54 protein-coding genes (2 of these 54 cut by a window edge) are annotated in these 55,882 nt (G+C 59.8%); 34 read left to right on the top strand and 20 right to left on the bottom strand.

Annotated features, from left to right (window positions below):
- Positions 1-129, bottom strand: the 5' portion of a protein-coding gene (locus AC07N4_RS05155) for a methyltransferase family protein (protein WP_096822597.1). It extends 531 nt beyond the left edge of the window; only the first 129 of its 660 coding nucleotides appear in the window; the start codon lies at positions 127-129; its stop codon lies beyond the left edge, outside the window.
- A gap of 164 nt (positions 130-293) precedes the next feature.
- Between AC07N4_RS05155 and AC07N4_RS05150 the strand changes: the two genes are divergently transcribed.
- A complete protein-coding gene (locus AC07N4_RS05150) occupies positions 294-1,211 on the top strand; it encodes a pyridoxal-phosphate dependent enzyme (RefSeq protein ID WP_493065104.1) in 918 nt (305 codons plus the stop codon).
- A 253-nt stretch (positions 1,212-1,464) separates the two neighbouring features.
- Here the strand turns inward: AC07N4_RS05150 and AC07N4_RS05145 are convergent, their stop codons facing one another.
- Positions 1,465-1,836, bottom strand: a complete 372-nt coding sequence (locus tag AC07N4_RS05145; protein WP_102622018.1) for an endonuclease domain-containing protein — start codon at positions 1,834-1,836, stop codon at positions 1,465-1,467.
- A 208-nt stretch (positions 1,837-2,044) separates the two neighbouring features.
- Positions 2,045-2,947 (bottom strand): LysR substrate-binding domain-containing protein, encoded by a 903-nt coding sequence (locus AC07N4_RS05140; RefSeq protein WP_493065103.1) that lies wholly within the window; start codon positions 2,945-2,947, stop codon positions 2,045-2,047.
- Positions 2,948-3,060: 113 nt separating this feature from the next.
- On the opposite strand from AC07N4_RS05140, the gene AC07N4_RS05135 reads away from it, so the two are divergent.
- Genes AC07N4_RS05135 through AC07N4_RS05125 form a run of 3 tightly spaced genes read left to right on the top strand, consistent with a single transcriptional unit; the run spans position 3,061 to position 5,312 of the window.
- On the top strand, positions 3,061-4,083 hold the full coding sequence (locus AC07N4_RS05135) for an aldo/keto reductase (protein ID WP_493065102.1): 1,023 nt from the start codon (positions 3,061-3,063) through the stop codon (positions 4,081-4,083).
- Positions 4,080-4,877, top strand: a complete 798-nt coding sequence (locus tag AC07N4_RS05130; RefSeq protein WP_493065101.1) for an SDR family NAD(P)-dependent oxidoreductase — start codon at positions 4,080-4,082, stop codon at positions 4,875-4,877. Before AC07N4_RS05135 ends, AC07N4_RS05130 begins: the two co-directional genes overlap by 4 nt.
- Positions 4,878-4,901: 24 nt before the next feature.
- Positions 4,902-5,312, top strand: coding sequence for an SRPBCC family protein (locus AC07N4_RS05125; RefSeq protein ID WP_096822592.1), 411 nt, complete (start codon positions 4,902-4,904; stop codon positions 5,310-5,312).
- A 128-nt stretch (positions 5,313-5,440) separates the two neighbouring features.
- Here AC07N4_RS05125 and AC07N4_RS05120 read toward each other — a convergent pair whose 3' ends face one another.
- Positions 5,441-6,835 (bottom strand): sensor histidine kinase, encoded by a 1,395-nt coding sequence (locus AC07N4_RS05120; RefSeq protein WP_096822591.1) that lies wholly within the window; start codon positions 6,833-6,835, stop codon positions 5,441-5,443.
- The gene (locus tag AC07N4_RS05115; RefSeq protein ID WP_096822590.1) at positions 6,813-7,496 is read right to left on the bottom strand and encodes a response regulator transcription factor; all 684 of its coding nucleotides are present in this window, start codon (positions 7,494-7,496) and stop codon (positions 6,813-6,815) included. The genes AC07N4_RS05120 and AC07N4_RS05115 overlap by 23 nt, the downstream gene beginning before the upstream one ends.
- A 203-nt stretch (positions 7,497-7,699) precedes the next feature.
- Between AC07N4_RS05115 and AC07N4_RS05110 the strand changes: the two genes are divergently transcribed.
- The 6 genes from AC07N4_RS05110 to hcnC all read left to right on the top strand — a co-directional run bounded on the left by AC07N4_RS05110 (position 7,700) and on the right by hcnC (position 13,118).
- A complete protein-coding gene (locus AC07N4_RS05110) occupies positions 7,700-8,008 on the top strand; it encodes a YdcA family protein (RefSeq protein WP_219737177.1) in 309 nt (102 codons plus the stop codon).
- 191 nt (positions 8,009-8,199) lie between these two features.
- Entirely contained in the window at positions 8,200-9,138 is a 939-nt protein-coding gene (locus AC07N4_RS05105; RefSeq protein WP_102622014.1) for a hypothetical protein, read from the top strand.
- Positions 9,139-9,360: 222 nt separating this feature from the next.
- Complete coding sequence (locus AC07N4_RS05100) at positions 9,361-9,900, top strand: hypothetical protein (protein WP_102622013.1); 540 nt, start codon at positions 9,361-9,363, stop codon at positions 9,898-9,900.
- A gap of 245 nt (positions 9,901-10,145) precedes the next feature.
- Positions 10,146-10,460 (top strand): cyanide-forming glycine dehydrogenase subunit HcnA, encoded by a 315-nt coding sequence (gene hcnA / locus AC07N4_RS05095; protein WP_096822653.1) that lies wholly within the window; start codon positions 10,146-10,148, stop codon positions 10,458-10,460.
- Positions 10,457-11,866 (top strand): cyanide-forming glycine dehydrogenase subunit HcnB, encoded by a 1,410-nt coding sequence (hcnB, locus tag AC07N4_RS05090; protein ID WP_273539306.1) that lies wholly within the window; start codon positions 10,457-10,459, stop codon positions 11,864-11,866. Before hcnA ends, hcnB begins: the two co-directional genes overlap by 4 nt.
- On the top strand, positions 11,859-13,118 hold the full coding sequence (gene hcnC / locus AC07N4_RS05085; protein ID WP_102622011.1) for a cyanide-forming glycine dehydrogenase subunit HcnC: 1,260 nt from the start codon (positions 11,859-11,861) through the stop codon (positions 13,116-13,118). Before hcnB ends, hcnC begins: the two co-directional genes overlap by 8 nt.
- A 139-nt stretch (positions 13,119-13,257) precedes the next feature.
- Here the strand turns inward: hcnC and AC07N4_RS05080 are convergent, their stop codons facing one another.
- Positions 13,258-15,066, bottom strand: a complete 1,809-nt coding sequence (locus tag AC07N4_RS05080; protein ID WP_493065100.1) for a monovalent cation:proton antiporter-2 (CPA2) family protein — start codon at positions 15,064-15,066, stop codon at positions 13,258-13,260.
- Positions 15,067-16,421: 1,355 nt separating this feature from the next.
- Here AC07N4_RS05080 and AC07N4_RS05075 point away from each other — a divergent pair.
- From AC07N4_RS05075 to AC07N4_RS05025, 11 genes are all read left to right on the top strand, one after another.
- Positions 16,422-20,090, top strand: a complete 3,669-nt coding sequence (locus tag AC07N4_RS05075) for an indolepyruvate ferredoxin oxidoreductase family protein (RefSeq protein WP_493065099.1) — start codon at positions 16,422-16,424, stop codon at positions 20,088-20,090.
- Between the two features lie 56 nt (positions 20,091-20,146).
- Positions 20,147-21,226, top strand: coding sequence for an AfsA-related hotdog domain-containing protein (locus AC07N4_RS05070; protein ID WP_493065098.1), 1,080 nt, complete (start codon positions 20,147-20,149; stop codon positions 21,224-21,226).
- Complete coding sequence (locus AC07N4_RS05065; RefSeq protein WP_102622008.1) at positions 21,223-22,404, top strand: oxidoreductase; 1,182 nt, start codon at positions 21,223-21,225, stop codon at positions 22,402-22,404. Before AC07N4_RS05070 ends, AC07N4_RS05065 begins: the two co-directional genes overlap by 4 nt.
- A complete protein-coding gene (locus tag AC07N4_RS05060) occupies positions 22,401-23,174 on the top strand; it encodes an SDR family NAD(P)-dependent oxidoreductase (RefSeq protein ID WP_096822581.1) in 774 nt (257 codons plus the stop codon). The genes AC07N4_RS05065 and AC07N4_RS05060 overlap by 4 nt, the downstream gene beginning before the upstream one ends.
- Positions 23,174-23,980 carry an SDR family oxidoreductase gene (locus AC07N4_RS05055; protein WP_096822580.1) on the top strand — a complete coding sequence of 269 codons (807 nt, stop codon included), beginning with the start codon at positions 23,174-23,176 and terminating at the stop codon, positions 23,978-23,980. Before AC07N4_RS05060 ends, AC07N4_RS05055 begins: the two co-directional genes overlap by 1 nt.
- A 38-nt stretch (positions 23,981-24,018) precedes the next feature.
- Positions 24,019-24,345, top strand: coding sequence for a hypothetical protein (locus AC07N4_RS05050; protein WP_493065097.1), 327 nt, complete (start codon positions 24,019-24,021; stop codon positions 24,343-24,345).
- Between the two features lie 46 nt (positions 24,346-24,391).
- A complete protein-coding gene (locus AC07N4_RS05045) occupies positions 24,392-25,750 on the top strand; it encodes a class I adenylate-forming enzyme family protein (RefSeq protein ID WP_493065096.1) in 1,359 nt (452 codons plus the stop codon).
- Positions 25,751-25,783: 33 nt separating this feature from the next.
- Positions 25,784-26,026, top strand: coding sequence for an acyl carrier protein (locus AC07N4_RS05040; RefSeq protein WP_096822577.1), 243 nt, complete (start codon positions 25,784-25,786; stop codon positions 26,024-26,026).
- Positions 26,023-27,084 carry a 3-oxoacyl-ACP synthase III family protein gene (locus tag AC07N4_RS05035; protein ID WP_096822576.1) on the top strand — a complete coding sequence of 354 codons (1,062 nt, stop codon included), beginning with the start codon at positions 26,023-26,025 and terminating at the stop codon, positions 27,082-27,084. Before AC07N4_RS05040 ends, AC07N4_RS05035 begins: the two co-directional genes overlap by 4 nt.
- Before the next feature lie 92 nt (positions 27,085-27,176).
- Positions 27,177-27,794: a hypothetical protein gene (locus AC07N4_RS05030; protein WP_493065095.1), complete on the top strand. Its 618-nt coding sequence runs from the start codon at positions 27,177-27,179 to the stop codon at positions 27,792-27,794.
- 106 nt (positions 27,795-27,900) lie between these two features.
- On the top strand, positions 27,901-28,815 hold the full coding sequence (locus AC07N4_RS05025) for a LysR family transcriptional regulator (protein ID WP_102622005.1): 915 nt from the start codon (positions 27,901-27,903) through the stop codon (positions 28,813-28,815).
- Here the strand turns inward: AC07N4_RS05025 and AC07N4_RS05020 are convergent.
- Both AC07N4_RS05020 and AC07N4_RS05015 read right to left on the bottom strand, forming a co-directional pair.
- Complete coding sequence (locus AC07N4_RS05020) at positions 28,805-29,572, bottom strand: substrate-binding domain-containing protein (protein WP_493065094.1); 768 nt, start codon at positions 29,570-29,572, stop codon at positions 28,805-28,807. The genes AC07N4_RS05025 and AC07N4_RS05020 overlap by 11 nt on opposite strands.
- Positions 29,573-29,585: 13 nt before the next feature.
- Positions 29,586-30,878 carry an MFS transporter gene (locus tag AC07N4_RS05015; protein WP_096822573.1) on the bottom strand — a complete coding sequence of 431 codons (1,293 nt, stop codon included), beginning with the start codon at positions 30,876-30,878 and terminating at the stop codon, positions 29,586-29,588.
- Positions 30,879-31,401: 523 nt separating this feature from the next.
- Here AC07N4_RS05015 and AC07N4_RS05010 point away from each other — a divergent pair.
- From AC07N4_RS05010 to AC07N4_RS05000, 3 genes are all read left to right on the top strand, one after another.
- On the top strand, positions 31,402-33,351 hold the full coding sequence (locus AC07N4_RS05010) for an alkaline phosphatase family protein (protein WP_493065093.1): 1,950 nt from the start codon (positions 31,402-31,404) through the stop codon (positions 33,349-33,351).
- Between the two features lie 180 nt (positions 33,352-33,531).
- On the top strand, positions 33,532-33,840 hold the full coding sequence (locus tag AC07N4_RS05005; RefSeq protein ID WP_493065092.1) for an RcnB family protein: 309 nt from the start codon (positions 33,532-33,534) through the stop codon (positions 33,838-33,840).
- A gap of 101 nt (positions 33,841-33,941) precedes the next feature.
- Entirely contained in the window at positions 33,942-34,406 is a 465-nt protein-coding gene (locus AC07N4_RS05000; protein WP_493065091.1) for a hypothetical protein, read from the top strand.
- A gap of 3 nt (positions 34,407-34,409) precedes the next feature.
- Here AC07N4_RS05000 and AC07N4_RS04995 read toward each other — a convergent pair whose 3' ends face one another.
- Positions 34,410-35,486, bottom strand: a complete 1,077-nt coding sequence (locus AC07N4_RS04995; protein WP_493065090.1) for a diguanylate cyclase domain-containing protein — start codon at positions 35,484-35,486, stop codon at positions 34,410-34,412.
- Positions 35,487-35,628: 142 nt separating this feature from the next.
- On the opposite strand from AC07N4_RS04995, the gene AC07N4_RS04990 reads away from it, so the two are divergent.
- Together AC07N4_RS04990 and AC07N4_RS04985 are read left to right on the top strand one after the other, a co-directional pair.
- Positions 35,629-35,967: an FKBP-type peptidyl-prolyl cis-trans isomerase gene (locus AC07N4_RS04990; RefSeq protein ID WP_007952931.1), complete on the top strand. Its 339-nt coding sequence runs from the start codon at positions 35,629-35,631 to the stop codon at positions 35,965-35,967.
- Positions 35,968-36,003: 36 nt separating this feature from the next.
- Complete coding sequence (locus AC07N4_RS04985) at positions 36,004-36,414, top strand: hypothetical protein (protein ID WP_493065089.1); 411 nt, start codon at positions 36,004-36,006, stop codon at positions 36,412-36,414.
- 73 nt (positions 36,415-36,487) lie between these two features.
- Here the strand turns inward: AC07N4_RS04985 and AC07N4_RS04980 are convergent, their stop codons facing one another.
- Entirely contained in the window at positions 36,488-36,769 is a 282-nt protein-coding gene (locus AC07N4_RS04980; RefSeq protein WP_493065088.1) for a hypothetical protein, read from the bottom strand.
- 10 nt (positions 36,770-36,779) lie between these two features.
- Positions 36,780-37,151, bottom strand: a complete 372-nt coding sequence (locus AC07N4_RS04975; protein WP_493065087.1) for a DUF6124 family protein — start codon at positions 37,149-37,151, stop codon at positions 36,780-36,782.
- A 488-nt stretch (positions 37,152-37,639) separates the two neighbouring features.
- On the opposite strand from AC07N4_RS04975, the gene AC07N4_RS04970 reads away from it, so the two are divergent.
- Positions 37,640-37,915, top strand: a complete 276-nt coding sequence (locus tag AC07N4_RS04970) for a metal/formaldehyde-sensitive transcriptional repressor (RefSeq protein WP_102621998.1) — start codon at positions 37,640-37,642, stop codon at positions 37,913-37,915.
- Positions 37,916-37,926: 11 nt separating this feature from the next.
- Positions 37,927-38,853: a CDF family Co(II)/Ni(II) efflux transporter DmeF gene (gene dmeF, locus AC07N4_RS04965; RefSeq protein WP_096822564.1), complete on the top strand. Its 927-nt coding sequence runs from the start codon at positions 37,927-37,929 to the stop codon at positions 38,851-38,853.
- Here dmeF and AC07N4_RS04960 read toward each other — a convergent pair.
- A complete protein-coding gene (locus AC07N4_RS04960; protein WP_493065086.1) occupies positions 38,850-39,950 on the bottom strand; it encodes a cytochrome P450 in 1,101 nt (366 codons plus the stop codon). The genes dmeF and AC07N4_RS04960 overlap by 4 nt on opposite strands.
- 202 nt (positions 39,951-40,152) lie before the next feature.
- On the opposite strand from AC07N4_RS04960, the gene AC07N4_RS04955 reads away from it, so the two are divergent.
- Positions 40,153-41,034 carry a hypothetical protein gene (locus AC07N4_RS04955; RefSeq protein ID WP_102621995.1) on the top strand — a complete coding sequence of 294 codons (882 nt, stop codon included), beginning with the start codon at positions 40,153-40,155 and terminating at the stop codon, positions 41,032-41,034.
- A gap of 569 nt (positions 41,035-41,603) precedes the next feature.
- Here the strand turns inward: AC07N4_RS04955 and AC07N4_RS04950 are convergent.
- The 5 genes from AC07N4_RS04950 to AC07N4_RS04930 form a co-directional block, all read right to left on the bottom strand.
- Positions 41,604-42,623, bottom strand: coding sequence for a branched-chain amino acid aminotransferase (locus tag AC07N4_RS04950; RefSeq protein ID WP_096822558.1), 1,020 nt, complete (start codon positions 42,621-42,623; stop codon positions 41,604-41,606).
- A gap of 165 nt (positions 42,624-42,788) precedes the next feature.
- A complete protein-coding gene (gene lpdA / locus AC07N4_RS04945; RefSeq protein ID WP_493065085.1) occupies positions 42,789-44,162 on the bottom strand; it encodes a dihydrolipoyl dehydrogenase in 1,374 nt (457 codons plus the stop codon).
- 4 nt (positions 44,163-44,166) lie between these two features.
- The gene (locus tag AC07N4_RS04940; RefSeq protein WP_493065084.1) at positions 44,167-45,444 is read right to left on the bottom strand and encodes a dihydrolipoamide acetyltransferase family protein; all 1,278 of its coding nucleotides are present in this window, start codon (positions 45,442-45,444) and stop codon (positions 44,167-44,169) included.
- Positions 45,445-46,503: an alpha-ketoacid dehydrogenase subunit beta gene (locus tag AC07N4_RS04935; RefSeq protein ID WP_085711528.1), complete on the bottom strand. Its 1,059-nt coding sequence runs from the start codon at positions 46,501-46,503 to the stop codon at positions 45,445-45,447.
- 1 nt (position 46,504) lies between these two features.
- Complete coding sequence (locus tag AC07N4_RS04930) at positions 46,505-47,740, bottom strand: 3-methyl-2-oxobutanoate dehydrogenase (2-methylpropanoyl-transferring) subunit alpha (RefSeq protein WP_007965287.1); 1,236 nt, start codon at positions 47,738-47,740, stop codon at positions 46,505-46,507.
- A 185-nt stretch (positions 47,741-47,925) separates the two neighbouring features.
- On the opposite strand from AC07N4_RS04930, the gene bkdR reads away from it, so the two are divergent.
- Positions 47,926-48,414 (top strand): Bkd operon transcriptional regulator BkdR, encoded by a 489-nt coding sequence (gene bkdR / locus AC07N4_RS04925; RefSeq protein WP_008059350.1) that lies wholly within the window; start codon positions 47,926-47,928, stop codon positions 48,412-48,414.
- 33 nt (positions 48,415-48,447) lie between these two features.
- Here bkdR and AC07N4_RS04920 read toward each other — a convergent pair whose 3' ends face one another.
- Entirely contained in the window at positions 48,448-50,976 is a 2,529-nt protein-coding gene (locus tag AC07N4_RS04920) for a UvrD-helicase domain-containing protein (RefSeq protein ID WP_493065083.1), read from the bottom strand.
- A 203-nt stretch (positions 50,977-51,179) separates the two neighbouring features.
- Positions 51,180-52,043, bottom strand: coding sequence for an MBL fold metallo-hydrolase (locus AC07N4_RS04915; protein WP_493065082.1), 864 nt, complete (start codon positions 52,041-52,043; stop codon positions 51,180-51,182).
- 98 nt (positions 52,044-52,141) lie between these two features.
- On the opposite strand from AC07N4_RS04915, the gene AC07N4_RS04910 reads away from it, so the two are divergent.
- From AC07N4_RS04910 to AC07N4_RS04900, 3 genes are read left to right on the top strand one after another with little or no spacing between them, the layout of a single operon-like run.
- On the top strand, positions 52,142-52,480 hold the full coding sequence (locus AC07N4_RS04910) for an ArsR/SmtB family transcription factor (RefSeq protein WP_007952897.1): 339 nt from the start codon (positions 52,142-52,144) through the stop codon (positions 52,478-52,480).
- Positions 52,481-52,518: 38 nt separating this feature from the next.
- A complete protein-coding gene (locus AC07N4_RS04905; RefSeq protein WP_493065081.1) occupies positions 52,519-53,763 on the top strand; it encodes an NAD(P)/FAD-dependent oxidoreductase in 1,245 nt (414 codons plus the stop codon).
- A 9-nt stretch (positions 53,764-53,772) separates the two neighbouring features.
- Entirely contained in the window at positions 53,773-54,573 is an 801-nt protein-coding gene (locus tag AC07N4_RS04900) for a sulfite exporter TauE/SafE family protein (RefSeq protein ID WP_096822551.1), read from the top strand.
- A 44-nt stretch (positions 54,574-54,617) separates the two neighbouring features.
- Here the strand turns inward: AC07N4_RS04900 and AC07N4_RS04895 are convergent, their stop codons facing one another.
- A complete protein-coding gene (locus AC07N4_RS04895; RefSeq protein ID WP_493065080.1) occupies positions 54,618-55,568 on the bottom strand; it encodes a polysaccharide deacetylase family protein in 951 nt (316 codons plus the stop codon).
- Positions 55,569-55,718: 150 nt separating this feature from the next.
- On the opposite strand from AC07N4_RS04895, the gene AC07N4_RS04890 reads away from it, so the two are divergent.
- A protein-coding gene (locus AC07N4_RS04890; RefSeq protein ID WP_096822549.1) for an MFS transporter crosses the window boundary here: on the top strand, positions 55,719-55,882 show its 5' portion. 1,492 nt of this gene lie beyond the right edge of the window; the window shows 164 of its 1,656 coding nt (coding positions 1-164); its start codon is at positions 55,719-55,721; its stop codon lies beyond the right edge, outside the window.

The following is a 55,882-nucleotide window of genomic DNA, read 5'->3' as shown; positions in this document are numbered from 1 at the left end:
CAGCGCCACCACCACCAGCGCGCCGTGGGAAAAGAACACCGCCACGCCACCAATGCCCCACATCGCCAGCCCCAGGTAGGCGAGAGTGGCGATTACCGCGACGACGGTCATTTGCGCTGACATTTTCATAGGCACCTCACGGCTGTTCCGTTCAGTGTAGATCGCTGCACGATCCCCGGCGTTTACCGTCGAGGGGGCAGGGTGAACTAAGCTTCAGACAGGGACGTTTCGACTTCAACCGTCCACGCGCCGGCGAACAGGTCGCCCGGGCGTGGCGTCATCAGGAGTCCGCCATGCTGCACATCCGCACGCCGTTGATCCTCCATCCGACCCTGTCGACCACTTCCCGGCGTATCTGGCTGAAACTGGAAAACCTGCAACCCTGTGGTTCTTTCAAACTGCGCGGCATGGGCCTGCTGTGCAGTCAGGCAGCGGCGCAGGGCAAGCGCAAAGTTGTCTGTCCGTCCGGTGGCAATGCAGGTCTTGCGACGGCGGTGGCGGCGGTCAGCCTGGGCCTGCAAGCCTGCATCGTGGTCCCGCACACCACCCCCGAAGCCACCCGCGCGCGCATTCGTCGTACCGGTGCCGAAGTCATCGTCCATGGCAAAGTCTGGGATGAGGCCAATCAGCGCGCCCGTGAACTGGCCAGCGCGGCGGACACCGAATACGTGCCGGCCTTCGATCACCCGGTGTTGTGGCAAGGGCACAGCACAATGATCGATGAAATCCTCGAAGACTGCCCGCAGGTCGACACCGTGGTCACCTCGGTCGGCGGCGGGGGATTGCTTGCAGGAATTCTCACAGGGCTGCTGCGCCATGACCGGCGTGACTGCCGGATCATCACCTGCGAAACCCAGGGCGCCGCCTCGTTTGCCGCCGCCGTACAGGCCGGCCACCCGGTGCGCCTGAGCAAAATCGACACCGTCGCCACCTCCCTTGGCGCCGCGCAAGTGGCGGAGTGGCCGGTGCAGCACATCGGCGAGTTCGATCACGAATGCCTGGTGCTGTCCGATGACGACGCGATCATGGGCGTGGTGCGTTATGCCAGTGATTTGCGGCAACTGGTGGAGCCGGCGTGCGGGGTGTCGCTGGCGGTGGCTTATCTGGATCATCCGGCGCTGGCGGGGGCTCGGGACGTGGTGGTTGTTGTTTGTGGCGGGGTGAGTATCAGTGCGCAGTTGGTGGCGGGGTGGGCGCGGTTGGGGGGCTGATTCCGATGTTGTTACTAACTCCCCAAAGCCCCTCACCCCAGCCCTCTCCCGGAGGGAGAGGGGGCCGACCGCAGTGTCTCAGGTCATGCATCGACCTGAAAAACCGAGTCGATTATGGATTCCAAGCATCGACCTGAGACTCCAAGTCGATTATGGATTCAAAACAGTTCGCCCACGTCGGCGGACTTCTCGAATATCCCCCAATCAGTTCCCTCTCCCTCTGGGAGAGGGCTAGGGTGAGGGCGCTTTCGGATCAACGTCGCAATCGAAGTTCCTCCGCGATCCTGACAATCTGCTCCAAAACATCATCCATCTGCTGAATCACTTCAAGATTACTGAACCGCACCACCTCAATCCCAAGCCGCTGAAGATAGAGCGTCCGCCGCCGATCATGAACCTCTCCCGCCTTTTCATAATGCTGCCCCCCATCCAGCTCCACCGCGAACCTCAACTCCACACAATAAAAATCCAGCACAAACGGCGGGATCGGCACCTGCCGCCGAAATTTCAGCCCCGCCACCTGCCGCGCACGCAGCCTTTGCCAAAGCATCTGCTCGCAATCGGTCTGGCTGGCGCGCAACCGGCGGGCGAATCGGCGTTGGTCGAGGGTAGGGCGATTTTGCATGCTTCACGTCCTTGTGAAGTGGGATGGAAGATTCACTGTAGACCAGACCAACAGCCAGTGCCGCCATCGCCAGTCTGCTGATTGAGTCCAAGAACTGGATGGGTTGAGTCCATTACGGATTCACCACCAATCGACCACGTCGGTGTACTTCTCGAATATCCCCCGATCGGTCCCCTCTCCCTTCGGGCGGTCCGACGTTTCGGGAGGGTTAGGGTGAGGGCTCGGCGATATCGGATCCAGTCAAAACCTCCCGAAACGTCTCCACCAACGGCCGCAAATTAATCCTGTGCCAAGCCGCCCACAGCGGCGTGGTAAATGCCAGCCACGGCACCTCCCGCAACACCACACCCGGCGGGGCGTTGTGGCTCAGGCCTTTCTGGATCATTGCAATCCCCAGCCCCGAAGCAACCAGCCCCAGTGCGGTGAACGGCTCGGTCGCCTGCATCCGTACATCCGGGGTGAAGCCGGCGCGCAGGCAGGCACTCACAAAATCGTCGCCCGCGTCCTGACGGGGTTGCACGCCGATCCACTCCTGAGTGGCCAGATCCTCCGGGGTCAGCGATGCCTGTGCGGCCAATGGATGCTGCTCCGGCAGCGCCAGCAGCATCGGATCGTCCAGCACCTGGAAGCCCAGCAAGTCAGGATCGTCGGTCGTCGGCGGTTCGCTGACCAGTGCGATATCGAGACTACGCTGACGCAGGCCTTCGAGTTGTTCGGCGGAGCTGAGGTTGTACAGCGCGACATGCACGTTCGGCCGATCTGCCCGCAACACGCGCAGGGCGTTAGGCAATACGCCCGCGTGCATGGCGTTCTCGATGTAGCCGATACACAAACCGCCTTCTTCACCACGACCCAGGCGTTTGCCGAGGGATTCCAGGCGATTGGCGTGGGTCAGCAAGGCGCGGGTTTCGGCAAGGAACGTATGGCCGTCGCGGGTCAGGCGGATGCGTTGCTGGCTGCGTTCGAACAGGGTCAGGCCCAGGCGTTCTTCGAGCTGGGCGATCTGCCGGCTCAGGGGCGACTGGGAAATGTGCAGGCGCTCGGCCGCGCGGCCGACGTGCTCTTCCTCGGCGACGACCACGAAGTAGCGCAATTGGCGGAAATCGATCATGTCAGACCTATAGGGACTCAAGTGCTGCGCATTATGTCTTGGACGGTCTGAATGTCGCAATCTAGGATCTGCTCAACGGTCAACCACGACCCAGACACTACGAGGAAATCCCCATGAGCTTGAAAGACAAACTGCCCGGCCAGTTGGGCTTCGGCACCGCGCCACTGGGCAACATGTTCCGCGCCATTCCCGAGGAAGAAGCCCAGGCCACCGTGCATGCGGCGTGGGATGCCGGCGTGCGTTACTTCGACACCGCGCCGTTCTACGGCTCGGGCCTGTCGGAAATCCGCCTCGGCGAAGCACTGTCCCGCTACAAGCGCGATGACTATGTGCTCAGCACCAAGGTCGGCCGGGTCATTCTCGATGAAGTCGAAGACGCCGCCGCCCGGGATCTGGGCGAGAAGAGCGGGGTGTTCGAACACGGCCGCCCGAACAGGATCGTCAACGACTACAGCGCCGACGCCACCCTGCGCTCGATTGAAGACAGCCTCGAACGCCTGAAAACCGATCGCCTCGACATCGTCTGGGTGCACGACATCGCTCAGGACTTCTACGGCGACCAATGGCTGGAGTATTTCAATCAGGCCCGCACCGGGGCCTTCAAAGTCCTGACCCGCCTGCGTGAAGAAGGCGTGATCAAGGGCTGGGGCCTGGGCGTGAATAAAGTCGAGCCGTGCGAGTTGACGCTCGACCTGACCGAGGCGCAGCCTGACGGCTTCCTGTTGGCCGGCCGCTACACCTTGCTCGATCACGACCGCGCCTTGCAGCGTCTGATGGATTCGGCGCGGGCGCAGAACGTTGAAATCGTTGTTGGCGGCCCATATAGCTCGGGAATCCTGGCCGGTGGCGCGCACTTCGAATACCAGAAGGCCAGCCCGCAAATCATTGCCAAGGTCGAGCAGATCAAACGCATCGCCGCCGTCCACGGCGTGGATGTCAAAGCGGCTGCACTACAATTCTCGCTGGCCAATCCGGCCGTGGCGGCAGTGATTCCCGGCGCGAGCAAACCGGGGCGTATCGCTGAAGATGTAGCGGCGCTGTCGGCGGTCATTCCGGCCGGTTTCTGGCAGGCCATGCGTGAAGCGAAACTGGTGTCCGAACGTGCACCATTACCTATCGACGAGGTGAAAGCATGAAGATCAATCTGAGCGGGAAACTGGCGATTGTCAGCGGCAGCACGGCGGGTATCGGTTTGGGCATCAGCCAGTCGCTGGCCGAGGCGGGCGCCACGGTGGTGGTGATCGGTCGCGACGCGGCCAAGGTCGAGCAGGCACTGGCGAGCATTCGGCAAGCCGTTCCGGGCGCGAAACTGCGCGGTCTGACGGCGGATCTGGGCACGGCCGAAGGCGCGCAGAAACTGTTCGCCGCCGAACCGAAAGCCGACATCCTGGTGAACAACCTCGGGATCTACAACGCCGTGGATTTCTTCGACGCGCCCGACGATGAGTGGACGCGCTTCTATGAAATCAACGTGATCTCCGGCGTGCGCCTGTCGCGACATTACGTGCCGGCGATGGTCGAGCAGGGCTGGGGTCGGGTGATCTTCCTGTCTTCGGAATCCGGCGTGGCCACCCCGGCCGACATGATCAACTACGGCGTGACCAAAAGCGCCAACCTCGCGGTGTCCCATGGCCTGGCCAAACGTTTGGCCGGCACCGGGGTGACGGTCAATGCAATCCTGCCGGGGCCGACCTTCACCGACGGCGTCGAAGAGATGCTCAAGGATGCCGCCGCCGAGTCCGGCCGTAGCTTGCGGGACGAAGCCGACGCGTTTGTGCGCAGGGCCCGTCCGACCTCGATCATCCAGCGCGTGGCCAATGTCGAAGAAGTCGCGCATCTGGTGACCTACATCGCTTCACCGCTGTCCTCGGCCACCACCGGCGCGGCATTGCGCGTCGACGGCGGCGTGGTCGACAGCCTGGCAATCTGAATTCCTCAAGAGAGACGTTTATTTATGGCAACAGCATCAGCATTCATCGACATCCCGGCCTCGGCCGATCAGGTCTGGCAACTGATCGGCGGCTTCAACACGCTGCCGGACTGGCTGCCGTTCATTCCCAAGAGTGAGCTGAGCGACGGTGGCCGCGTACGCACCCTGCAAACCGCCGACGGCGCGGTGGTGATCGAGCGTCTGGAGACGTTCGATAACGCGGGCAAGACCTACAGCTACTCGATCGAGCAGGCACCGTTTCCGGCCACGGATTATCTGGCGACGATTCGCGTCGAAGCCCAAGGGCAGGGCGCGCGGGTGACGTGGTCGGGACGCTTCACGGCCAAGGGCGTGAGCGATGAGGAAGTGGTGGCGCTGTTCAGCGGCATCTATCAGGGCGGCCTCGAAGCGCTGCGCGCTAACTACCCGGCCTGAGTTGATCGTTCCCACGCTCCGCGTGGGAATGCAGCCCGGGACGCTCTGCGTCCCATTCGAGAGCTGGAACGCGGAGCGTCCCTTGAGGAATTCCCACGCAGAGCGTGGGAACTATCTCTGCCAAACGATCAGGTCTGTGAAATCAGCCTCTGCCGGCAATCAAGCACCAGTTTCGCCCCGCCCAGATCGCTGCGACCCACCTCAAGACTGAACCCGTGCAGGCTGACAATCGCCGCAACGATCGACAGCCCAAGCCCGAAACCGCTTTGCGGTTGCCCACCCTCTGCACGATAGAAGCGCTGGAACACTGCTTCCCGTTCCGACTCGGGAATGCCGGGGCCGGAGTCGTGCACCTCGATCCGCGTATGCCCCGCATCATTCACCCCACGCAAAATCACCGTGCCTCCCGGCGGGGTGAACTTGATCGAGTTGCTCAACAGGTTGGCCAGCGCCTCGAACAACAGCGCCCGGTCACCATTGAGCATCGGCAGGGTTTCGGGCATGTTCAGCTCGAAACGCAGTTCGTCTTCCTCGGCCAGCGGCAGGTAGAACTCATGCAGTTCCTGCAGCAGTCGCACCGGATCGAGCTCGACGAATCCCGAACGTCGCTGGCGATCTTCCAGTTCGGAAATCCTCAGCAAACCGCGAAAACGCGCCATCAGCGTATCGGCCTCGGCCAGCACCAGATCCAGTTGCGCCGCTTCCGGCGAGCCTTCGCCGGCCTGTTGCTGCATGCGATACAACTGCGCCCGCAAACGCGTCAGCGGAGTGCGCAAGTCGTGGGCGATGTTGTCGCACACGCCTTTGACTTCGTTCATCAGACGCTCGATGCGATCGAGCATGGCGTTGACGATGGCGGCGAGCATGTCCAGTTCGTCGCGGCGATTGGACACGGGCAATCGATGAGTCAGGTCACCGGCGACAATCGACTGGGCACTGGCCTGAATCGCGCGGATTCGCCGCAACGGCCGACGCCGCAGCAAATGCCAGCCGATGACCCCCGGTACGATTGTCAGCGAAACGCCCCAGAGCAATGCACGCAGAATGATGCGGGTCACGGCGAACAGCGAACCGTTGTCGCGCACCAGCACCAGCCAGCGACCGTCGCGGGTTGGGGTGGCGACCGCATCGCAACTGTCGGCAGGCAGGGTCGGATCGTCGGATTCGGAACAGTCGCGCAATTCGTGGATCTTGCCGTCCAGCGGCAGGCCCGCAGGCATTTGCTGCAAAGCCCCGCCGAGGTAGGTGTGGTCGGCGGCGAACAGGCCGTAGGCATCGATGCCGCGGATATCGAACGTCATGCTGGCGGCGAGTGCATCCTCGAGCTGCTCGCCGCGAAAGTGCGAGAACAGATGCTGACGCTGCATCAGCGAATGTTTGGCCAGGCTGTCGAGGTAACCGGAGACCTCGAAATACATGACCCCCATGAGGATCCCGCTCCAGGCCACGAACAACGAACTGTAAAGCGCCAGCAACCGGCTGCTGGAGGAACGCCAACCGTCAGACGGGTTCGGCAATGACATAACCCGAGCCTCGCACCGTACGGATCAGCGGGACATTGCCCGGCGGGTCGATCTTCTTGCGCAGGCGACCGATGTGGACGTCGATCAGGTTGGTCCCCGGGTCGAAGTGATAACCCCAGACTTCCTCGAAAATCATCATCCGCGACAGGATCTGGCCGCTGTTGCGCATCAGGAATTCCAGCAACTTGTATTCGGTGGGCAACAGCGTCAGCACCTGCTCGGCGCGGCTGGCTTCATGGCTGATCAGGTCGAGCTCAAGGTCCGCCACGCGCAGGGTGGTCGGCTGGGTGCCGCCATTGTGCTGCCGGCGCAGCAACACTTCGACCCGGGCCGCCATTTCGTCGGTGGCGAACGGCTTGGTCAGGTAATCGTCACCGCCGGCGCGCAGGCCGCGCACGCGCTCATCGACGTCGGACAACGCGCTGATCATCAGGATCGGCGTGGACACACCCATGGTGCGCAGGGTGGTGACGATGGCCAGACCATCCAGTTCGGGCAGCATGCGGTCGAGGGTGATCAGGTCGTAGTTGCCGCTGACGGCGCGGTCCAGGCCTTCGCGGCCGTTGTCGACCCAATCCACGTCGAGGCCGTGGCTGCTGAGTTCGGCGACGATTTCCCGGGCGGTCACGGCGTCGTCTTCGATGGTCAAGATGCGAGTCATGGTGGGCCTGCTGATCGGTTCAAACGGAATGGCAGCATTTTGCCAAGATTTTGCAATAACGCTTTAAATTAACTTTCATGTTGTAGTTGATACAAACGCAAATGACCCACCGTGGTTGCCGATTTATTTCCCGAAACATTGATATCATCTGGCCATATTTTCGAGGGAGAGATTCCGTGGGCAAGTTGATTCGCGGTGGCTGGATGCCGATGGCCGGGATGCTTCTGGCGCTGCTAAGTGCTTCGGCATTGGCCGCCAATACCCCGTGTTCCGGGAAGAAGGGTGGCATCGATCGCTGCGATGGCGATCTGTTTCTATGTAATGACGGCTCCATCAGCGGCTCGAAAAAGAGTTGCGCTGCGATGTTCGGCATCCGTGAACAGGCGCGGCCGCAGCAGTTTCTGCAAACCAATGACGGCTGTGATTGTGGCACCGGTTCGTTCTGCACCGGGCCACGCGGCGGCGTGTATTGCCTGACGCCCAGCGGCAAGAAGAGCTACAAACGCAAGTAAGCGGTTTTGTGCCAATGCATAAAACCCGCTGCTATCGAACCGTTGTTGCAAATTGCATGGTTCTTGGAAGTTCAGTCTTTTTAAGTGAATGAATTCAAACGATTTATTTAATGTTGGCGACTGGCACGGTCACTGCAATTCATCTGCTGACGAGTTGTAACACCATTTTTCATGCCGGGAGCAGAACAACAATGAATAGATCCTCTGATGGGTTTTATCCTGCCTTCGAAGGCGAGTCGAGCAACGTCTCAGGGGTGTCCTGGGGCGCGATCTTCGCCGGGGCCGCGGCCGCTGCGGCACTGTCGTTGATTCTGGTACTGCTTGGTTTCGGTCTGGGCTTCTCCGCTGTTTCACCGTGGGCCGGGGAGGGCGTCAGCGCCAAGGGCCTGGGCATTTCGACAATCGTCTGGCTGGCGGCGACGCAAATCATCGCTTCCGGCCTGGGCGGCTACATCGCCGGTCGCCTGCGGGTGAAGTGGGCGAACATGCACGGTGACGAGGTGTATTTCCGCGACACCGCCCATGGCTTCCTTGCCTGGTGCGTGGCCACGCTGGTTACTGCGACGCTGGTGGTCGGCTCGGTCAGCAGCATCGTCAGCGGTGGTGTGCAGGCCGGTGCAAGTGTCGCCGGTGGTGCGGCCAGTGCCATGACTCAGGCGGCCGGGACTGCAGCGGCGAACACCGACAGTAATCAGTACGGCTACTTCGTCGACAGCCTGTTCCGCGATGACCGTCCTGCCGCCGTCAGCGATGACGCCGCTCGCGGCACCGTGACCCGGATCTTCGCTCAGAGCCTGGCCAACGGTCAGCTCAGCCCCGAGGATCGTACCTACCTTGCACAACTGGTCGCGCAACGGACCAATCTGACCCAGGCCGACGCCGAACGTCGCGTCGATGAAATCTACGCCCGTACGCAAAAAGCCATTGCCGACGCCAAGGTCAAAGCTCAGCAAGCCGCTGACACCGCCGCCAAAGTCGCTGCCTGGACTTCGCTGTGGATGTTCATCGCGCTGCTGGCCGGTGCGTTCTTCGCCAGTCTGTCGGCCACCTTCGGCGGTCGCCGCCGGGATGCGGTCGAGTACGTTGAAGTCGAAACCTACACCACGGCCACACTGCCTCCGGTCCGTTAACAAGGAGAATCACCATGCGCTCACTACTGCTGTTTTTCCTCGGCGTGCCAATCCCGATCATTATTCTGATCGCTCTGTTTGTGCACTGATCCCTCTGGGGCTTGTGCCTCGGCCGCTTCCACCTTCGGGTGGAAGCGGCTTTTTGCTTTCTAAAGGGCCAGCAGCCAGAATCGACGCCGCAAGCGGATCGGCCGCTTCAATTTCTGTTTAAGGATGAAGACGTTGGACAAGAAGGAAATCAAACGGCAGCTGGATGAGATGCTGGACGCCGGGCGCTCGAAGACCGAAACCTTCAAGGCGTTTTCGGGTGGGGCGGTCAAGGATCGGGTGCTGGCTTACTGGATTGGTTCACGCATTGACCCGGCACTGCGTCGCCAGTATGCACGCAAGGTCACGATCCTGATCGTGCTGACCTGCATTCAGGCATTGCTCGGCGCGCTCGCCGGATTTGTCCTGGGCTGGGACTCCGGCATCGGATTGGCCCTGACGCTCATGCTGATCGGCGGTGGTATCCCGCTGCTGTTTGCCTGGGGTTTCTACAAATACTCCGCTCAGACCTACACCGTCTTCGTGATCCTTACGCTCAGCCAGGTTTCACGCCTGTTCAAGGACTACGCCGAAGACCCGATCTCCACCTTGATCGGCGTCGGCCTCACTCTGGCCATGGTCTATTTTGTCGTGTGGCTGAAAACCAAGTTGTTCCCTGACCTCGGTTTCATCGGTTCGAAAAAGATCAAAGGGCAGTTCGTGTTTTCCAACTGATCGGCGGCAGAACCGTACAGTCATTTCCATGGCCTGGATCAATATTCTTCTGCGCGATATCCCCTACCGTGAATTTTCCAGGCCCTTGCCGCTGGATCGACTACATTGCTTGCGCGCACGTTGCTGCGCGAGCGGAACCAACCTGCCGGCCCGATAGAGAGAGATAACCCCCACGTGTCGGCAAGGTGTAGTGCAGCAAGGAGCTGTTTCAACCTCACCTGAACTTTTCACGGATGATCATCGCAATGCACTGCCTAGAAAGAACCTTCGATATCCAGCCCTTGGCGCAGGCGGATATGACTGTCCACATCAACGGCCAACCGGTCACCGCCGCCATCGGCGAAACCGTGCTCAGCGTCATTCAGTCTCTCGGCGTGCGCCAGGTCGCGCGCAACGATCACAACCAGATCAGCGGTGCCTATTGCGGGATGGGCGTGTGCCAGTGCTGCCTGGTGAAAATCAACGGCCGGCACAAACGCCGTGCCTGCCAGACCGTGGTGCGTGACGGCATGCACATCGAAACCCAGGCTAACCGCATTCACGGTCAGGAGGCGCTATGAGCCAGCATCCGGTCATCGTCGGCGGTGGGCCGGCGGGGATGGCAGCGGCCATCGAACTGGCGCGCCATGGTGTGCGCAGCACATTGCTTGAGGAGGCGTCGCGCCTGGGTGGTGTGGTCTATCGCGGGCCGCTGCGTGACGGCGTGCAGCTGGATTACTTGGGGCCGCGCTATTCCGAAGCACTGAGCAAATTGCACGGTGACTTTCAGGAGCAGGCCGGGCTGATCGATGTGCGCCTGCATCACCGTGTGGTTGGCGCCGAAGGTACCCGCTCGCTAGTCGTGCTCGATGGCGATGAGCGTCTGCACGAAATCAGCTATCCGCAACTGCTGCTGGCCGCCGGTTGCCATGAGCGCAGCGTGCCGTTTCCCGGCTGGACGCTGCCGGGCGTGATCATGCTTGGCGGCCTGCAATTGCAGATCAAGAGCGGTGTGGTCAAACCGCAGGGCCCAGTGGTGATCGCGGGCACCGGGCCGCTGTTACCGCTGGTGGCGACCCAGTTGCACGCGTCAGGCGTGAGTGTTGCCGGTGTCTACGAGGCCTGCGCGTTCGGCAAGATTGCCAAGGAAAGCCTGGCGCTTCTGAACAAGCCGCAACTCTTCCTTGATGGCTTGAGCATGCTCGCCTACCTGAAGTTGCACGGCATCCCGATGAACTACGGCTGGGGCGTGGTCGAGGCACACGGCGAAGGCGAACTGAAAAGCGTCAGCGTGGCGCCGTACTCGGCGACGTGGGAACCGGACATGAGCCGCGTCGAACGCTTCGAAGCGAAGACGCTCGCGGTCGGTTACGGCTTCATTCCGCGTACCCAGTTGAGCCAGCAAATGGGCCTGGATCACGGCTTCAGCGACGACGGTTACCTGCGCGCCAACGCCAACATCTGGCAGCAAAGCAGCGAGCCCCACGTGCATCTGGCCGGTGACATGGGCGGGATTCGCGGCGGTGAAGCGGCGATGCTGGCCGGCAAGATCGCCGCCACTTCGATCCTGCTGCAACGCGGTGTGCTGGAAGAGGAACTGGCGCGGGTCCGCCGCGACCGTTACCTGAGCAAACTCAAAGCCATCGTGCGTTTCCGCGCGGCGGTGGATCGCTACACCGAACGCGGCGTCGGGCAAATCAAATTGCCGGCGGCCGACACGGTGATCTGCCGCTGTGAACACGCGACCCGCGCCGACATCGACCGGGCGCTGGAGCAGGGCGTGCAAGACATCGCCAGCCTGAAAATGCGCACCCGCGTGAGCATGGGCGACTGTCAGGGGCGGATGTGCGTCGGCTATTGCAGCGACCGTTTGCGCCAGGCCACCGGGCGCAAGGATGTTGGCTGGTTGCGGCCGCGTTTCCCGGTCGATCCGATTCCTTTTTCCGCGTTCCAGTCCCTCGGCACGGAGGCCGTTTCCCATGAGTAAGTTCTATGACGTGGTCATCGCCGGCGGCGGTGTGATCGGCGCGTCCATCGCCTATCAGTTGTCCAAGCGCAAAAACCTCAAGGTCGCGATGATCGACGCCAAGCGCCCGGGCAACGCGACCCGAGCCTCGGCCGGCGGCTTGTGGGCCATCGGTGAGTCGGTGGGGCTGGGTTGCGGGGTGATTTTCTTCCGCATGATGTCGGCCAACCGCAAGCGCGAAACCCAAGGCGCGGCGGTGGCGGTGGATTCCAGCACGCCGCACATCCTGCCGCCGTCGTTCTTCGACTTCGCCTTGCAGTCCAACGCGCTGTACCCGGCGCTGCACCGTGAGCTGAAAGACAACCACGGGATGGATTTCAAGTTCGAAAAGACCGGGCTCAAGTTCGTCATTTATGACGATGAAGACCGGTTGTACGCCGAGCACATCGTCGGCTGCATTCCGCACCTGGCCGATCAGGTGCGCTGGCTCGATCAGGCGGCGTTGCGCGAATCCGAGCCGAGCGTCAGCCATGAAGCGCGCGGGGCACTGGAGTTTCTCTGCGACCACCAGGTCAGTCCGTTCCGCCTCGCCGACGCCTACGCCGAAGGCGCCCGGCAGAATGGCGTGGACATGTACGTCAACACCAACATCACCGGCGTTCTGCATCACGGTACGCGCGTGACCGGCGTGCAAACGGCTGAAGCCGGGGTGTTCCACTGCAAGACCCTGATCAACGCAGCGGGGGCGTGGGCGGCAGATCTCAGTGAGTGGGCCACTGGCGTGCGCATTCCGGTGAAACCGGTGAAAGGGCAGATTTTGTTGACCGAACGCCTGCCGAAAATCCTCAACGGTTGCCTGACCACCAGCGATTGCTACATGGCGCAGAAGGACAACGGCGAGATCCTGATCGGCAGCACCACCGAGGACAAAGGCTTCGACGTCACCACCACCTGGCCGGAAATCGCCGGGCTGGTGCAGGGCGCGGTGCGTTGTCTGCCGGAACTGGCGGACATCAACCTCAAGCGCACCTGGGCCGGGCTGCGGCCGGGCTCGCCGGATGAGTTGCCGATTCTCGGGCCCATGGCCGGGGTGGACGGCTACCTGAACGCCTGCGGGCATTTCCGCACCGGCGTGCTGACGTCGGCGATTACCGGGGTGTTGCTGGATAAGCTGGTCAACGATGAGCCGCTGCCGCTGGACATCACGCCGTTTCTGGCGGATCGGTTTGAAGTGGCGTCGGCCAAGGAAGAGAGGGAGCTGGAGATAGCCTGAGCCTGCTGGCTCCCACGAGATCGTTCCCACGCTCCGCGTGGGAATGCCTCAAGGGACGCTCCGCGTTCCAGCTCCGGGAGGGACGCGGAGCGTCCCGGGCTGCATTCCCACGCAGAGCGTGGGAACGATCAGGGTCAGGTCAGGGCTTGCCGGACTGTTCTTCCAGTTGATCCGACTCGAACAATCGGGCCAGTTCCGCCCGCGCTTCCTGTGCGGTCTGCAGGACCTTGGCCGCGTCGTCGTACACCGCGTGCTGGGCCTCCAGTACCTGTTCGTCATGGTGCTTGAAGCGCTTGATTCGCGCATCGGCCTGGGCCTGGGTCAAACCGAGGCCCACTAACGTGCGACGGCTCATTTCCAGACTGGAGTAATAGGTCTCCCGGATTGGATCGGCGCCGACATCCACCAACCTGTGAACGTGCTGCCGGTTACGCGCCCGGGCGATGATCTTCATGTGCGGGTAGAGCTTGCGCACGATCTCGGCGGTCTTGATGTTGGTCTCCGGATCGTCCGTGGCAATCACGAAGTATTCCGCTTCACCGACCTTGGCCGCGCTGAGGATTTCCGGACGCATCGGGTCGCCGTAGAACACCGGCACACCGCCGAAACTGCGCGACAGTTCGATGGTTTCCACCGAGGTGTCCAGCGCCACGAACTTGATGTTCTGCGCCCGCAGGATCCGCGCCACGATCTGACCCATCCGGCCCATGCCGGCGATGACCACCCGTGGAGTTTCGGTGTCGATCTGGCGGAATTTCTCCGGCACTTCCACTGGCTGCACCTTCGGGCTGACCAGCCGTGCGCAGATCAATAGCAGCAACGGCGTGACGGCCATCGACAGGGTGATGGTCAGCACCAGCAGGTCGTACAGACGCGGCTCGAACAGACCTTGATCGCGACCGATCTTGAACACCACGAACGCAAATTCACCGCCGGCCGCCAAAACGATACCGAGGCGAATCGCACTGACTTTGCTCAGCCCGCCAGCCAGACGCCCGACCACAAACAACAGCGGTAACTTCAGCGCAATCAGCAACAGCGTCAGCCCCAGCACGGTGATCGGCGCGCTCAGCAGCAGGCTGAGGTTGGCGCCCATGCCGACGCTGATGAAGAACAGCCCCAGCAGCAGGCCCTTGAACGGTTCGATCTGCGCTTCCAGCTCATGGCGATACTCCGAATCCGCCAGCAGCAACCCGGCAAGGAATGCGCCCAGCGCCATCGACACACCGACCATGTCCATCAGCCACGCGGTGCCGATGACCACCAGCAACGCGGTGGCGGTAGACACCTCCGGCAGACCGGTTTTCGCCACCACGCGGAACACCGGACGCAACAGATATCGCCCGCCAATCACCACCACGGCGATGCTGCCCAAGACCTGCAAACTGTGGCGCACATCGTCGGCAGTGCTGGTGTGGTGATCGACGCCCGCGAGCATCGGCACCAGGGCGATCAGCGGGATCGCGGCGATGTCCTGGAACAGCAGAATCGCAAACGCCAGCCGCCCGTGAGGGCTGGTCAGTTCCTTGCGTTCCGCCAGGCTTTGCAGGCCAAACGCGGTGGACGACAGCGCCAGGCCCAGGCCCAGAACAATCGCGCTGTTCAGCGGCTGGCCGAACACCGACAACGCCAGTACGCCAATCACCGAACCGGTCAAAAGCACCTGCGCCAGACCAACGCCGAACACCGATTTGCGCATCACCCACAAGCGTCGCGGCGAAAGCTCCAGACCAATGATGAACAGCAGCAACACCACGCCCAGCTCGGAGATATGGCTGACGCTTTGCGGATTGCCGATCAGGCCCAGCACCGACGGGCCGATGATCACTCCGGCAAACAGATAACCGAGCACCGCGCCCAGTTGCAGGCGCTTGGCCAGGGGAACGGTAAGCACTGCCGCGAACAGAAATACGACAGCGGCTTGCAACAGGTTGCCTTCATGGGGCATGGCACAACTCCATAACACGGTACGACGGGAGGGCAAGGATAAAGGCTCGCCCCATGGCACACCACCTGCGGGGGAAACTGATGTGGTGGGTGGCGGTTTCTGATGAGGCTGTTCATCTTTGAACCGTCAGGCGATATCTGGTCATGTAAAGTTCTACTTTGGTCTTAGTGAGTTGGAGAGTGTTTCTCTGGAACAGCGACTAAAAAGTTCGGGTTTGTGGGGGAGAGTTTTATCCGGTCATGCAACTTGTATGACGGGTGTAATGTTGCGAAGAGGGTTGCTTGATTCGCCGGTATTGCTCAATAAAAGCAGCAGCTTATTCGATAAAACGAAGTCTTTTTTATGGTTTTTAAAAGCAGAGCAGGGTGGTTGTGTGGACTAGGTAGTTCATTAAATTATTTTGTTTGTGAAACTTTCGTAACAGTGATTGACAATGCAATTCCTCCGAACTTACTATTTTCCCCGCAAAAGCAGGTCGTTAAATGATCGTTGCAGGGAATTTGCAAATAACGATTGTTTATCCCGTTTCACCGCAAACAAGAAGTCTGCGGCGAGGCGGTTGCGACCACACACCTGTATTGTGCTGGCCGCCTGGCAAGGCGCCGCTGCAAGTATCAGGTCTCATTCGACAGGGTGGGCAGGAAAGCCCGCTTGAAGTTAAGTTTTCATAAGGATTTGAAACCTTGTACTCGAACTCCAAGGGGGCGGCACGCCCGTTATCTGTGCCTGTCCGGCTCGCTTGCGACACGCCCCGCGTGGCGGCTGGCAAGCGTTTGCCCGTTGACGCGGCGCCCATCTTCAAAACATCCAACAACGTAATGTGCACTCGGCATCTCTCGACGTCGAACGTGCGCACTTTGCCCTTGGCCCGGCGGGCTACCGAGCATTCGTTCATTTTCAGCTCGCGTTTCAGGCGGCGGGTCGGGCGATTCTAATTTCCAGAATTTCAGTCAAACGTCTTTAAACCACGCTCTTCGTGGCGGCCGGATGCTGTACTTGATTTTAAGCGCACTCGCGAACTTTAGATTTATGTCCGGGATTTTTTAGTTATTTAAACCTACGGCAATGGTCGGGAATTGTTTGTTTTAAAATTTGCCGACGGTTTGCGCGAGCGCACCAGGGAAAGTTGTGCCCCGGGGTTGTTGGCTTGACGGAATAGTGGCGTCAATGATTTTGCGATGAATGAGTATTCGAGCGGTTGCGAACCGCTTGTTTCAGGTCTTGCAAGAGGGGCCTGACGGCGAAGGTGTAACTCTCGGGATCTGATGGAAGATCACTGTAAGTACTGAATTCGCATTCGCTGTAGTGGATAAACAAGCACATTTAACGTGAAGTTTTCATAAGGATTTGAAACTGTGTACTCAGACGCCATTGATCCGGAACACCTGCGGCTTCAGTCCGACAAACACTCACAGGGGACGCCCACGGCAGCGGCCGGGAAAGGGGCAGATGCAGCGTCGCAGTCTGGCCGCCAGCCTGAGGCTCACTCCCTCTATTCGCGTGAATCCGCGACGCCGAACGGGCGCATTTTCCTGAGTGGTCAGCAGGCGCTCGTGAGGTTGCTTCTGTCCCAGTCGGCGCTGGACCGGGCCAACGGCTTGCGCACCGCCGGGTTCGTCAGCGGCTATCGCGGTTCGCCTCTGGGTGGCGTGGATCGGGAGTTGATGAAAAGCAAAGACGTGCTGGAAAGCGCAGATATCCGCTTCCTGCCTGCCATCAACGAAGATCTGGCGGCCACGGCACTGATCGGCACTCAACGCGTCGAGACCGATCCGAAAAAGCGCTTTGACGGTGTCTATGGCCTTTGGTACGGCAAGGGCCCTGGCGTCGACCGCTCCGGGGACGCGATCAAGCACGGCAACTTCTACGGATCATCGCCCAACGGGGGCGTCCTGGTGGTCACCGGCGACGACCATGGCTGCGTTTCGTCGTCGATGTCCCATCAGTCCGACCGCACCCTGATGGCCTGGGGGCTGCCGGTGATTCACCCGGCGGGACTGGCCGATTACGAACGCTGCGGCCTGTGGGGCTGGGCGTTGTCGCGGGTGTCCGGGCTATGGGTCGGCTTCAAGGCCATCACCGAGACTGTTGAGGCCACCACCTCCGTCGAGTCGTCCCCGTTGCCAGGATTCGTCACGCCCGATATCGATCCGGGGCCGGACGGCCTGCACTGGCGCTGGCCCGACCTGCCGGGCATGCAGATCGAGCGGCGGCTTCCCTACAAATTCGACGCTGCCCGCGCATTTGCGCTGGCCAACCCGATCGATATCGCCGTGACGGCACCGGAGCAGCCGAGGCTGGTGATCGGCGCAATCGGCAAGGCCTATGGCGATGTACGCCAGGCCTTGCAGCAGGGCGGGGTTTCGCTTGAACAGCTGGAAAGTGCCGGTGTGGCACTGCTGAAGATCAATCTGGTCTACCCGCTGTCACCGGTGCTGGAGGCCTGGGCGAAGCGGGCCGATCAGGTGCTGATCGTCGAAGAGAAGCAAGCCATCGTCGAAGAGCAACTCAAGCAAGCGCTCTACAACGCGGAGTCCGGGCAGCGTGCCGTCATTCTGGGCAAGCGTGACGAAAGCGGCGCTCCGTTGATTTCGGATCACGAAGAACTGAGGCCGTCGCGCCTCGCGACGATGCTTCAACAACGACTGCAAGGTCTGGGCATCACACTGAGCGTGCCCGAGTACTGGTATCTGCCTGCGGTTAGCCGGACTCATGACTGGATCCGCCGTACGCCGTACCTGTGTTCGGGTTGCCCGCACAACACCTCCACCCGAGTGCCGGAAGGCAGCGAGGCGCGGCTCGGTATCGGCTGCCACGCGATGGCGGCGCGCATGCCGGAACGTGCAACCAGCGGCAGCGTGCAGATGGGGGGCGAAGGGGTCGACTGGCTGGGGCAGGCGCCCTTCGTCGAAACCCCTCACATTTTCCAGAACATCGGTGACGGTACGTTTTTCCATTCTGGCTATCTGGCAATCCGTCAGGCCATTGCGGCCGGCGCGACCATCACCTACAAGCTGCTGCACAACGATGCGGTGGCCATGACTGGCGGCCAGCCGATCGACGGCAAACTGACGGTCAAGAAAGCCGTCGAACTGATGCAAGCCGAAGGCGCCCACCGGGTCGTGGTGGTGGCGGACGATCCGCAACGCTTCGAAGCGCCGGGCAGCCTTCCGCAGGGCGTCGAGCTGTTCCACCGTGAGCGGCTGGAAGAGGTTCAGCGACAGTTGCGCGAGACACGGGGTGTCAGTGTGCTGGTGTTCGATCAGGTCTGCGCCATCGAGGGGCGTCGGCGCAAGAAACAGTTGCCGACGCCTGTCATGAAAACCGAAGTATTGATCAACGAAGCCGTGTGCGAAGGCTGTGGCGACTGTCAGGTCAAGTCCAATTGCCTGTCCGTGACACCGGTCGCGACTCCGTTCGGCACCAAGCGCCGGATTGATCCCCACGGATGCAACACCGATCTGTCCTGCATCAAGGGCTTCTGCCCGAGCTTTGTCACGGTGACCGGCAAACCGCGCGCGCAATACCGTCGGCAAGCCGACAGCCGCCAGGTTCTGGCCCGCGCCGAGGCACTGGCACTGCCGTCTTCGTCCTCACTCGAAACCCCGTATGAAATGCTGCTGGCAGGCATCGGCGGCACCGGAATCGTGACGGTGGCACGCACGGTTGCCCTGGCTGCGCATCTGGACGGCCGGGCGGTCAGCGTGCTCGATTTCACCGGGTTCGCCCAGAAGGGCGGGTCGGTGCTCAGCCATGTGCGTCTGGCTAACGTGGCCGACGTGCTGCACCAGCACCGCATCGACCTGGGTGGTGCCGACCTGTTGCTTGCGGCCGATCTGGTGGTCGCCAGCGAAGACGATGCATTGACGACACTGCGGGCAGGTAAAACGGTGGTCATCGCCAACACCGCCCAGACCCAGACGGGAGCGATGCTGCGCAATACCGAATTGCGCATCGAAACCGCCGCGATTCAAGCCTTCCTCAAGCAACGGGTGGGTGCCGAGCACTACCACGCGCTGGATGCGGCACAACTGGCCAACAACCTTGTCGATCCGATGCAGGCCAACATGCTGTTGCTGGGTTATGCCTGGCAACGGGGGACGGTGCCGGTGTCGCTGCAAGCGCTGAAAGAAGCCATCGATCAGGCCGGCAGCGCCGCCGCCAACCACCTGGCATTCGCCTGGGGACGGCTGTGGGCTCAGGAGCCGGCGTTCGTCATGCCATATCTCGACCCGGCCAGTAACGACGTGTCGCCGGTGTCGATCATCGACCTTGCCGCTCGGCGCGAAAGCATCGAACGGCTGGTCGAGACCCGCAGTGTGTTCCTGACCCACTATCAGGACGCGGCCTATGCAGCACGCTACCGTCAGGTGATCGAACGGCTTCGTTCGACGCCTGCGATCGGCGATGACAGCCCGCTCACCGAGGCCGTGGCACGCAACCTGTTCAAGTTGATGGCCTACAAGGACGAGTACGAAGTCGCGCGGCTGCTCACAGACAGTCGCTTCATGGCGCCAATCAAAGCCCGCTTCGAGAGTGGTGTCAGGCTCAAGTTCCACTTCGCGTTGCCCCTGATGCGCAACCGCAAGGACGGCAACGGCGAGCCGAAGAAGATCGCCGTCTCCGGTTGGGTGTTGCCGCTGCTGAAGGTGTTGGCCAAGGGCCGCGTGTTGCGCCACACCCGCTTCGATCCGCTGGGCTGGTCCGCCGAGCGCCGTGAGGAGCGGCGCCTGTTGCTCGACTACGAGCAGACACTGCAACGCCTGCTGCCAAACCTGAGCGCGGAGAACCTGCCGTTGTTTGTGGAGTGGGCGAATCTGCCGGACTCGATTCGCGGCTATGGCCACGTCAAGGAGCGGTCGATCGCCGCCGCACGGCAGCGGGAAAAAGAGCTGATTGTGCAAATCGTGGCGGGCACCCACAGCCTGTCGGTGGCCCCGGTCGTCGAGACCTGGCTGCCGCAATCGACCCTCGCCCCGCAGCCCCCCAAAGGCGAAGCGCGGGACGTCAAGCAGGCCTCGTAGCCGGCGGGATTTCACCTGCCTTCAAGACAACAACGACCAGAATGAGTGGACCCGACATGAACAACGAGAGCATTTCACCGGAGCTTTTGCACAAAGGCTCGACCGATGACGTACTGATCTGCGCCCCGAGAGTCGCGCTGCCGCTACACATCGACGAAGCGCTTCTGCAGGCTGCCGACAATGACCTGTTGGCGCGCCGGTTTTCGGCCGGCAGCGGCTCGCAACGAACCTTTGAGCTGACACCCGACGTGCAGAAAAGGAGCCGCGTGGGCGGCACGGAGGCGGACGACGAATGGAGCCGGGTGAGGGCGCTGCCGTACCAGATCGTCACTCCGGCCCTGCTGGAGGGCGCGGCTGCCAACGTCAGCCCGGAGCAGGCAGTGGCGAGTTTGTGCGAGTCGGTTCCGGCCATCCGCCGTGCCAGTTCGTTCCGCTTCATCAACAACGCCGACAACTACTTTTTCTACCGCAAGTCCCACGAACATGTGCCCGGCACCATGTTCATCGAAGCGGCGCGCCAGGCGGTGTATCACCATCTGTATCACCACACCGGTTATGCGCGGGGTGACGTGACCGTCAGCGTCAATGAACTGAACGCGAGCTTCTTCGCCTATGCGGAGTTGATGTACCCCATCGAACTGGTGGTCGACAACATGACCCCGACCGACAGCACATCGCCGAAGAAAATCTTCTTCCGAGTGGCGTTCTATCAGCGGCAGACCCTGTTCGCCACCATCGACACCAAGGCTACGGTGATCGACATCCGCCTGTTCGAGAAAACGCGGAACATCTTCATTCAGTCCAGCGACTGGTTCGCGCCCATCGACCCTTCGAAACTGGCGTGCAGCGTCAGCGATGGCCAGGGCCGCAAGGCCGATGTGGAGTTGCTGGGCCTGGGCAAGAGCGGCTGCGTGACGACGATGCCGGAGACCGACTTCATCGACTCGGCCAGGCTGCACATCCGTTATGAAGGCAAGCTGGATTTCTCCTCCGCCATCCTCAGTGTCGGCCACGGCCGGCACGCGTCGTGGGAATTCCCAGCACTGGGGTTCGAAGACCTGCAGACTCTGAGCGACATGATCAAGCGTGGATTCGTCAATCTGGACGAGGCGGCCCTCGGGGCGTTGCGCGCATGAGCAATGACATCGACGTGCCGATGCCGGCCACCGGCGTGCTGCAACTGGGCGCGCAGGTGGTTGCGAAAAACCGGATGTACTTTTCGTCCCTGGGCATGGATCTGTGTGACGAACACGGCTTGCCCTTGCCGGCGTTCTTTGCGGTCTACCGATCGCTGATGGACGGCGGGGCCGGTTTCGGCTTTCTCGGCAACGCCAGTGTGGATGCCGACGCACGCTACAACAGCCGTGGCCTGAAACTGACGTCGCCGGCTCACGCCGACGCCTTGCGTCCGCTGTTCGAAGTCGCCCGGCAGAGAAGCTTTCCACTGGGCGTGCAGCTGCAGCACTACGGCCCGCAGTCGATGCCGTCGGAGCAGGGCATCATCCTCAGCCCGAGCGGTATCGCGTCCGCTGCGATCCTCAAGGCCTATCCCCAGGCGCGGGCGGTGGCGATGTCGCACACGCAGATCCTGCGCTGCGTCGATCAATTCTCGTCTGCCGCCCGGCTTGCACAAGCGGCCGGTGCCGCCCTGATCCAGGTCCAGGCATCGAACGGCTATCTGGTCAGCAGTTTCCTGTCGCCGCGGACCAACCGCCGCGAGGATGAATGGGGCGGCAGCCCGCTCAAACGGGCCCGATTGCTGCTAGCCATCGTCGAAGGCATCCGTGCGGCCACCGGCGATCAGGTGCCGGTCACCGTGCGTTTGGGCATCGACGACGGGCTGGGTGAGGAAGGCCAGCGCGCGAGTCTGCTGGGGGATGTCGTGGTCGCGCTCGAGGCCGCCGGAGTGGCGGCCATCACCTGTTCCACAGGTGTCAGCGAAACCTTTCCGTTCTTTTTCAGGAACAAGGCGCAGGCGCTGGCCCTGTCGCGTGCGGGCTGTCGCTACCTCAAAGGTTTTGTGCGGATTCCGGTGGGTTTCACCGGTTCGGTCAGCGATGTGTCGCAAGCCAACGAAATCATCGAGAGCGGCGATGCCGATTTCGTCGGATTCGGCCGCGCCATGCTGGCCGACAACCATTTCATCGCCAAGGAGCTCGCCGGTCAGGCCGGACGGGTCAACCGTTGCCGGGGCGATGCGTTCTGTTTCCGTGACAAGAAGGATCCCATGGCCGAGCGGGTGTACTGCTGCGTCAATCCTGACTACCGCCGGCCGGAAAAACTGCAATTGCACTATGAGGAAAGTCTGAAATGAATTTCACCGGAAAAATCGCCCTGGTTGTCGGGGGTACGCGCGGCATCGGTTTCAACGTCAGCCAGAAGCTCGTCGAAGCCGGTTGCATCTGCTACATCACCGGTCGCAACGAGGATGACGGCCTGACTGCGCAAAGCCGGCTCGGCGAACGCTGCATGTTCATCAAGAGCGATGTTACGGACGAGGCATCGGTGGCCGAGCTGTTCAGGATCATCAACGACCGCCACGGGCGACTCGACCTGGCGGTGAACAACGCCGGCGTCACCTCGAAACACGCACCGATCCGTGACATGGATTTCGCCGACTGGAAACGCGTGCTGGAGATCAACCTGCTGGGCCCGCTGTTGTTGCTCAAACACCAGACGAATCTGATCTCGAAGCATCCGGGTGGCTCGATCGTCAACGTGTCGTCCTGTGCCGGCCTGCTGGGCGTTGCCAGACAGAGTGCCTATTCCACCAGCAAGGCCGCCCTGAACATGCTGACCCAGGTCTGCGCCATCGAGTCTGCGGAAGCGGCATTGCCGGAGCGCCATCCGGTTCGCGTCAACGCGGTGTGTCCCGGCCCGACGATGGGCGGCATGAACTCGGAGGAACGCTTGAAGGCCAACCCGGAGTCCACGAAACACAAACTTCAGGTCACGGTAATGAAACGTTTCGCCGATCCGGGCGAAATTTCTGCGGCGATCCTGTGGCTGCTCAGCGATGCTTCATCGTTCGTCACCGGCACCGTGATGCCAGTGGACGGCGGCTTTTCGGCCGGTAAATTCTGATGAGCACCACAGAGCGCGACCTGCCTCATCCAACTGGCAAACGGGTGTTCATCACCGGCGTGAGCAGCGGCATCGGCGAGGCGCTGACCGAGTTGCATCTGAAACACGGCTATACCGTGTTCGGCACTTCCAGGCGGGAACCCTACCGCTTCATGTCGCACCCGAACTTCCGGTTCCGGTCATTCGATCTTTCGAAAACCGGCGACATGGGTGAGTTGTTCAAAGGGCCGTTCGCCGAGATCCTGAGCCGGGGTGTCGATGTGCTCTTTCTCAACGCGGGGATCAGCGGCAACGTGCCGGCCCGGGGCGAGGAGTTTTCGGTGGCGGAGGTACAGCATGTGCTCAACGTCAATGTGCTGGCGAACAAGGCCATTCTCGATCTGATCCTCGCCTCGGCGCATCGACCGACCACCTGCGTGCTGTCGGCTTCGATGGCCGGTGTGCGCTTTCGCGCGGGCACGCTGACCTACAGCCTGTCGAAAGCGGCGCTGGCGGCACTGGGCGGTGTCTACGCCGAAGAAAACCCGGACATCTTCTTTGCCGTGTTGGGCCTGTGCAATGTCGACACCGGGCTGTCGCGGCAAGTGAGCTTCAGCCAGAGGACCGCCGATTTTCCGGATCTGCGTTCCCTTCAACAGCGGGCCCTTGCCCCTGGTTACATGATCTCCGCCGCCCAGCGTGCCGAGGACATCCGCGATGTGATCGGCGCACCCGCCGACTACGGCTTGAAAAGCGGCGTGTTCGTCGACATGAGGACCGTGCTGACCCGTCAACCGAAGGCGAACGAGCCGCTACCCCAAACCTAGCGAACCCGTGGACGCACCCCCAATAAAGGAATGTTGGAATGCTGAACGAAGTCAAAACCCTGGTCGAAACCGCTGTGCGGCAACAGGATCTGTTACTGAGCGAACCCATCGACCTGTCCCGTGGTGAAGACAGCCCGCTATATGGCGTCGAAGGCACCATCGACTCCATGACCCTGGTCTCGATCCTCGTCGACACCGAAGAAAAGATCCGCCATCGATTCGGTGCCGAAGTGCACCTGGCCGATACCTCCCACCTGCCTGCGGCCGCCACGCCGTTCGCGACACTCGGCACGCTGTGCGCGTATGTCATGAACCGGTTGGAGTCAGCCCTGACGGCGGCCGGTGCAGAGGCTCTGGCCAATTGACTCAACGGTCGCCGTCGCAGGGCGGCGCCTTTATCGAGAGGTGGACATGCAAGTCGAAACATTTCTGGAACATCTGAAGGCCGGCGCGGACAGGCTGGCGATCATCAGCGACGAAGGTCGCTTCACTTACGCCGAGCTATGCCGGCAGATTGACGCCTATGCCGAGTCGCTGGCGGCGCAATCGGTCAGCGATTGCTGTGTGCTGCTGGTCGACAACTACAGCTTCAACAGCGTCTGCCTGCTGTTTGCACTGTGGCGGCGCAACAATGTCGTGGCGTTGTCGGTGCCCAAAAACAGCGAGCAGTTGGTGAATCTGGCGAACGCTGCCGGCGCACGGTTTACCGTGACGGGGAACGGGCCGCAGGGTTACTCGGTGCTGGCGAACGATGGTGCTGCGGTGCCGCCGACTGTCGACGGTCTCCTGTCGCGCCGGCAGGCCGGTTTCATTGTGTTCTCGTCCGGCTCGACCGGACCGGCCAAGGGCGTCGTGCACGACATCGCACCGTTCTTCGAGCGTTATCTGAAGGCCGAGCAATGTGGCGCGATTCTGGCGTTCCTGCTGTTCGACCACATCGGCGGGCTGGTCACCGTCCTGCAGGCGCTGGCCACACACGGGACGCTGGTCCTGCCCAACGAACGTTCGCCTCAGGAAGTCGGCCGCTGTATCGAAACGTTCAAGGTGCAAACGCTGCACGTGTCGCCGACGCTTTTGAACCTGACGACGATCACCGGCGTGTTCCAGACCTGGGACACCGGCAGCCTGCAACGTATCTATTTCGGCTCCGAGCCGAGTTCGCCCGAAGCCATTCAACGCATCGCTTGCACATTGCCGCAGGTGCGGCTGAACCAGTTGTACGGCATGTCGGAAATCGGTGTGTTGCCCTGTCGGGGTCTGGACGGCGACAGCGCCTGGATGACCGTCGAGGATCCGGCCTACAGCCTGCGGGTGGTCGACGGCATTCTGCAGGTGCGCGGAGCGACCAATATGCTCGGTTACCTGAGTGGCCCGGGCGAGCTGTCCGATGATGGTTATCTGATTACCCAGGACCTAGCGGAAGAGCGCGACGGGTACTTCAGGGTCAGCGGGCGGGCGGTCGATGTGATCAACGTCGGCGGCAAGAAGGTGTTCCCGTCTCACGTGGAGAGCGTGTTGATGGGCATCGACAACGTTTCTGACGTCGTGGTCTACGGTCAGCCCAACCCGTTGCTCGGTCAGATCGTGGCCGCGCGGTTCACCTTGCTGGAACCGGAAACGCTGGAAGCGTTCAAGCCACGGCTGTATGCGGCGATTCGCGACGTGCTGTCACCGGAGCAGTTGCCCCGGCTGATTTCCGTCAGCGACACGCCACTGTTCACCAGTCGCTTCAAGAAAATGCGCCATCCCGGCGTCCTCAGCGGGTCGTAAGACCTGATTACCACGTTATAAGGAAATGACAACATGGCCGTACTCGAAGCAATGCGCGCAAGCATCGCGGAAATCCTGACCCTGCCGCTGGATGAACTGAAGGGCGATGTCCGATTGGAGAACAGTGACAACTGGGACTCGATGGCCAGGATCGGCATTGTCGCCCTGGTGTTCGAATCGACCGGCGTGACGGTGTCTGGCGAAGAGATGGACCGTATCGTGACGGTGCAGGACATCTTTGATCTGGTAACCCTGAAAATGAAGGAAACCGCATGACCCTGCGCACCCTTTGCGGAGTGACCGTGCGTGCGGTCACGTCCGCGTTGCCCGAGCGGCGTGTAGGGCTGGACGACTTCGCCGAACTGTTCGGCGCCAAGGAAGTGGCCCGCATCGCCAAAAGCACCGGCATCGAATCGATCAGGGAAGCCGGATCGCTGGACACGTCCGACCTGGTGATCGCCGCGTGCCGTCACCTGCTGGATCAGGGCGTGTGCGCTGCGCAGGAGATCGACGGACTGATCGTCGTGACCCAGACTCCGGACTCGTGGGTGCCGGGCGTCGGTTTCCTGGTTCAGCAGGCGCTCGGACTGCCCCAGCACTGTCTGGTACTGAACGTGTCCGCCGGTTGCTCGGGGTACGTCACTGCGCTGGTTCAGGCCGGCGCGCTGATCGCCGCCGGCGCGTGCAAAAAGGTGTTGCTGTGCACCGGGGATGTGACCACCAAGCTGCTGGACGGGCGCGACCGGCATGTGAAGATGCTGTTTGGCGATGCAGCGTCGGCCACTCTGCTGGAGGCGGGCGAGGGGACGTTCGAGTTCCTGTGCGGAGCCGACGGTAGTGGTCGTGAGGCCCTGGAATCCGACATCGCCTACACGCCTGAGGGTGACAGCCAGACTCGTGCCTCGATCCAGCGTCTGCAAATGGACGGTACGGCGGTGATGAACTTTGCACTGAACCGGGTACCGCAGACCGTCAAGTCGCTGCTTGAAGCGACGGGGTTGACGCCGGCGTCGCTCGACTTGCTGGTGCTGCACCAGGCAAACGGGTTCATGCTCAACTACCTGCGGCGGATGATCGGCGTCGCGCCGGAGAAGATGCCGATCGACATCGACGATGTCGGCAACACCAGCTCTACATCGATTCCGATTGTCCTGTCTCGCCACAGCGCAGTTGGCACAGCGCAGGCCCAGAACGTCGTGCTGTGCGGATTTGGTGCCGGTCTGTCCTGGGGCGCATTGAAGCTCGACCTTCGGCGCACGCTCGCCGTGCCGCCGTGCTACGTGCCTGAAAAGGCCACGCAGGCGGCCGGCACCGGCGAACGTCTGGAAGCCTGACGGGCCAATGCTGTCGGAACTTTCGGGGATGTCTGCGGGCACTCCCGAAAGGACTCCGGATTTCTCCACCGGATGAAAAGGGAAGCCACTGCATGTTCGGGACATTCTGGAAAACGCTCGGGATCTTTGGCGACGGAACCGATGCCCACGGGATTTCACCCTCGCCGTTTCTTCCGCGATTCAACTTTTACGAATTTCACCAATCGGGCGCAATTGATGCTCAGCCCGATGCCATCATCGCCGCCGTGTGTGCCTTGGACATGCGCGCGGATCGGGTGGCCGATGCCTTGCTTCGCCTGCGCGAACTGCCGGCAAAGCTGATCAGAGCCATCAGCAACCGACCGCAACCCGCGCCCGCGCCGTTCGGTTTTGACACTTTCACCTTGCTGCGGCGCACTGACCACGAAGTGTCCCTGGGACTGGCGGGGCGTTTCTGGCGCCCGGATCTGGACGCTTGCCTTGTGGCGGATGCTCCGGCGTTCATGTCGCTGGACGATTCCCGCGTCGCCAGGCTGGTGTTGCGTTTTCAAGTCATCGAGCAGGCAGAGGGCGCACGTACGTTACGCACCGAAACGTTCGTGTTTTGCCCCAACACTCGAACCCGATGGTTGTTCACACCGTATTGGCTGGCGATCCGCCTGGCCAGCGGCTGGATTCGGCGTCGAACCCTGGCGACGATCCAGCGGCAATTTCCGGCACCCATCCAGTAGGCCGGGGCTGGCCGCCCTATGGGGGGATCGAATCGAGGTTCTGTAATAATTTGCATCAATTGGTTACATTTATAGCCTCAGCGAATCAATTCCTCCCGAGTCTCCCATGGCCATCAACTTCGACCTCAACGACCTGCAAGCCTTTCGCGCCGTGGTCGAGCAGGGCAGTTTCCGCAAGGCCGCGGACACCGTGCGCATCTCGCAACCGGCCCTGAGCCGACGCATCGAAAAGCTTGAAGACGCCCTCGGCGTGAAGCTGTTCGAGCGCACCACACGCAAAGTCAGCCTGACCCAGGCCGGACGCGGTTTCATGCCGAGTGTCGAGCGTTTGCTGGATGATCTGGACGTGGCGTTGCTCGGCATTAGTGAAGTTGCCTCGAACCGGCAGGGCCACGTTACCGTCGCCTGCGTGCCGTCGGCGGCGTATTACTTCATGCCACGGGTGGTCGCCCGCTATCACCAGCAGTTCCCGCGAATCAAAGTCAAAGTCCTCGATTCCAGCGCCCATGACGTGCTGACGGCGGTGGTCAATGGCGAGGCGGATTTCGGCCTGAGTTTCATGGGTACCCAGGAGGCGGGCGTGGATTTCGAGCCGCTGGTGCAGGAGAGCTACGTGGTGGCTTGTCGTCGTGATCACCCGTTGGCGGGGCGCAGCAGCGTCAGTTGGGATGAGTTTTACCAGCAGGACTACATCTCGCTGGACAAGACGTCGGGCAATCGTTTCCTGCTCGATCAGGCACTGGCGAAGGTGGTGCCGCAGCGGCCGAGCATCTGCGAAACCCTGCACGTGACAACGATGATCGGTCTGGTGGAAGCGGGGTTGGGTGTGGCGGCGGTGCCATTGATGGCGATGCCGGCGGCGGATCATCCGATCCTGACGCGGGTGCCGCTGACCGATCCGCAAGTGATGCGCAGCGTGGGCATCATCAAGCGCCGGGGCCGTACGCTGACCCCGGCGGCACTGGAACTGGAGCGGCTGGTGGTGGAAATGAAAGTCCAGCCGCCGAAGGTCAGCGCTTGACCGAATCCAGTCCGGTGGCCTGCACGTCGGCCTGGGCGGCCGGCGCGGCGAGGTAGGCGAGCAACGCCTTGGCTTCCTGCGGATGCTGCGCACCGACCGGAATCCCCGCTGCAAAACGTGTTACCGACTGCACCGACTCCGGAATCTTCCCGACAAAACTCACCCCCGGCACCGGCAGCAACTCACTGACCTGCTGGAAGCCCAGTTGATAATCGCCGGTGGCGACCACCGAGCCCACCGGGATTTTCGGGATCATCTTCGCCTTCGGTTTCAGCTGATCTTCGATGCCAAGCTTCTTGAACAATTGCTGCTCGATGTACACGCCGCTGGCGCTGTCCGAGTAGGCCACCGATTGCGAATCGAGCAGGGTTTTCTTCAGGGCGTCGACGTTGCTGATGTCCGGTTTCGGCGCGCCTTCGCGCACCACCAGGCCGATCCGCGAATCCGCCAGTTCCACCCGCGAGGTCGGGTCGACCTTGCCTTGTTTGATCAAGTCGTCGAGGGCGTAGCCGACCATGATCACCACGTCGGCCTGCTCACCCCGGGCGAGGCGATTGGGGATCGCTTCCGGGGCCTTGCCCATCGACGGGCCGAGGATGGTGTCGAGGGTGTTGCCGGTGTTCGCGGCGAATTTCGGCGCGAGGATTTTGTAGGCTGCGGTGAAACCGCCGGAGGTCATCACCCGCAGCTCCTCGGCCTGTGCGAATGCGCTGAAAGCGAGGAGGGCGAGGGCGGTCAGATTGAAGAGCTTTTTCATGTTGGCTGGCTCCTCAAGCGACCGCAGGTTGCAGACGACCACCTGCGCGGCGATACAGATACAGCGTCGCGCACAACGCACACAGCGCGCCGACGCTCATCCAGTAACCCGGTGCAGCCTTGTCGCCGGTGTACTGGATCAGGAAGGTCGACATTGCCGGCGTGAACCCACCGAACACGGCAGTAGCGAGGCTGTAGGCCAGCGAGAAACCCGCCACCCGCACTTCCACCGGCATGATCTCGGTCAGCGCCGGAATCATCGCGCCGTTGTACATGCCGTAGATGAACGACAGCCACAGCAGCGACATCAGCATGTGGCTGAAGCTCGGCGCCTGCACCAGATACGACAGCGCCGGATACGTGGTGGCCAGGGCAAGCAACGACATGGCAATCAACAGCGGACGACGGCCAATCCGGTCGGACAGCGCGCCGCCAATCGGCAGCCAGAAGAAGTTCGAAACGCCCACCAGCAACGTCACCAGCAACGCATCCGACGTGCTCAGGTGCAGCACGGTTTTGCCGAAGGTCGGCGCGTACACGGTGATCAGGTAGAACGCGGTGGTGGTCAGGGCAACCATCAACATCCCGCCAAGTACCACGACCCAGTTCTGGCCGAGGGTGCGGAACACTTCTTTCATGCTCGGGCGATGTTTGCGGGCGGCGAACTCTTCGGTTTCCGCCAGGTTGCGACGCAGCAGGAAGATGAACGGCACGATCATGCAACCGACGAAAAACGGAATCCGCCAGCCCCAATCGGCAATCACGTCCGGCGCCATCCACTGGTTCAAGGCAAAGCCCAGCGCGGCTGCAACGATGATCGCAACCTGTTGGCTGGCCGACTGCCAGGCCGTGAAGAAACCTTTGCGGCCCGGTGTGGCAATCTCCGAGAGATACACCGAAACGCCGCCCAGTTCTGCACCGGCCGAGAAACCCTGCAGCAAGCGCCCGACCAGCACCAGTGCCGGGGCAAACAGACCAATGGTTTCGTATCCGGGTACCAGCACAATCAATATCGTGCCGCTGGCCATGATCGACAGGGTGACGATCAAACCTTTGCGACGCCCGACGTCATCGATGTACGCACCGAGCACGATCGCCCCCAGCGGACGCATCAAAAAGCCTGCGCCGAACACCGCGAACGTCATCATCAGGGAAGCGAACTCACTGCTCGCCGGAAAGAACACCGCCGCGATCTGCGTGGCGTAGAAGCCGAACAGAAAGAAGTCGAACTGTTCGAGGAAGTTGCCCGAGGTGACCCGGAAAATAGCGCCGGCCCGCGAGCCGCCGTGTGGGATTGAGGCTGTCATCGAAAAATACTCCACCGCTTTTATGACGTGCGCGACGGGGAGGCGGCGCACGGTTTTTATTGGGGCGGATAGTGGCGCAGGGGGATCGATCTGTTAATTGCATAGTTGGCATGGATTGATGTTCAAAGCGTATCAATTTCTGCGACCTTTGACCCTGAAGGCCCTCTGGCTGCTCCAGGTGTCAACTTGATCCGAACTTGGCGGGAATATCGTTTTTTCAGTCAAATGATGATTAATCAATAAAGTGTGAAAGTTTCGCGAAGGGAGTGTTGAGTTGTTTCAATTAACTATCAATGCCTGGGTTGATGAAAGTGGTTTTGGAGTTGCCCGGCAATAGCGAAATTGCATGGTTGTGCAGGGCGTGCTCGCTATTCCGTCTAAGTGATATTTGCGCCCATGTCACGGCACTGCTATTAGTTTTAACCATCCGGCGTGAGACGTTTAAGTTATTGTCATGCGCGGGCCGGCGAGCCTGGGCAAATGCTAATTAATTTCCACATATGTCTTACACGGAGGTAGCGACATGGCAACGCAACAGTCAGCCAAGATCATGATCACCAACGCCACGAACGGGAATGCCGAGATTATCCTGTTTCACACCAACCAGAGTAACGGCACACAGCGCGGTTCATGGCCAGCTGAGCCGGGGCAGATCGCAGGTCCGATGACGGTTTTTTTCGAGACGGGTTTTGGCTCAAGCGCGATTCTGGATTATTGGTCTGTACTGGTACACGTCAAGGATGGTCCATCTGCAGGGTTCTACATTAATTCTGGTAGTTCCACCGAGGAATACTGGAAAGAATGCCAACTACAAAGTGCTGACGCGGACCAGACCCTTACTCTTTCTGTCAGCCCCACGACATTCAATGTGGCGCTGAAGTCCGGAGGTAGTTCAGACGGGATGACGCGTGTGGCACCGGTAGCGCCTATTACTCATGTCTTTGTACTGATGCTGGAAAATCATTCGTTTGATAATGTCTTTGCCATGTCTGGAATTCCCGGAATAAGCGCTGCTACCAAAAATGACTACAATGAAATCAAAAGCGAAAAATATTTCGTTCAAGGCAGTGCGCCTTTAAGTATGCCAACAGATCCCGGTCATGAATTTGTTGATGTTGTTCAGCAGTTGACCGGTGTTGCGGGCCCTTTTCCGTCGGGCGCCCCTTATCCTCCTATCGATAACTCCGGGTTCGCCAGTAGTTATTCCACATCTACCTCTGAAACCCCGCACAAACCACCGCACCCAGAACAGATAATCGATGTCATGTCTTGCTTTGATACGCGGCATCAATTGCCAGCGATCTATAACCTGGCAACGCAATTCGCAGTCTGCGATCACTGGTTCTCCTCGATGCCGGGGCCGACATGGCCTAACCGTTTTTTTGTGCATGGAGCGTCTTCTTCCGGTTTCGATGACAGTCCGACAAAGCCTCAGATGGCCGGGTGGGAACTGAGTGGATTCAAATACCCGAACGGTTCCATCTTTCAACGTTTGGAAAACGCGAATATTCCCTATCGCATTTATCATGATGCTCAAGCCAATGGTCTTAGCCTCTACAGTGATGACCCCAATAGCGGATCGAAGCTTGGAGCAATCACCCAGGTTTCAGCGCTGAACGGTATCAGTATGTTGGATATGCATTCATTGGGGTCTTTCGCCAACGACCTTCAAGGTCCTTATCCTTACGGCTATACCTTCATAGAGCCGCATTATGGAAATTTGGCCAATGGAACCTATGCCGGCGGTTCGTCGCAGCATCCGATGGACGATGTCTATGGCGGTGAGAACATGCTCAGCGCGGTCTACTCGGCCATCCGGAATTCGCCTTATTGGAACACCAGCTTACTGCTGGTCATTTATGACGAGCATGGCGGGTTCTACGATTCGGTAAAGCCAGGGAGTATTCCTGCCCCCGGTGATAATCCCTCCTATGGTTATAACACTCATGGTTTTGACTTCAGGACTGCCGGTGTTCGGGTGCCTGCCGTCGCCGTATCTCCCCTGATCGCCCCGGGAACGGTAGATCCCACGCCATACGACCACTCCTCTGTACCTGCCTTGCTGGAAGCCTTGTGGGGTTTGCCAGCGTTGACTCGTCGGGATGCCGAAGCGAACACGCCGCTGCACCTGCTATCGCTATCAACGCCGCGAGAAACGTTAGCCGCCTTACCCACACCCATACCTGTGATCAAGGGAACCAGGGCGCGACTGGCTCCAATGGCAGAGGCTGCCATTCTTTCCGGACCGGTTCCTGACTCCGGCAACCTCGCAGGTGCACTCGCAATACTTCGCAAGACCGATGCCGAATTGTCGGCTCAAGGGCTTTCTTTGGCTCCACCGGATGTTGCACTCAAGGCCAAAGCCGCATTGAGTCGTATTGATGCTGAACTTTATGCCGCATCGGTTCTGGGGAGAGTCCATTTAATGAGAGTGCAGCGGCGACGGGCGAAGACTGCAGCAGGCAAGCCGTAGAGACAGATCAGCACACCGTCAGCTTTTTCACTTCAGTCAAAATCAGTATCTATCTTCTTCTCTACGGGGAGGGTCGATGCTGATTTATCCTCACTCAGGCGTTCATGACTAAAAACAAGGAATGATTCCAGAACCCCGCAGTCGGAGTTCAGGTATCACACATCTGAAGGAGGTTCACCGATGAACAACAAGACCCTGATCGCCAGCCTGGCCCTCGTCGCCGGCATCGCCGGGATCAGCCCGCTCGTTCAAGCGGCGCAACCCTCGACCGACACCGTCGAACGTTCGCCCATCGACGGCCGCGAACTGAAGGTCAACGACCGTGCTCCGGATGTCTATCAGCGCAGCGAAAAAGCCATCAAGAACTGGAAACAGAAAGGCCTCAAGCAACCCGATCCTCAGGCGCAGTGGGTGCAGATGAATGACAAGTACGTGATGGTGATGATTACTAATGGGACGATTGTGGATATCAAGCCGGTGGAGCGTTAGATCGCCAGCAACAATTGGCCATGGACGGTTGATTGCATTCGAGCGCCGTTCGGGTAAAACGCGAGGGGCGTTTCGAGTGACTGGATGTCAGGAGCAATTCGTTGGAAAAGAAACCCCTCTACCGCAAAGAAAACACCACGGCCCACAACGTCTGGCGCAACAACCTGGGCGGGCATTATCGGCATCAGCGAAACACCAAGGCTGAAATTCACAGTGAGGCTACACGCGGCTCGATGCATGGCATCAAGCATCATGGCTACGATTACACGCCGTTGTTTCGCTTTCTGCTGTCGCGTGTCGGTGGTGATTGGGACGAGATTTTCAGTGAGGCGGTGTCGCGGCTGGATCGGCAGGAACCGGTGTTCTGGATGGTCGCTCTGCATGAACATGAGCGAAGCGATGTCGTGGGGATGGGTGAGTCCAGCATCTACAGTGGGTTATACGTCGATGAGAACAAGCGCCTTCAAATCGTCAATCCCGACCTGAAGGCTGAAGACATGACGCCCAACTGCCAATGCTGCACGCATACCTTCAACAGTGTCGTGTTCGGTACCCCTGAGCGCTGAGATTCAATCGACCCGACTGTGAGTCACCGCCTGCCCGCCACCCAACCGATACTGATTATTCCCGCTGCGCTTGGCCTCGTACATCGCCAGATCCGCAATGTGCAGCAGCCGATCCATGGTCGGCGCATGGTCGGGGAACACGGCGACGCCGAGGCTGGTGCCGATGTGGCGCTGGTCGTTGCCGATGGTGATCGGTGGGGACAGTTCGATGAAGATTTTCTGGCAGATGCTCCGCGCTTCGTCCTGCAGATTCAGGCCGGGGGCGAGGCCCTGGAGAATGACCACGAACTCGTCGCCGCCGATGCGGGCGACGGTGTCGCTGACCCGCAGGATGCGTTTCAAACGCGTAGCGGTGGTGATCAAAACGCGGTCGCCGGCGGCATGGCCGTAGCGGTCGTTGATGCTTTTGAAACCGTTGAGATCGATGAACACCAGCGCCACCCGGGTCTCGGTAGCGCGGGCATGCTCCAGCGCTTCCGACAGGCGTTCTTCCAGCACCAGTCGATTGGGCAAACCGGTCAGCGGGTCGAAATGTGCCAGGTGCTGAAGGTAACTGGCCGAGGCCTTCTCTTCGGTGATATCGCGCACCACGCCCATCATCTTGATCATCGCGTCATGATCGTTCTTCACCACATTGCCGGTTTCCCTTAGCCAGCGAATCGTGCCATCGGGCCAGACCACGCGGTATTCCTCGTCGTGGTTTTCGCCGGTTTCCAGGCAACGCAATTCCCCGGCGCGCACCTTGGCGCGGTCGTCCGGGTGGACGCAGGAGCAGAACAAGGCGTAGGACGGCGTCACTTCGCCGATCTTGAAGCCGAACATGCCGAAGATTGCGTCGGACCAATAGAGCCGATCAGTGTCGACTTCCCAATCCCAGGTGCCGATCCGGGCGAAATACTGACTGCGCTTGAAGCGTTCGGCATCGCCATCCTGGTGAATGTTCTGGCCTTCGGCGGCGCGGGTGAGCAGTTCGCGGTACTCGGCAAGCTGCCGACGCAGGGCACGCTCGCGACGAATCAACACGGCGATCACGACCATCAACACAACGACGAGGGCGAAACCGATCCAGAGTTGAGTCATTCAAGCATCGCTGACATGGCTTATCGATTCGGGGTTGGTAGCGGGTGGCCATCATCCATCACGACCAATGCTGGGTCAAACGGTTGCCAATGGCCGGCATTTCTGGGAAAACGGCGGCCAGCGGAACAATAGAGTGAATGTTATGAATGATGAACTGCAGATAATCGATCTTCAGCCCGGCGACGGAAAAGCCGCCGTCAAAGGCGCATTGATCACCACCCAATACACCGGTTGGCTGGAAGACGGTACCGAGTTCGATTCGTCCTGGAGCCGGGGCAAGCCGTTCCAGTGCGTGATCGGTACGGGCCGGGTGATCAAGGGCTGGGACCAAGGGATCATGGGCATGCAGGTCGGCGGTAAACGCAAACTGCTGGTGCCGGCGCATTTGGGCTATGGCGAGCGGACGATGGGCAAGATCCCGCCGAATTCGAATCTGGTGTTCGAGATTGAGTTGCTCGAGGTTTTGACGCGGGAGGATTGATTCCGGCGTTTGATGATCACAGTCAGGAATTGGCGCATGGACGTGTGGAACATGATTTTCCAGTTTGCCGAGTGGTTGGGCGAGAAGCACTCGTCGCACGGGCGCTGGTCTTACGGGTATATGGCTGTGCTCAACGCTGCTGTGGCGGTTGGCACTTGGGTTGTGGCCAGGGAACAGATAGCAAAGAGCAAAGTGCTCAAGGATCGTGTGACGACGACGCTGGCGTCTCGAAGCCTGACAGTGACTTCCTTTGCAGAAGAAGGCGGGCAACAGGTCAGATTCACCGGCGTTCTGCTGGAGGAAGAGGGGGGTTATACCGTGACCCTGACTCGCCAGGATGTTCAAGGCTCCATCGTTTCTTCGAGCGACGGATTGCACTCGTTGGAAGAGGTCGATCGTTACCTGAGAGGTCATACGCCGTTTATCCTGTCTGACTTTCGGCGCTGATTGCGTCCGCCTATACAACCCGCTGCCTCCTTTTACGGAGCCAGCGGGTTTTTTCTTGCCTTTACCCGAGGCGTTACGCAGCCATCGCCATCTCATCCAGCGTTGCGGCAACCGTGCTGGTCAGGCTCGGAAATCTGCGTTTGACGCTGTGAAGTGCCGGCATTACTCGGTTGCGGTCCAGTTTGCCGTGATCGCGGGCGAGATGGACGAGGGCTTCGAGAGCGGCGGTGACGATGGATTTTCTTTCGCTCTCGAGCAGGAGTAGGCAGGCCTTTTCGGCCCATTGGCTGTCTTTCTCGTTGAGGCCGATGGAGATCAGGGCGGCGACGACGTGTGCATCGGATTTGCTTTCCATGGAGTATTCCTCAGGTCGTAGCATCGATCGTGTCCAGCGCCCGGTTCACGGCGAGCTCGCCACACATCACCACTTGGGCGATGCCCAGGACGGTACTGCGGTAGGGCGGGTCCAGCAGCGCGGCGAAGTCGCTGAGCATCACGCTGGCCGAGGCCATCGATTCGCAGGCGTGGGCCAGCAAGGCATGTTGATCGATGTGGGGGGCGATGAGGAACATGCGGCCGGGGCAGTGCTGTTTCGGGGCGGTGGGTTTCAGGTAATGGTCGAGGGCGCGCTCGGCGGCTTCGTGGAGTTTTTTTGAGTCGGTGGAGGAGTAGGGCGAAGTTGGGTCTGAATCAGTTTCGACATCTGTTTCGGGAGGATTCGGTGTGATTTTGAACATTTCGAAGGTTTCCAAAGTGATGCCGACACCACCTCGCGACTAAACGAAAAGGTGGCAGCTATACGCAGGTTAGTCGACCGGCAACCTTCCAAACCGGTGCACCCGAAGGTGCCCTGCGCACAGCTACCATTAAGTGCAGGTATTGAAAACCTGTCTGTTTGGAGCGTTATGCAGTTTGAAGGTAATACCGAGCGACTAAACCCGTTCACTGACCATTCAGTGACGCGAATCAAGTTACCGACGCCCTCAAAACCGCACAAGCCGGCGGATTCTGGCGTAGTTGTAGGCAAAGGCGCAAGGCGATGTAGCCTCCCAGATGGGGGCAAAATGATGCGTCATTTTTCAGTCCGCCATCGCGAACAAGTTCGCTCCCACATGGGTTGTGCGTAGGCTGAAGTCATCCGTTTATCCCACAATCCAAAATTGACCTTGCCCCTTTCGATCCGAACAGCGACTATGCTCGCCATATAGGGGTAGGGGGTATAGGTATGTCGCACACGCACGAACACAAAGGCGAGTTGCTCAACCGGGTCCGGCGCATTGCCGGGCAGGTTCAGGCCGTCGAAAAGGCGTTGGAGTCCGAGGCCGATTGCGCCAAGACGTTGCACCTGATGGCGGCGATTCGCGGCGCGGTCAATGGCTTGATGGAGCAGTTCATCGAGGCCCATGCCCGCGAGCATGTCGCCCATCCCGACCTCAGCGATGAAGCCCGCGCCCAGGGCGTGGAAGAGTTGCTGCAAGCCATCCGCCGTTATTCCAAGTGAGCACCGACCCCATGAATCTGACGACTCGGTCTGACGACTTTTCCCACGATCACCAGTTTCTTGGCGCGTCCCACGACGACAACGCCCGCCGCACCTTGTGGGTGGTGGCGCTGACGTTCGTGATGATGATCGGTGAAATTGCTGCCGGTTACCTCACCGGTTCCATGGCACTGCTGGCCGATGGTTTCCACATGGCGACCCACGCCGGCGCCCTCGGTATCGCGGCGGCGGCCTATGGTTTTGCCCGGCGCAACGCCAACAACCGGCGCTACAGTTTCGGCACCGGCAAGGTCGGCGATCTGGCGGGTTTTGCCTCGGCCATGGTGCTGGGGCTGGTGTCGCTGGGGATTGCCGGGGAGTCGATTTTCCGCCTGTTCGAGCCCACCAGTGTGGCGTTCGGCGAAGCAACCTTGATCGCCGTGGTCGGCCTGGGCGTCAACCTGCTCAGCGCCTTTTTGCTGGCTGGTCATCACGGTCATCATGACCACGGCCATAGCCACGATCATGGCCATCACCACCATCACGACAACAACCTGCGCTCAGCCTACGTGCACGTACTGGCCGATGCGTTGACGTCGGTGCTGGCGATTGCCGCGCTGCTTGCCGGTCGCTATCTGGGCTGGGTGTGGATGGATCCGGTGATGGGCATCGTCGGTTCCATCGTCATCGCCAAATGGGCCTGGAACCTGATGCGCGACAGCGCCGCCGTGCTGCTCGACACCACCGATGAACCGGTGGCCGAGGAGATCCGCGAATTGCTGGAAACGTCCGACGACGTGCGCATCAGCGATTTGCACGTCTGGCAGGTCGGCCCGCAGGCGCGAGCGGCGATTGTCAGTGTGGTGGCGGCTGCGGGCGTGACTGCCGAGGCGATTCGCGAGCGTCTGGCACCGGTGCATGAGCTGTCGCACCTGACCATCGAATTGCGCAACGCTTAAGTCGTTGCCTCGCAGAACAATGGAATCCGCCCATTGAGGGAAGGGCGGTAATGCCAGGCGAACCGCTTCAGGTCGATGTCATGGGTGAGGATTTCACCGACGGTGGCGCTGGCAATGGTCATCGCCAACCTTTGCCCCGGGCATTGATGACGGCCGCTGCCGAACGTGAAACTGCGGCGGTTCGGGCGATCCGGCAGAAATCGATCCGGGTTTTCGTTCAGTGCCGGGTCGCGGTTGGCTGAGGCGAGCAACACCAGAATCACGTCGCCCGCTTCAAGTCGCACGCCGTCGATTTCGCAGGTGTTCGCGACAAAACGTCGGGTGTTCTGCACTGATGGATCGAGGCGCTGGACTTCGGCCAACAGCGAATCCACTGGCACATCGCGTAATTCGGGCTGACGCTGCAACGCGACCAGCGCGTTGCCGATCAGGCCGGCGGTGGCTTCAAAGGTCTGCGAGCAAAGGCCGATCAGGTTGGCGATCAGCACGTCTTCTTCGCCTGAAAAGCGCTGTTGGATGTCGGCGAGAAACGGGTTTGGCTCCGCCAGTAATTCAATGAAGTAACCGTACAATTGCTCAGCCGCTCGATGCGCTGCCGCCAGTTGCAGGTCATTGCTCAGCGGTGAAAGGCACGCTGCAAAATCCGCAGTCAGCTCACTGATCGCCCGCGCTTGTGCCGGAGTGAATCCGAGCAAAGCCGCAACCACGCACACCGGGCCGCGAAACATTGCCTTATATAAGCCGTCGGCATCGTTAGTCACCAACCGTGCGGCGACCAGCGCTCTGACATCTTCGTCATTGATCAGCCCCAGCGTCGGCTCAATGGCCGAACGTGGGCAGCGCTGAGCTTCGCCGTCATTCATGCGCATCAACTGGCTGAACACCTTGCCCGCCATGCCATCGGCGATGGCGTTGGGCACCGGCTCCTGCACCGGGCGCACCCGGCAATCCGCATGCGCCAGCACCGCGCACACCGCTCGGGCGCTGCTGGCGATCCACAGTTTCAGTCCGTGATGAAAGGTCAAACCGCCCGCCGCGCGCAGTTTGGCGTAGTAAGGGTAGGGATCGGCGTGAGTCGCAGCGATGATCGGGTCCATGGTTCGCAACCTTGTCGGTGGGGAAAGGGAGAGTCGAGCGCTGAGTTTGACAGACAATGGTCTTATAGAGATCAAGGCGTGTTTTGGTGTGAGATACTTTGATAGCCAGATGTTAAATGCTGGCCAGTTGAACTGAAGTAATGGTGTGAAAGCAAGTTTTTAGTCTTCTGAATGGACTGTTTTAGTAGCTAAGGGAAATGACATGTATAAAAAAGAAATTGAATTTGACAAAAACAATAAGGCTCGCATTTATCAATTGATAATGCTGAAGGGGCACTGTCTTTTTGCGGGTGATATGCTGGATCTGGATTTGGGGGCGAAAGTCGAACCAAAGTTGGGGCACACATTCTTTAGTGATATGTCAGGTGCAGTTGATGTGCTTTTGTATTTTTTTATGAATGATGAAGTTACAAATTGCCTGCCGGAGCGCGGCCCCCTTCAGGAGCTGTTTGCGGAATTGAAAACAGAACATTTTAAAGAAGAGGACGAAAGACTGTTTCGAATGGCGATGGATGACATCAAGGATATGTACGGTAATCGTGTTGAATACATGATAGGCAGTAGTTTTCTGGATTTTACAGTCAGTTCTTATTCAGTGTTCGAGTTCTGGATGGGTAGGCTTTACGAGTCAATTAAGGAAACGGACGCCAAACGGAGAGAAAAAAAAGAAGCGTTTGTGAAGGAGCAGATAGGAGAATATAACGCAAAAACTGAACCTGAACGCCAGCAGATACTAAAAAATATAATGGAAAAAAGCAGCCCATTTATGTCGGGCAAGGGGAAGGTTGATTATATTTTTTCGAAGATGCCTTCTGATCTCGATGACCTTGATTTTCATAAAGAGGTGGTAGAGTTTTATGGGGCCCTCAGAAATACGGTGCATAATCTCGGGATTCATAAGGGACATAGAGACTACGAGTTATCACTTGGAAGTGGTGAGGTAACACTTCGTATAGGTGAATCTCATAGGACCAGTAATTGGTCTACTTCTATTGAGCTGTGTTATAAGTTGGTCGCTATCTATGTTGCCGCTATAACAAGCTTGGGCAAGGTAAATGAAGATCTTTGTGTAATCTATAAGTAGTGGGTGTGGCGATGTGTATTCAATGTGAAGCGCGAGTGTCGGGTTCTTGGGAGCGATTGGCAATCGGTCAGACGTACGTGACGCCTGATCAGATAAGGGGGGTCGAGTTCGAAATTTCACAGGTTACACCCGATTTCATTCGAATACTTCCGCAGAATATTTTGATCAATCAAACTGCGTTTGTCGCTACGCTTGCATATCTTTTTCATAATGCACATAGCGTTGAAAATCCGTGCCTTGTGGGGGCGAGTAATGAGCCCGATGACTCGGGTGCGTTATGTGCCTCGTCGCGAATGGAAAACAGAGGAGTACGCTGTATCAATTATGTGCTGCCGATTTTGCAGCGATCGGGGATCGTAGGAATATATGGTGGCAGAAGTAACTCAACGTGGTTGTTAGCCGATTAAATTCGATAATCATGCTTGCCATTGAGGGTGGGAAGAAGCAAGTTATGGTCGCAACAGGTCTAATCTATGATTTTCCAGCAGAAGCTATCGAAGGTGTGACCTGTAAAAGCAAAAGCCCCCATCGATCACTCGATGGGGGCTTTTGTGCATCTGGGCGTCAGATCAAACCTTGACGATCCAGCCGGCTGGCGCTTCGACGTCGCCGGTCTGCACGCCGGTCAGCTCTTTGTAGAGCTTCTGGGTCACAGGGCCGACTTCGGTTTCGCTGTGGAACACGTGCAGGTGGTCGTTGTAGCTGATGCCGCCGATCGGGGTGATCACCGCAGCGGTACCGCAAGCACCGGCTTCCTTGAAGTCCGACAGCTTGTCGATGAACACGTCGCCTTCGACCACTTCCAGGCCCAGACGGGACTTGGCCAGTTCAATCAGGGACAGACGGGTGATGCCCGGCAGTACCGATGGCGAGTTCGGGGTCACGAACTTGTTGTCGTGGGTGATCCCGAAGAAGTTGGCCGAACCGACTTCCTCGATCTTCTTGTGGGTCAGCGGATCCAGGTAGATGGCGTCAGCGAAGTGCGCTTTCTTGGCCTGGGAGCCCGGCATCAGGCTGGCAGCGTAGTTGCCACCGACCTTGGCGGCACCGGTGCCTTGTGGCGCGGCGCGGTCGAAGGAGGAGATCTGGAAGTTGTGCGGGGTCAGGCCGCCCTTGAAGTAGGCGCCCACCGGGATCGCGAACACCGAGAAGATGAACTCCGGTGCGGTGCGCACGCCGATGTTGTCACCCACGCCGATCACGAACGGACGCAGGTACAGCGCGCCGCCGGTGCCGTAAGGCGGGATGAAACGCTCGTTGGCGCGAACCACGTCCTTGCACGCTTCGATGAATTGCTCGGTGGACACATGCGGCATCAGCAGGCGGGCGCAGCTGCGCTGCATGCGGGCGGCGTTCTGGTCCGGACGGAACAGGTTGATCGAGCCGTCCTTGCAACGATAGGCCTTCAGGCCTTCGAAGCATTGCTGGCCATAGTGAAGGGCAGTGGAGCCTTCGCTGATGTGCAGCACGTTGTCTTCGGTCAGGGTGCCTTTGTCCCACTCGCCGTTGCGAAAGTACGACAGATAGCGTTTATCGGTCTTGATGTAATCAAAACCCAGCTTGTCCCAATTGATGCTTTCGTTACCCATGACACCCTCTATCACTTAACAACCGTCGAAACGGTTCAAGGCTTCTGACGTTTTTTTGGATGGGCACAACAATACTTCATTCTTGAGCGGTTTCGCAGCCCGGGCGATGGGGGGAGCAGCAGATTTATTAGCCTGCTTATGAAAAAACTCCCCCGCGTCGGGTTTTTACAGGTGCAACGCATGCCCGAGGGCACGCAACGCCGCTTCCTGCACCGCTTCACCCAGCGTCGGGTGCGCGTGGATGGTGCCGCCGATGTCCTCCAGTCGCGCGCCCATTTCCAGGCTTTGCGCGAACGCGGTCGACAGTTCCGACACCCCGACCCCGACCGCCTGCCAGCCGACAATCACATGATTGTCCCGACGGGCGACCACCCGCACGAAACCGGTTTTCGATTCCAGGGTCATCGCCCGACCATTGGCCGCGAACGGGAAGTTCGACACGATGCAGTCCAGTCCGGCAGCCTTGGCTTCATCCGGCGTCTTGCCGACGACCACCAGTTCCGGGTCGGTGAAGCACACGGCAGCGATGGCGGTCGGGTTGAATTCGCGGGTCTTGCCGCTGATCAGCTCGGCGACCATCTCGCCCTGGGCCATGGCGCGGTGAGCCAGCATCGGCTCGCCGCTCAGGTCGCCGATGGCATAGACGTTGCGCATGCTGGTCTGGCAGCGGCTGTCGATCTTGATCGCCGCGCCGTTCATGTCCAGGTTCAACGCTTCGAGGTTCCAGCCCTGGGTATTGGGTTTGCGACCGACGGCCACCAGCACCTGATCGGTTTCCAGGTTCAGGGTGTCGCCGTTCGGGTCGCGGACCTGCAACGTACCGTCGAAGCCCAGCACGCTGTGCTTGAGATACAGCTTCACGCCCAGTTGCTTAAGCGCGTCGTGCACCGGTTGGGTCAGTTCGGCGTCGTAGGCTGGCAGGATCCGATCCTGCGCCTCGACCACACTGACCTCGGCGCCGAGCTTGCGGTAGGCAATGCCCAATTCCAGACCGATGTAACCACCGCCGACCACGATCAGGCGTTTCGGTACCGACTTCGGCGCCAGTGCTTCGGTCGACGAAATGATCGGCCCGCCAATCGGCAGGATCGGCAGGTTGACGCTTTTCGAGCCGGTGGCCAGCACCAGATGTTCGCACTGGATGCGGGTGTCGCCGACGTCCACGGTCTTGCCGTCGACGACCTTGGCCCAGCCGTTGATGACCTGAACCTTGTTCTTCTTCAGCAACGCGGCGACGCCGGTGGTCAGGCGATCGACGATGCCGTCCTTCCACTCGACGCTCTTGGTGATGTCGAGGGTCGGTGCGGAAACGTTGATACCCAGTGCCGAATGCTGGTTGTGATGTTGAGTCTGGTGAAACTGCTCGGCCACATGGATAAGCGCTTTCGATGGAATGCAGCCGATGTTCAGACAGGTGCCGCCCAGTGATTCGCCCTCGACCAGAATGGTCGAAATGCCCAGTTGCCCGGCACGAATGGCCGTTACATAACCGCCGGGGCCGCCGCCGATGATCAGCAGCGTGGTGTACAGAGTTTGCATTGCATCACTCCACAAACAGGGTCGCGGGTTGTTCGATCAGGCCACGAATGGCCTGGATGAAGAGCGCCGCGTCCATGCCGTCGACCACGCGGTGATCGAAGGAGCTGGAGAGGTTCATCATCTTGCGGATCACCACCTGGCCTTTGACGACCATCGGGCGTTCGACGATTTTGTTCACACCGACGATCGCCACTTCCGGCAGGTTCAGCACCGGGGTGCTGACGATGCCGCCGAGGGCGCCGAGGCTGGTCAGGGTGATGGTCGAGCCGGACAGTTCATCGCGGCTGGCCTTGCCATTGCGGGCGGCGTTGGCCAGGCGGGAAATTTCTGCCGCGCTGTCCCACAGGCTGCGCGCCTCGGCGTGACGCACCACCGGCACCATCAGGCCGACATCGCTTTGGGTGGCGACGCCGACATGCACCGCGCCGAGGCGGGTGATGACCTGGGCTTCGTCGTCGTAGCGGGCGTTCATCTGCGGGAAGTCGCGCAGGGCGACGACCAGTGCACGCACGAGGAACGGCAGCAAGGTCAGCTTGCCACGGCTGGCGCCGTGTTTTTCGTTCAGGTGGGCGCGCAGTTCTTCAATCGCGGTGACGTCGATTTCCTCGACATAACTGAAGTGCGCGGCACGCTGAGTGGCGTCCTGCATGCGCTGGGCAATCTTGCGGCGCATGCCGATCACTTGAATCTGTTCTTCATCGTTACGCTGGGCGTAAGCGGCGGCGACAGGTGCTGAAGCGTTCGACTGACCTTGCGCCAGATAGGCGTCTAGGTCTTCGTGCAATACGCGTCCGGCCGGACCGGAACCACGCACCAGACGCAGTTGGATGCCCAGATCCAACGCATGTTTGCGCACGGCCGGCGAGGCCAGCGGGCGCTCATCGGCTTCGCGGGCGACCATCGGGCCCTGGCAAACGGTAGCCGCCGGACGCGGCGCGACAACAGCAGGTTTGCTTTCAGCGACGGCTTCGACTTTGGGTGCAACAGGTTCTTTCGCAGGAGCAGGAGCCGGTTTGTCGGACTCCTTCAGATTGCCAGCGCCTTCCACTTCGATGCTGATCAGAATACTGCCGACCGCCATCACTTCACCCGGCTGACCGCCCAGTGCAATGACTTTGCCGTGGACCGGCGACGGAATGTCGACCATCGCCTTGTCGGTCATCACATCCGCCAGCACCTGATCTTCAACGACCAGATCGCCGACCTTGACGTGCCACTGCGACAGTTCTACTTCTGCGATGCCTTCGCCGATGTCCGGCATCTTGATAACGTGCGTGCCCATTCAGACCTCCATGACCCGTTTCAGCGCCGCGCCCACTCGGGACGGCCCAGGGAAATACGCCCACTCCTGCGCGTGCGGGTAGGGGGTGTCCCAACCGGTGACGCGCTCGATCGGCGCTTCCAGGTGGTGGAAGCAATGCTCTTGCACCAGCGACACCAGTTCGGCGCCGAAACCGCAGGTGCGGGTGGCTTCGTGAACCACGACGCAACGGCCGGTTTTCTTCACGGATTTGACAATGGTTTCCAGGTCCAGCGGCCACAGGCTGCGCAGATCGATGACTTCAGCATCAACGCCGGATTCTTCGGCGGCGACTTGCGACACGTACACGGTGGTGCCGTAGGTCAGCACGGTCACGTCCTTGCCCGGACGGGCGATGGCGGCGACGTCCAGCGGCACGGTGTAGTAGCCGTCAGGCACCTGCGCGGCCGGGTGTTTCGACCACGGGGTTACCGGACGTTCGTGATGGCCGTCGAACGGGCCGTTGTACAGGCGTTTGGGTTCGAGGAAGATCACCGGGTCATCGTTTTCGATGGAGGCGATCAGCAGGCCCTTGGCGTCATACGGGTTGGACGGCATGACAGTGCGCAGGCCGCAGACCTGGGTGAACAGGGCTTCGATGCTCTGGCTGTGGGTCTGACCACCGTAGATGCCGCCACCGCAAGGCATGCGCAGGGTCATCGGCGCAGTGAATTCGCCGGCCGAGCGATAACGCAGGCGTGCCGCCTCGGAAATGATCTGGTCGTAGGCTGGGTAGACGTAGTCGGCGAACTGGATTTCCACCACCGGACGCAGACCGTAGGCGCCCATGCCTACGGCGGTCCCGACAATGCCGCTCTCGGAGATCGGCGCGTCGAACACCCGCGAGGTGCCGTACTTGGCCTGCAGGCCTTCGGTGCAACGGAACACGCCGCCGAAGTAGCCGACGTCCTGGCCGAACACCACAACGTTGTCGTCACGCTCAAGCATCACATCCATGGCCGAGCGCAGGGCCTGGATCATGGTCATGGTGGTCGTGGTCATGGCGGTTTCCAACTGAATATTGTTGTTGTGATCGTTCATGTCAGATCCCCAACTGCTGACGCTGGCGCTTCAAGTGCTCCGGCATCTCTTTGTAGACGTCTTCGAACATGGTCGCGGCGCTCGGAATCTGGCCGCCGGCGAGGGTGCCGTACTGTTCGGCCTGTTTCTGTGCGGCGATCACTTCGGCTTCGAGCTCGGCGCTGACGGCGGCGTGCTCTTCTTCCGACCAGTGGCCGACCTTGATCAGGTGCTGTTTCAGGCGGGCAATCGGGTCGCCCAGCGGGAAGTGGCTCCAGTCGTCGGCAGGACGGTATTTGGACGGATCGTCGGAGGTCGAGTGCGGGCCGGCGCGGTAGGTGACCCATTCGATCATGGTCGGGCCGAGGCCGCGGCGGGCGCGTTCGGCAGCCCAGGCGGAGGCGGCGTAGACCGCGTAGAAATCGTTGCCATCAACCCGCAGGGAAGCGATGCCGCAACCGACGCCGCGTCCGGCGAAGGTGGTGGCTTCACCACCGGCGATGGCCTGGAACGTCGAGATCGCCCACTGGTTGTTGACCACGTTGAGGATCACTGGCGCCCGGTAAACGTGAGCGAAGGTGAGGGCAGTGTGGAAGTCCGATTCGGCGGTGGCGCCGTCGCCGATCCAGGCCGAGGCGATTTTGGTGTCGCCCTTGATCGCCGAGGCCATGCCCCAGCCCACGCCCTGGATGAACTGGGTCGCGAGGTTGCCGGAAATGGTGAAGAAACCGGCGTCCTTGACCGAGTACATGATCGGCAGCTGACGGCCCTTGAGCGGGTCGCGCTCGTTGGACAGCAGTTGGCAGATCAGGTCGACCAGCGGTACGTCGCGGGCCATCAGGATGCTTTGCTGGCGGTAGGTCGGGAAGCACATGTCGTCGATGTTCAAGGCCAGGGCCTGAGCGCTGCCGATGGCTTCTTCGCCAAGGCTTTGCATGTAGAACGACATTTTTTTCTGACGCTGGGCGACCACCATGCGGTTGTCGTAGATCCGGGTCTTGAGCATGGCGCGCATGCCTTTGCGCAGGATCTCGACCGGCACGTTCTCAGCCCATGGGCCGAGGGCGTTGCCCTGGTCGTCGAGCACGCGAATCAGGCCACGGGCCAGGTCGGCGGTGTCGGCGGGTTCAACGTCGATGGAAGGTTTGCGCACCGTGCCGGCATCGGTCAGATGCAGGTAGGAGAAATCGGTTTTGCAGCCTGGGCGGCCCGAGGGTTCAGGGACGTGCAGACGCAGCGGTTCATACGCTTGGGTCATGGCTTCTACGCTCGATCTTGTGAATTTCTTGTAGTGAGCTGGCAGTCATTCTTCGATAAAAGAAATCTTGTCCTACAACAATCATAGGCCCGGGCAAGAAGAATATTTCTCTCTGTTTCGTTGCACTGGAGATCATTTGCAGATAGAAATTCTGCATAAACATAAAAAACAGGTGGTTTTGTCTCATGCGCAAACTGGACCGTACCGACATCGGCATTCTCAACAGCCTTCAAGAGAACGCGCGCATCACCAATGCTGACCTGGCCCGTTCGGTCAATCTGTCACCGACACCGTGCTTCAACCGGGTCAAGGCGATGGAAGAGTTGGGCCTGATTCGCGAGCAAGTGACTCTGCTGGACGCCGACCTGCTCGGGCTGCACGTGAACGTGTTCATTCACGTGAGCCTGGAGAAGCAGGTAGAGGAAGCGCTGCAGCATTTCGAAGAGGCGATTTCCGACCGGCCGGAAGTCATGGAGTGCTACCTGATGGCCGGCGACCCGGACTATCTGATCCGGGTGCTGGTGCCGACCATTCAGTCGCTTGAGCGGTTCATGATGGACTTCCTGACCAAGGTGCCGGGCGTGGCCAACATCCGGTCAAGTTTTGCGCTCAAACAGGTGCGTTACAAGACGGCACTGCCGTTACCGGCGAATGGGTTGACGTTGGGCACCTAGCGCTGACACTTTCGCCGCCTCTGGATCAATACCTTATTGCGGCGAAAGAGCTGAAACTCCGGATGTTTCGTGATCAGTCCACTTTTTGTAGCATCCGGATTTAAGATCTGCATACCCCGAAGCATTACTTCCGCTTTGTTTGGTCGTCGCGGTGACCTCGCGGTCAACCAGCCAATGACATCTGAGTTCGGCGCGAGTAATGCCAACGTAAGCTAAACGCAGTGCCTCATCTGATTGAGCGTTGTCGTAAGGCGCTGGAGATTTGTCGCCCAGTTGGGTGAGGTTGTAAATGTCGTTGCGTTTGGATTTCGTCGGGTTATAGAAGCAATCACCGATAACGAAAACAGATTGCGCCTGCAATCCTTTGGACTTGTGAAAGGTCATCAGTTTGACGTTGCGCTGTTTTTTTTGCGCTTCTTGCAATAGGCCTCGTAGGGCTGTTCTGTATGCTTTTTCAACATCGCCAACGCGAAATACCATCAGTATGCTATGACCGTCGTCATAGGCTTGTCTGACGAGTCGCAGAATCGTTTCGTCCGGTTCGACGATTTTTTTATCTTTAGCCACGTAGTGCATGTATACGGGTGTCTTTTGATTAACGACTTTTTCGTTCGCTGCAATCCCATGCTTGGCTTTATCGGTTGTGGTGGGACGGACAACTTGTTCGGCAGCATCAATGATTGTCTGATGGGAACGGTAGTTGTTCTGCATGTACAGAGTGTTGCGCGTATGGGCGTGGAAATGCTTATGGAAGTCCATCAGATACAGGGGTGAGCTACCGCGCCAGCCATAGATACTTTGCCAGTCGTCGCCGACTGCCATCAGACTGTTGCCCAATCCGGGCAGGCCTTGATTACGATTACGGATCTCTTTGCAGCATTGCCGGACCCAGGAAATGTTCAGGCCGGACACGTCCTGGAACTCATCAATCATGAGATGCCGCATGCCGTCTAGCTCGGCTGTTGGAATGCGCTTAATATTTTCCGGATTGTGTTCGCCAAACAGTGCGAATGCCTTGTTGAAGGTGATCAATCTTTTGGGCGACATGCTTTCCAGGTAATCATGGAAGCCGCGCCAATAGATCTGCAAGGCGAGGTAGAAAGGCTGGCGTGGGTCGCCCGGCGTAAAATCTAATGAACCGATCGCCTGGACTACATCCAACCCCAGGTTCTCGATGTAGTTGGCTTCGGCAAAGAACACTTCGGTCAGCTTCGTTTCCTTGATAGTCGTGCCCGGCAAGTGATAATCAAAACCGGCGTCCTGAAAGATCATGTGCTGGGCATTGCCCATCAGCGTCTTTGCGGCCATAACGTTATTGATGAGAATGTATTTTTTCCCCCGATAACATTCTCCAATCATCGCCTGGCGGCTCCAGCTCTCTTGTTTGAGATTCACTGTCTGGCCTTCGCGCCTAGGAATTTCGGCCGACTGGTTTTTCGTGTCCGGCCAACCAAGAATTACCAGTGTTTCGAGCTCTTCCAAGTAACCATGGGCTATGAAGGGGGTTCTCTCGATGTTGAAGGTTCGACGCTCGGCCACACCTGGAATTGGCCATAGACCCAACTCCACCCATGCGGCCTCAATTTCATCGCAGACAGCTTCATCCTTTTCGGACATCTTGCCGAGAATCTGATTTTTTTTGATTCGCATGGACTCAGACATAGGATCCGGCTTGACGAAGACGATCGATTGGTAGAGATCCAGGATGTGTTTTTTGAACGTCAGGTCTTTCTCGTAAAGGCTATTGAATACTTGGGAAAGAACCAATCCTTGCTCATTCGTGATCTTTGACGAAAAGGGGTTTTCCAACTCGTCCTCATCCTCACCTGATTTTTTTGCGCCCAAGAAATCGAAATAGTCGATAGGCGCATCCGAGAACGCTTTCATGAAGCCGAATACTTTGCTGTGAAAGGTGCGCACCAAACTCTTGGTTTGACTCTCACTCAGGTCTTTGCCCCACGATTTGAAAATCTTCACCATCTTTTTCTGCAAGTCTTTTTTAGACTCAGTGGTGAAGGTAGTCACCTGCATGTGATGAAGGGGGATGCCCAGGTGAAAGTGTTTAAGCACAACACGCAAGGCCAACGTCGTGGACTTCCCGGAGCCCGCGCCAGCGATCACTGAAGTACAGGTCGTGTCGGCAAAGATCATTGCCCACTGCTGATCGCTCGGTTGTTCTTTCTTATCAAGTTTTTCCCACACCTCGTCGCGCATTTTCTGCTTGATATCATCGGTGATGGGCATGAGTTCATTGTCAAAAAGGGAGTGATCCTCTCCTGGCAAGGATGCGGCTGAGCGCAGGTCGTTGATCTCTAGAATGGCGCGCCCCTCTGCATAACCCTCAGCGTAGCCGAGATCCTTTCCGGCAAGCAGGCCCGCGTCATTGCCAAGCTTGATTCCTTCTTCTCTACCCTCGAAGAAGGATCGCCCGTCAATGGCTTTGAGTGCCTCAAGGACTTTGGATGACAAGTAGGCGATTGCGCGAAGGGAAATAGAGAGGTGGCGATTGAATGTTTCAGGTTCCAGCTCAGGGGGTTGCCCCTGTGGAGAAGTTTGACTCATGGTTTCCCTGCAAAAAAGTCTTCTCGACGAAGTGTGACTTCGACGATGTCCGTGTTATTGCTCACCTGCGCATTTGTAATCGCAGGGAGTCTGCCGTAGCGGTTTAGGTTTCCGGATATTACACGGTAGTGGCATTTTGGCTAGGGCACGGTCCAGAGCGCTCCTTTAAATGAGGGAGCGAATAATCATCTGGGCAATTGAACTCACATTTTGTTGATCGGAATCTTCAGGTAGACAACGCCATTACCTTCCGCCGGCGGCAGATTCCCCGCCCGCACATTCACCTGAATCGCCGGCAGCAACAGCGTCGGCATGCCCAACCCGGCATCACGTTTGGTGCGCATCTCGACGAACGCGGTTTCGTCGACGCCGTCATGCACATGGATATTGCTTTTACGCTGTTCGCCAACGGTGGTCTGGCACTGTGAGGCGCGACCTGCGGGTGGGTAGTCGTGGCAGACGTAGAGCTTCACGCTGGCTGGGAAGGCCAGCAGTTTGTGGATCGAATTGAACAGTTGATTCGCGTTGCCGCCGGGGAAGTCGCAACGGGCGGTGCCGACGTCGGGCATGAACAGCGTGTCGCCGACCAGGATCTGTTCGCCGTCGATCAGGTAGGCCATGTCCGCCGGGGTGTGGCCGGGGACGTGCAGGGCGGTGGCCTTGAGATTGCCGATCCTGAATGACTCGTTCGGCGCGAACAGGTGATCGAATTGCGAACCATCGACGCGAAATTCCGGCTCCAGGTTGAACAGCGCCTTGAACACGTTCTGCACTTTGCTGATCGATTCGCCAATCGCGATCTTGCCGCCCAGTTCACGACGCAGATAAGGCGCGGCGGACAGGTGGTCGGCGTGGGCGTGGGTTTCCAGCAGCCACTGCACTTGCAGCTTATGGGCGCGAACAAAGGCAATGATCTTGTCGGCCTGAGCCGTGCAGGTGCGACCGGCGGCGCCGTCGTAATCAAGCACCGGATCGACGATTGCGCATTGCCCGCCATCGGCCTCGTAGACCACATAGCTGTAGGTCGAAGAGGCGGGGTCTAGGAAAGCTTCAATCAGCGCGGGCATGGACACGGTCCTGTGCAGGAGGTGGAAAGTCAGGGTTGCAACACTTTATGTAAAAACATAATGTTCGCAGCTTAAGTGACGTTGAAGGCATCCTGCAAATGCAATCCAGTCTGACCGAATGTGAAGTCGCCCAACTGCGGGCCTCGGCCTCCAAGGCCTGTTCGCTGCTCAAGGCCTTGGCCAACGAGGATCGGTTGTTGATCCTGTGCCAGTTGACCCAGGGCGAACGCAACGTCGGCGAGCTGGAGAAAATGACCGGCGTGCGTCAGCCGACCCTGTCCCAGCAACTGGGCATCCTGCGTGATGAAGGGCTGGTCGCGACCCGTCGTGAAGGCAAGTACATTTTCTACGGTCTCGCCAGTCATGAAGTCATCCAGGTGATGAAAACACTGTCCGGACTCTACTGCGGAGCCGTGCTCAAAAGCTGGGCGCAATAGACCCGGCTATCCTTGCGTGCAGCAATAAGGAACAAGCAATGAACGATCAACACTGGGGCCCATCCATCAGTGCGGACATCGTGGTCATCGGCGGGGGCACTGCCGGCATCGGTTTTGTCGCCAGCCTGCTCAAACGTGACCCGCACCTGAATATCACGGTGATCGAACCGAGTGCCCAGCATTACTACCAACCGGCCTGGACGCTGGTCGGCGGTGGCGCCTACGACGCCAAAGACACCGCCCGACCGATGAACAAGGTACTGCCGCGTCAGGCCACCTGGATTCAGGCGGCAGTGACCAACATCGATCCCGACACACGCCAACTCACCCTCAACGATCAACGCACCGTCACCTATCAGAACCTGATCGTCTGCCCCGGCCTGCGCCTGGCGTGGGAGAAGATCGAAGGCTTGCAGGAAAGTCTCGGCCAGCACGGTGTGACGTCCAACTACAGCTATCAGCATGCGCAATACACTTGGGAACAGGTGCAGAAACTGCGCGGCGGCAAGGCGCTGTTCACTCAGCCGGCGATGCCGATCAAATGCGCCGGTGCCCCTCAGAAGGCGCTCTATCTGTCCTGCGACCACTGGCTCAAGAAGGGCGTATTGAACAAGGTCGAGGTTGAATTCAACCTGGCCGGCGCCGCGCTGTTCGGTGTGGCGACCTTCGTGCCGCCGCTGATGAAATACATCGAGAAATACAACGCGCGGCTGGCGTTCAATTCCAATCTGGTGAAGGTCGATGGCCCGGCGAAAACCGCCTGGTTTGACATCAAGGACGCGGACGGCTACGTCACCCGTCAGGCGAAAACCTTCGACCTGCTACACGTGGTGCCGCCGCAGGTTTCGCCGGACTTCATCGCGCAGAGTCCGCTGGCCGAAGCCGCCGGCTGGTGCGAGGTCAACCCGCACACGCTGCAACATCCGCGTTATCCCGAAGTGTTTGCGCTGGGCGATATCTGCGGCACCACCAATGCGAAAACCGCGGCGGCAGTGCGCAAGCAAGTCGTGGTGGTGGCGGAAAATCTGCTGGCGTTGCGCAAGGAACTGGCGCTGCCACTGAAGTACGACGGCTACGGTTCCTGCCCGCTGACGGTGGAGAAGGGCAAGGTGATCCTCGCCGAGTTCGGCTATGGCGGTAAGTTGCTGTCGACCTTTCCCCTCGACCCGACCGTGCCGCGCCGTTCTGCATGGTGGCTGAAGGCGACCCTGCTGCCGTGGTTCTACTGGCACGGCATGCTCAAGGGCCGCGAATGGCTGACGAGCCTGTCCAAAGTCGACTGAGAACACTCTATGTTGCTGGCAAGTCTGTTTGGCGTGTTGATGGGGTTGATCCTCGGTCTGACCGGGGCCGGCGGCGGGATTCTCGCGGTGCCCGCGCTGGTGCTCGGACTGGGCTGGACGATGACGCAAGCGGCGCCGGTGGCGTTGTTCGCCGTCGGCAGCGCGGCGGCGGTCGGTGCCATCGACGGTCTGCGCCATGGTCTGGTGCGTTATCGCGCGGCGCTGTTGATTGCGGCACTTGGTGCAGTGTTTTCGCCGGTGGGCATCTACTTCGCCCATCAGTTGCCGGAAAAGATCCTGATGATCCTGTTCAGCCTGCTGATGGTGATGGTGGCGTGGCGCATGCTGCGCCGCGAACGCCAGGAGCCGGGCCCGAGCGATCATGGCCACGCCAGTTGGGGGCAGAAGAACTGCATGCTCAACGAACAGACCGGTCGCTTCGACTGGACCGCCAAATGCACCGCGACCCTGGCGGCGTTGGGCGCGGTCACCGGCGTGGTGTCTGGTTTGCTGGGGGTTGGCGGCGGGTTTCTGATCGTGCCGGCGTTCAAGCAACTGACCGATGTGCAGATGCGCGGGATCGTCGCCACTTCCTTGATGGTCATCAGCCTGATTTCCGCCATTGGCGTGATCGGCGCGTTTCATGCCGGGGTGCGGATCGATCATCTGGGCGCGGCGTTTATCGTTGCGAGCATCGTCGGCATGATCGTCGGGCGCAAACTTTGCGCGCGGGTACCGGCGCGGGCGTTGCAGGTGGGGTTTGCCAGTGTGTGCCTGGTGGTTGCGGCTTATATGCTGCTGCGGGCGTGAGTCGTTAAACAGAGAAAAATCGCAGCCTTGGCTGCGATTTTTTTTCACTGGTTGTAAGCCGCCTCGGTGTTGTCGATCAGCGGGTTTTTCTCGGTCAGCACCACCTGGGCAATCTGATCCTTGCGCATGAATGTCACCTTCGGATGCGATTGCGCGTAACGGATAAAACGTTCCATCGCCTCGACCATCGCCGGCGTGCCGCCGATGCGGTCGTGCAGACTCACCGACATCATCCGCCGCTTGCTCGCGCCTTCGGCGTAGAGGCGATCGAATTCCAGCACCAGTTGCTGATAGAACTGCTCGGCGGAGAAGTGCCGGCCCTCGATCAATACGATGTCGTTGTTGCGCAGGGTGTAGGGCACCACGGCGAATTTGCGCCCGCGAACCATCGTCACGAAGGGTTCGTCGCGGCTGACGTCGTCGATGTGGTAGGTGAAATTCAGATCCTGCAGCACCTTCAACGTATTGGGACTGCGGCGCAGCCAGTTGGCGTTGTAGCCGACCGAGCGCTGGCCGGTGATTTTTTCCACGGCTGCGACGCCATCACCGATGAACTGTTTTTCCTGGGCGTAGTTCATGTTGTACGAGTCGGCCCAGCGCATGCCATGGGCTGCCAGTTCATGGCCGCGCTCGGCGATCGCCTTGGCCAGTTCCGGGTGCTTGAGCGCCGCTTCGCCGACCACGTGGGAGGTGACCTTGATGCCGGTGCGGTCCCACAGATCAAGCATGCGCCACAAGCCTTCCTTGTAGCCGTAATCGAACCAGGTCTGCGCCGGCAGGTCCGGGTAGCCTTTGGGCAACGGTGTACCGGAGAACGGACTTTCAGCACCCTCGGGCTGGCCGCCGGTTTCGAATTGCATCGACACCGAAATCACCAGTTGCGAGCCATCCGGCCAGGGTCGTTCCTGGGCGAAGGCGAGGGCAGGCAGCATCAGGGCGGCTGCCAGCAGGTTTTTCAGCAGACGCGGGGAGCGTTGCCAGCGGGAAGTGGTCATAACGGGCACCTTGCCGGTTGAGAAGTGCTGCAAGGTTGGCATTCGCTACGCTTGGGAAAAATCCGCTGCGTGCGAGATGACCTTTAAACAAAATTTACGAATCCCGGCGACCCCGGCACACTGATGCCATCTTCGGCACAAGGCCTTTCAATGAATCAATACGCCCCGCGCGACTGGCAGCCTCACGAGAAGCCCAGTCTGCCCGGTTCCCCCTCGACGCCGCTGCACTCCAACCCCAGGCGCCTGGCCTATGCGCTGGTGGGGTTGCTGGTGGCGCTGACCGGTGGTTTGGGCAATTCGCTGGTGGTCGCCAA

The organism is Pseudomonas sp. GW821-FHT09E04, from assembly GCF_059416185.1.
The sequence above is the reverse complement of the archived record's forward strand: the minus strand, read 5'-3'. Positions and strand labels throughout refer to the sequence as shown.

What these genes read in the sequence shown, in the direction of transcription:
- AC07N4_RS05150 (WP_493065104.1), top strand. Translation starts at nt 294, where the DNA reads ATGCTGCACATCCGCACGCCGTTGATCCTCCATCCGACCCTGTCGACC.
- AC07N4_RS05145 (WP_102622018.1), bottom strand. Translation starts at nt 1,836, where the DNA reads ATGCAAAATCGCCCTACCCTCGACCAACGCCGATTCGCCCGCCGGTTG.
- AC07N4_RS05140 (WP_493065103.1), bottom strand. Translation starts at nt 2,947, where the DNA reads ATGATCGATTTCCGCCAATTGCGCTACTTCGTGGTCGTCGCCGAGGAA.
- AC07N4_RS05135 (WP_493065102.1), top strand. Translation starts at nt 3,061, where the DNA reads ATGAGCTTGAAAGACAAACTGCCCGGCCAGTTGGGCTTCGGCACCGCG.
- AC07N4_RS05130 (WP_493065101.1), top strand. Translation starts at nt 4,080, where the DNA reads ATGAAGATCAATCTGAGCGGGAAACTGGCGATTGTCAGCGGCAGCACG.
- AC07N4_RS05125 (WP_096822592.1), top strand. Translation starts at nt 4,902, where the DNA reads ATGGCAACAGCATCAGCATTCATCGACATCCCGGCCTCGGCCGATCAG.
- AC07N4_RS05120 (WP_096822591.1), bottom strand. Translation starts at nt 6,835, where the DNA reads ATGTCATTGCCGAACCCGTCTGACGGTTGGCGTTCCTCCAGCAGCCGG.
- AC07N4_RS05115 (WP_096822590.1), bottom strand. Translation starts at nt 7,496, where the DNA reads ATGACTCGCATCTTGACCATCGAAGACGACGCCGTGACCGCCCGGGAA.
- AC07N4_RS05110 (WP_219737177.1), top strand. Translation starts at nt 7,700, where the DNA reads ATGCCGATGGCCGGGATGCTTCTGGCGCTGCTAAGTGCTTCGGCATTG.
- AC07N4_RS05105 (WP_102622014.1), top strand. Translation starts at nt 8,200, where the DNA reads ATGAATAGATCCTCTGATGGGTTTTATCCTGCCTTCGAAGGCGAGTCG.
- hcnA (WP_096822653.1), top strand. Translation starts at nt 10,146, where the DNA reads ATGCACTGCCTAGAAAGAACCTTCGATATCCAGCCCTTGGCGCAGGCG.
- hcnB (WP_273539306.1), top strand. Translation starts at nt 10,457, where the DNA reads ATGAGCCAGCATCCGGTCATCGTCGGCGGTGGGCCGGCGGGGATGGCA.
- hcnC (WP_102622011.1), top strand. Translation starts at nt 11,859, where the DNA reads ATGAGTAAGTTCTATGACGTGGTCATCGCCGGCGGCGGTGTGATCGGC.
- AC07N4_RS05080 (WP_493065100.1), bottom strand. Translation starts at nt 15,066, where the DNA reads ATGCCCCATGAAGGCAACCTGTTGCAAGCCGCTGTCGTATTTCTGTTC.
- AC07N4_RS05070 (WP_493065098.1), top strand. Translation starts at nt 20,147, where the DNA reads ATGAACAACGAGAGCATTTCACCGGAGCTTTTGCACAAAGGCTCGACC.
- AC07N4_RS05065 (WP_102622008.1), top strand. Translation starts at nt 21,223, where the DNA reads ATGAGCAATGACATCGACGTGCCGATGCCGGCCACCGGCGTGCTGCAA.
- AC07N4_RS05060 (WP_096822581.1), top strand. Translation starts at nt 22,401, where the DNA reads ATGAATTTCACCGGAAAAATCGCCCTGGTTGTCGGGGGTACGCGCGGC.
- AC07N4_RS05055 (WP_096822580.1), top strand. Translation starts at nt 23,174, where the DNA reads ATGAGCACCACAGAGCGCGACCTGCCTCATCCAACTGGCAAACGGGTG.
- AC07N4_RS05050 (WP_493065097.1), top strand. Translation starts at nt 24,019, where the DNA reads ATGCTGAACGAAGTCAAAACCCTGGTCGAAACCGCTGTGCGGCAACAG.
- AC07N4_RS05045 (WP_493065096.1), top strand. Translation starts at nt 24,392, where the DNA reads ATGCAAGTCGAAACATTTCTGGAACATCTGAAGGCCGGCGCGGACAGG.
- AC07N4_RS05040 (WP_096822577.1), top strand. Translation starts at nt 25,784, where the DNA reads ATGGCCGTACTCGAAGCAATGCGCGCAAGCATCGCGGAAATCCTGACC.
- AC07N4_RS05035 (WP_096822576.1), top strand. Translation starts at nt 26,023, where the DNA reads ATGACCCTGCGCACCCTTTGCGGAGTGACCGTGCGTGCGGTCACGTCC.
- AC07N4_RS05030 (WP_493065095.1), top strand. Translation starts at nt 27,177, where the DNA reads ATGTTCGGGACATTCTGGAAAACGCTCGGGATCTTTGGCGACGGAACC.
- AC07N4_RS05025 (WP_102622005.1), top strand. Translation starts at nt 27,901, where the DNA reads ATGGCCATCAACTTCGACCTCAACGACCTGCAAGCCTTTCGCGCCGTG.
- AC07N4_RS05020 (WP_493065094.1), bottom strand. Translation starts at nt 29,572, where the DNA reads ATGAAAAAGCTCTTCAATCTGACCGCCCTCGCCCTCCTCGCTTTCAGC.
- AC07N4_RS05015 (WP_096822573.1), bottom strand. Translation starts at nt 30,878, where the DNA reads ATGACAGCCTCAATCCCACACGGCGGCTCGCGGGCCGGCGCTATTTTC.
- AC07N4_RS05010 (WP_493065093.1), top strand. Translation starts at nt 31,402, where the DNA reads ATGGCAACGCAACAGTCAGCCAAGATCATGATCACCAACGCCACGAAC.
- AC07N4_RS05005 (WP_493065092.1), top strand. Translation starts at nt 33,532, where the DNA reads ATGAACAACAAGACCCTGATCGCCAGCCTGGCCCTCGTCGCCGGCATC.
- AC07N4_RS04995 (WP_493065090.1), bottom strand. Translation starts at nt 35,486, where the DNA reads ATGACTCAACTCTGGATCGGTTTCGCCCTCGTCGTTGTGTTGATGGTC.
- AC07N4_RS04990 (WP_007952931.1), top strand. Translation starts at nt 35,629, where the DNA reads ATGAATGATGAACTGCAGATAATCGATCTTCAGCCCGGCGACGGAAAA.
- AC07N4_RS04985 (WP_493065089.1), top strand. Translation starts at nt 36,004, where the DNA reads ATGGACGTGTGGAACATGATTTTCCAGTTTGCCGAGTGGTTGGGCGAG.
- AC07N4_RS04980 (WP_493065088.1), bottom strand. Translation starts at nt 36,769, where the DNA reads ATGGAAAGCAAATCCGATGCACACGTCGTCGCCGCCCTGATCTCCATC.
- AC07N4_RS04975 (WP_493065087.1), bottom strand. Translation starts at nt 37,151, where the DNA reads ATGTTCAAAATCACACCGAATCCTCCCGAAACAGATGTCGAAACTGAT.
- AC07N4_RS04970 (WP_102621998.1), top strand. Translation starts at nt 37,640, where the DNA reads ATGTCGCACACGCACGAACACAAAGGCGAGTTGCTCAACCGGGTCCGG.
- dmeF (WP_096822564.1), top strand. Translation starts at nt 37,927, where the DNA reads ATGAATCTGACGACTCGGTCTGACGACTTTTCCCACGATCACCAGTTT.
- AC07N4_RS04960 (WP_493065086.1), bottom strand. Translation starts at nt 39,950, where the DNA reads ATGGACCCGATCATCGCTGCGACTCACGCCGATCCCTACCCTTACTAC.
- AC07N4_RS04955 (WP_102621995.1), top strand. Translation starts at nt 40,153, where the DNA reads ATGTATAAAAAAGAAATTGAATTTGACAAAAACAATAAGGCTCGCATT.
- AC07N4_RS04950 (WP_096822558.1), bottom strand. Translation starts at nt 42,623, where the DNA reads ATGGGTAACGAAAGCATCAATTGGGACAAGCTGGGTTTTGATTACATC.
- lpdA (WP_493065085.1), bottom strand. Translation starts at nt 44,162, where the DNA reads ATGCAAACTCTGTACACCACGCTGCTGATCATCGGCGGCGGCCCCGGC.
- AC07N4_RS04940 (WP_493065084.1), bottom strand. Translation starts at nt 45,444, where the DNA reads ATGGGCACGCACGTTATCAAGATGCCGGACATCGGCGAAGGCATCGCA.
- AC07N4_RS04935 (WP_085711528.1), bottom strand. Translation starts at nt 46,503, where the DNA reads ATGAACGATCACAACAACAATATTCAGTTGGAAACCGCCATGACCACG.
- AC07N4_RS04930 (WP_007965287.1), bottom strand. Translation starts at nt 47,740, where the DNA reads ATGACCCAAGCGTATGAACCGCTGCGTCTGCACGTCCCTGAACCCTCG.
- bkdR (WP_008059350.1), top strand. Translation starts at nt 47,926, where the DNA reads ATGCGCAAACTGGACCGTACCGACATCGGCATTCTCAACAGCCTTCAA.
- AC07N4_RS04920 (WP_493065083.1), bottom strand. Translation starts at nt 50,976, where the DNA reads ATGAGTCAAACTTCTCCACAGGGGCAACCCCCTGAGCTGGAACCTGAA.
- AC07N4_RS04915 (WP_493065082.1), bottom strand. Translation starts at nt 52,043, where the DNA reads ATGCCCGCGCTGATTGAAGCTTTCCTAGACCCCGCCTCTTCGACCTAC.
- AC07N4_RS04910 (WP_007952897.1), top strand. Translation starts at nt 52,142, where the DNA reads ATGCAATCCAGTCTGACCGAATGTGAAGTCGCCCAACTGCGGGCCTCG.
- AC07N4_RS04905 (WP_493065081.1), top strand. Translation starts at nt 52,519, where the DNA reads ATGAACGATCAACACTGGGGCCCATCCATCAGTGCGGACATCGTGGTC.
- AC07N4_RS04900 (WP_096822551.1), top strand. Translation starts at nt 53,773, where the DNA reads ATGTTGCTGGCAAGTCTGTTTGGCGTGTTGATGGGGTTGATCCTCGGT.
- AC07N4_RS04895 (WP_493065080.1), bottom strand. Translation starts at nt 55,568, where the DNA reads ATGACCACTTCCCGCTGGCAACGCTCCCCGCGTCTGCTGAAAAACCTG.